At 70.2% G+C, this 57671-nt stretch carries 51 protein-coding genes and 1 other RNA gene (2 of these 52 only partly in view); 25 read left to right on the plus strand and 27 right to left on the minus strand.

What is annotated here, in order from left to right:
* From ACFY0P_RS14520 to ACFY0P_RS14545, 6 genes are all read right to left on the minus strand, one after another.
* On the minus strand, positions 1–1163 hold the 5' portion of the coding sequence (locus ACFY0P_RS14520; protein ID WP_388911632.1) for a bifunctional glycosyltransferase family 2 protein/CDP-glycerol:glycerophosphate glycerophosphotransferase. It extends 1030 nt beyond the left edge of the window; 1163 of the gene's 2193 nt are visible here — the first part of the coding sequence; it begins with the start codon at positions 1161–1163; the stop codon falls past the left edge of the window.
* Between the two features lie 127 nt (positions 1164–1290).
* Positions 1291–3552 carry a CDP-glycerol glycerophosphotransferase family protein gene (locus ACFY0P_RS14525; RefSeq protein ID WP_388911635.1) on the minus strand — a complete coding sequence of 754 codons (2262 nt, stop codon included), beginning with the start codon at positions 3550–3552 and terminating at the stop codon, positions 1291–1293.
* Between the two features lie 167 nt (positions 3553–3719).
* Entirely contained in the window at positions 3720–4559 is an 840-nt protein-coding gene (locus tag ACFY0P_RS14530; RefSeq protein WP_388911638.1) for a carbohydrate ABC transporter permease, read from the minus strand.
* Entirely contained in the window at positions 4556–5887 is a 1332-nt protein-coding gene (locus ACFY0P_RS14535) for a carbohydrate ABC transporter permease (RefSeq protein WP_388911641.1), read from the minus strand. Before ACFY0P_RS14535 ends, ACFY0P_RS14530 begins: the two co-directional genes overlap by 4 nt.
* A 7-nt stretch (positions 5888–5894) precedes the next feature.
* On the minus strand, positions 5895–7271 hold the full coding sequence (locus ACFY0P_RS14540; RefSeq protein ID WP_388911644.1) for an ABC transporter substrate-binding protein: 1377 nt from the start codon (positions 7269–7271) through the stop codon (positions 5895–5897).
* Positions 7272–7527: 256 nt separating this feature from the next.
* Positions 7528–11355: an FHA domain-containing protein gene (locus tag ACFY0P_RS14545; protein ID WP_388911646.1), complete on the minus strand. Its 3828-nt coding sequence runs from the start codon at positions 11353–11355 to the stop codon at positions 7528–7530.
* Positions 11356–11771: 416 nt separating this feature from the next.
* Here ACFY0P_RS14545 and ACFY0P_RS14550 point away from each other — a divergent pair, with 416 nt between their 5' ends.
* The 4 genes from ACFY0P_RS14550 (at position 11772) to ACFY0P_RS14565 (ending at position 17549) form a co-directional block, all read left to right on the plus strand.
* Positions 11772–13499 carry a serine/threonine-protein kinase gene (locus ACFY0P_RS14550; protein WP_388911649.1) on the plus strand — a complete coding sequence of 576 codons (1728 nt, stop codon included), beginning with the start codon at positions 11772–11774 and terminating at the stop codon, positions 13497–13499.
* A gap of 111 nt (positions 13500–13610) precedes the next feature.
* Positions 13611–14846, plus strand: coding sequence for a serine/threonine-protein kinase (locus ACFY0P_RS14555; protein ID WP_388911652.1), 1236 nt, complete (start codon positions 13611–13613; stop codon positions 14844–14846).
* A gap of 447 nt (positions 14847–15293) precedes the next feature.
* The gene (gene prfB / locus ACFY0P_RS14560; RefSeq protein ID WP_388911655.1) at positions 15294–16400 is read left to right on the plus strand and encodes a peptide chain release factor 2; all 1107 of its coding nucleotides are present in this window, start codon (positions 15294–15296) and stop codon (positions 16398–16400) included.
* Between the two features lie 303 nt (positions 16401–16703).
* Positions 16704–17549 (plus strand): hypothetical protein, encoded by an 846-nt coding sequence (locus ACFY0P_RS14565; RefSeq protein ID WP_388911657.1) that lies wholly within the window; start codon positions 16704–16706, stop codon positions 17547–17549.
* Positions 17550–17663: 114 nt separating this feature from the next.
* On the opposite strand, the gene ACFY0P_RS14570 is transcribed toward ACFY0P_RS14565, so the two are convergent.
* A complete protein-coding gene (locus ACFY0P_RS14570) occupies positions 17664–17858 on the minus strand; it encodes a hypothetical protein (protein ID WP_089106595.1) in 195 nt (64 codons plus the stop codon).
* 257 nt (positions 17859–18115) lie between these two features.
* On the opposite strand from ACFY0P_RS14570, the gene ftsE reads away from it, so the two are divergent.
* From ftsE to ACFY0P_RS14600, 6 genes are all read left to right on the plus strand, one after another.
* A complete protein-coding gene (ftsE, locus tag ACFY0P_RS14575) occupies positions 18116–18805 on the plus strand; it encodes a cell division ATP-binding protein FtsE (protein WP_093502302.1) in 690 nt (229 codons plus the stop codon).
* A 35-nt stretch (positions 18806–18840) separates the two neighbouring features.
* Complete coding sequence (gene ftsX / locus ACFY0P_RS14580) at positions 18841–19758, plus strand: permease-like cell division protein FtsX (RefSeq protein WP_093502304.1); 918 nt, start codon at positions 18841–18843, stop codon at positions 19756–19758.
* Positions 19759–19826: 68 nt separating this feature from the next.
* Positions 19827–20996, plus strand: a complete 1170-nt coding sequence (locus ACFY0P_RS14585; protein WP_388911662.1) for a S41 family peptidase — start codon at positions 19827–19829, stop codon at positions 20994–20996.
* Positions 20997–21073: 77 nt separating this feature from the next.
* Positions 21074–21616, plus strand: coding sequence for an SsrA-binding protein SmpB (gene smpB / locus ACFY0P_RS14590; RefSeq protein ID WP_132890680.1), 543 nt, complete (start codon positions 21074–21076; stop codon positions 21614–21616).
* Between the two features lie 93 nt (positions 21617–21709).
* Positions 21710–22110, plus strand: a transfer-messenger RNA (tmRNA) gene (ssrA, locus tag ACFY0P_RS14595).
* An 83-nt stretch (positions 22111–22193) separates the two neighbouring features.
* The gene (locus tag ACFY0P_RS14600; protein ID WP_388911665.1) at positions 22194–22937 is read left to right on the plus strand and encodes a hypothetical protein; all 744 of its coding nucleotides are present in this window, start codon (positions 22194–22196) and stop codon (positions 22935–22937) included.
* A 79-nt stretch (positions 22938–23016) separates the two neighbouring features.
* Here the strand turns inward: ACFY0P_RS14600 and ACFY0P_RS14605 are convergent, their stop codons facing one another.
* From ACFY0P_RS14605 to ACFY0P_RS14630, 6 genes are all read right to left on the minus strand, one after another.
* Entirely contained in the window at positions 23017–24030 is a 1014-nt protein-coding gene (locus ACFY0P_RS14605) for a LacI family DNA-binding transcriptional regulator (RefSeq protein WP_388911667.1), read from the minus strand.
* Positions 24030–26282: an alpha-xylosidase gene (gene yicI / locus ACFY0P_RS14610; protein WP_388911670.1), complete on the minus strand. Its 2253-nt coding sequence runs from the start codon at positions 26280–26282 to the stop codon at positions 24030–24032. The genes ACFY0P_RS14605 and yicI overlap by 1 nt, the downstream gene beginning before the upstream one ends.
* An 11-nt stretch (positions 26283–26293) precedes the next feature.
* Positions 26294–27115, minus strand: a complete 822-nt coding sequence (locus ACFY0P_RS14615) for a carbohydrate ABC transporter permease (protein WP_388911673.1) — start codon at positions 27113–27115, stop codon at positions 26294–26296.
* On the minus strand, positions 27112–28008 hold the full coding sequence (locus ACFY0P_RS14620; RefSeq protein ID WP_388911676.1) for a carbohydrate ABC transporter permease: 897 nt from the start codon (positions 28006–28008) through the stop codon (positions 27112–27114). Before ACFY0P_RS14620 ends, ACFY0P_RS14615 begins: the two co-directional genes overlap by 4 nt.
* On the minus strand, positions 28005–29291 hold the full coding sequence (locus ACFY0P_RS14625) for an ABC transporter substrate-binding protein (RefSeq protein ID WP_388911679.1): 1287 nt from the start codon (positions 29289–29291) through the stop codon (positions 28005–28007). Before ACFY0P_RS14625 ends, ACFY0P_RS14620 begins: the two co-directional genes overlap by 4 nt.
* Before the next feature lie 111 nt (positions 29292–29402).
* Positions 29403–30719 carry an MFS transporter gene (locus tag ACFY0P_RS14630; RefSeq protein WP_388911681.1) on the minus strand — a complete coding sequence of 439 codons (1317 nt, stop codon included), beginning with the start codon at positions 30717–30719 and terminating at the stop codon, positions 29403–29405.
* 84 nt (positions 30720–30803) lie between these two features.
* Between ACFY0P_RS14630 and ACFY0P_RS14635 the strand changes: the two genes are divergently transcribed.
* The 3 genes from ACFY0P_RS14635 to ACFY0P_RS14645 all read left to right on the plus strand — a co-directional run bounded on the left by ACFY0P_RS14635 (position 30804) and on the right by ACFY0P_RS14645 (position 33893).
* The gene (locus ACFY0P_RS14635) at positions 30804–31775 is read left to right on the plus strand and encodes a LysR family transcriptional regulator (protein ID WP_388911684.1); all 972 of its coding nucleotides are present in this window, start codon (positions 30804–30806) and stop codon (positions 31773–31775) included.
* Between the two features lie 227 nt (positions 31776–32002).
* The gene (locus ACFY0P_RS14640; RefSeq protein ID WP_388911687.1) at positions 32003–32947 is read left to right on the plus strand and encodes a hypothetical protein; all 945 of its coding nucleotides are present in this window, start codon (positions 32003–32005) and stop codon (positions 32945–32947) included.
* Between the two features lie 301 nt (positions 32948–33248).
* The gene (locus tag ACFY0P_RS14645) at positions 33249–33893 is read left to right on the plus strand and encodes a hypothetical protein (RefSeq protein ID WP_388911690.1); all 645 of its coding nucleotides are present in this window, start codon (positions 33249–33251) and stop codon (positions 33891–33893) included.
* 130 nt (positions 33894–34023) lie between these two features.
* Here ACFY0P_RS14645 and ACFY0P_RS14650 read toward each other — a convergent pair whose 3' ends face one another.
* The 6 genes from ACFY0P_RS14650 to ACFY0P_RS14675 form a co-directional block, all read right to left on the minus strand.
* Complete coding sequence (locus ACFY0P_RS14650) at positions 34024–35037, minus strand: SUKH-3 domain-containing protein (RefSeq protein WP_388911693.1); 1014 nt, start codon at positions 35035–35037, stop codon at positions 34024–34026.
* A gap of 31 nt (positions 35038–35068) precedes the next feature.
* Positions 35069–35803 carry a hypothetical protein gene (locus ACFY0P_RS14655; RefSeq protein ID WP_388911696.1) on the minus strand — a complete coding sequence of 245 codons (735 nt, stop codon included), beginning with the start codon at positions 35801–35803 and terminating at the stop codon, positions 35069–35071.
* A 102-nt stretch (positions 35804–35905) separates the two neighbouring features.
* Positions 35906–36238: a hypothetical protein gene (locus tag ACFY0P_RS14660; protein ID WP_388911699.1), complete on the minus strand. Its 333-nt coding sequence runs from the start codon at positions 36236–36238 to the stop codon at positions 35906–35908.
* A gap of 85 nt (positions 36239–36323) precedes the next feature.
* Positions 36324–36776: a hypothetical protein gene (locus tag ACFY0P_RS14665; protein WP_388911702.1), complete on the minus strand. Its 453-nt coding sequence runs from the start codon at positions 36774–36776 to the stop codon at positions 36324–36326.
* Positions 36777–36878: 102 nt separating this feature from the next.
* Positions 36879–37334, minus strand: coding sequence for a barstar family protein (locus tag ACFY0P_RS14670; RefSeq protein WP_388911705.1), 456 nt, complete (start codon positions 37332–37334; stop codon positions 36879–36881).
* Positions 37335–37431: 97 nt separating this feature from the next.
* On the minus strand, positions 37432–41994 hold the full coding sequence (locus ACFY0P_RS14675; RefSeq protein WP_388911708.1) for an RHS repeat-associated core domain-containing protein: 4563 nt from the start codon (positions 41992–41994) through the stop codon (positions 37432–37434).
* A 371-nt stretch (positions 41995–42365) separates the two neighbouring features.
* Here ACFY0P_RS14675 and ACFY0P_RS14680 point away from each other — a divergent pair, with 371 nt between their 5' ends.
* From ACFY0P_RS14680 to ACFY0P_RS14705, 6 genes are all read left to right on the plus strand, one after another.
* Entirely contained in the window at positions 42366–43028 is a 663-nt protein-coding gene (locus tag ACFY0P_RS14680) for a hypothetical protein (protein ID WP_388911712.1), read from the plus strand.
* Positions 43016–44056: a hypothetical protein gene (locus ACFY0P_RS14685; protein ID WP_388911715.1), complete on the plus strand. Its 1041-nt coding sequence runs from the start codon at positions 43016–43018 to the stop codon at positions 44054–44056. The genes ACFY0P_RS14680 and ACFY0P_RS14685 overlap by 13 nt, the downstream gene beginning before the upstream one ends.
* A gap of 6 nt (positions 44057–44062) precedes the next feature.
* A complete protein-coding gene (locus ACFY0P_RS14690; protein WP_388911718.1) occupies positions 44063–44704 on the plus strand; it encodes a hypothetical protein in 642 nt (213 codons plus the stop codon).
* On the plus strand, positions 44701–45003 hold the full coding sequence (locus tag ACFY0P_RS14695; protein ID WP_388911721.1) for a hypothetical protein: 303 nt from the start codon (positions 44701–44703) through the stop codon (positions 45001–45003). Before ACFY0P_RS14690 ends, ACFY0P_RS14695 begins: the two co-directional genes overlap by 4 nt.
* 26 nt (positions 45004–45029) lie before the next feature.
* Complete coding sequence (locus ACFY0P_RS14700; RefSeq protein WP_388911724.1) at positions 45030–46391, plus strand: WXG100 family type VII secretion target; 1362 nt, start codon at positions 45030–45032, stop codon at positions 46389–46391.
* 65 nt (positions 46392–46456) lie between these two features.
* Positions 46457–46984, plus strand: a complete 528-nt coding sequence (locus ACFY0P_RS14705; RefSeq protein ID WP_388911727.1) for a hypothetical protein — start codon at positions 46457–46459, stop codon at positions 46982–46984.
* Here ACFY0P_RS14705 and ACFY0P_RS14710 read toward each other — a convergent pair.
* From ACFY0P_RS14710 to ACFY0P_RS14725, 4 genes are all read right to left on the minus strand, one after another.
* On the minus strand, positions 46967–47380 hold the full coding sequence (locus ACFY0P_RS14710) for a hypothetical protein (protein ID WP_388911730.1): 414 nt from the start codon (positions 47378–47380) through the stop codon (positions 46967–46969). The two genes, ACFY0P_RS14705 and ACFY0P_RS14710, sit on opposite strands and share 18 nt — an antisense overlap.
* Positions 47381–47564: 184 nt before the next feature.
* Positions 47565–48200 (minus strand): hypothetical protein, encoded by a 636-nt coding sequence (locus ACFY0P_RS14715; RefSeq protein ID WP_388911733.1) that lies wholly within the window; start codon positions 48198–48200, stop codon positions 47565–47567.
* A gap of 4 nt (positions 48201–48204) precedes the next feature.
* Positions 48205–48390: a DUF397 domain-containing protein gene (locus tag ACFY0P_RS14720; protein WP_388911735.1), complete on the minus strand. Its 186-nt coding sequence runs from the start codon at positions 48388–48390 to the stop codon at positions 48205–48207.
* 17 nt (positions 48391–48407) lie between these two features.
* A complete protein-coding gene (locus tag ACFY0P_RS14725; RefSeq protein WP_388911738.1) occupies positions 48408–49262 on the minus strand; it encodes a helix-turn-helix domain-containing protein in 855 nt (284 codons plus the stop codon).
* Positions 49263–49484: 222 nt separating this feature from the next.
* On the opposite strand from ACFY0P_RS14725, the gene ACFY0P_RS14730 reads away from it, so the two are divergent.
* On the plus strand, positions 49485–49754 hold the full coding sequence (locus ACFY0P_RS14730; protein WP_388911741.1) for a hypothetical protein: 270 nt from the start codon (positions 49485–49487) through the stop codon (positions 49752–49754).
* A gap of 83 nt (positions 49755–49837) precedes the next feature.
* On the opposite strand, the gene ACFY0P_RS14735 is transcribed toward ACFY0P_RS14730, so the two are convergent.
* The 3 genes from ACFY0P_RS14735 to ACFY0P_RS14745 form a co-directional block, all read right to left on the minus strand.
* Entirely contained in the window at positions 49838–51001 is a 1164-nt protein-coding gene (locus ACFY0P_RS14735) for a uroporphyrinogen-III synthase (protein ID WP_388911744.1), read from the minus strand.
* Between the two features lie 88 nt (positions 51002–51089).
* The gene (locus ACFY0P_RS14740; RefSeq protein WP_388911747.1) at positions 51090–52457 is read right to left on the minus strand and encodes a nitrate/nitrite transporter; all 1368 of its coding nucleotides are present in this window, start codon (positions 52455–52457) and stop codon (positions 51090–51092) included.
* A gap of 159 nt (positions 52458–52616) precedes the next feature.
* Entirely contained in the window at positions 52617–53522 is a 906-nt protein-coding gene (locus ACFY0P_RS14745) for a hypothetical protein (RefSeq protein ID WP_388911750.1), read from the minus strand.
* A 164-nt stretch (positions 53523–53686) separates the two neighbouring features.
* On the opposite strand from ACFY0P_RS14745, the gene ACFY0P_RS14750 reads away from it, so the two are divergent.
* Positions 53687–54022, plus strand: coding sequence for a hypothetical protein (locus ACFY0P_RS14750; RefSeq protein ID WP_388911753.1), 336 nt, complete (start codon positions 53687–53689; stop codon positions 54020–54022).
* 225 nt (positions 54023–54247) lie between these two features.
* On the plus strand, positions 54248–54772 hold the full coding sequence (locus ACFY0P_RS14755) for a helix-turn-helix domain-containing protein (RefSeq protein WP_388911756.1): 525 nt from the start codon (positions 54248–54250) through the stop codon (positions 54770–54772).
* Here ACFY0P_RS14755 and ACFY0P_RS14760 read toward each other — a convergent pair.
* Complete coding sequence (locus ACFY0P_RS14760) at positions 54723–55280, minus strand: peptidoglycan-binding protein (protein WP_388911759.1); 558 nt, start codon at positions 55278–55280, stop codon at positions 54723–54725. The two genes, ACFY0P_RS14755 and ACFY0P_RS14760, sit on opposite strands and share 50 nt — an antisense overlap.
* 289 nt (positions 55281–55569) lie before the next feature.
* On the opposite strand from ACFY0P_RS14760, the gene ACFY0P_RS14765 reads away from it, so the two are divergent.
* From ACFY0P_RS14765 to ACFY0P_RS14775, 3 genes are all read left to right on the plus strand, one after another.
* Positions 55570–56172 carry a CGNR zinc finger domain-containing protein gene (locus tag ACFY0P_RS14765; RefSeq protein ID WP_388911762.1) on the plus strand — a complete coding sequence of 201 codons (603 nt, stop codon included), beginning with the start codon at positions 55570–55572 and terminating at the stop codon, positions 56170–56172.
* 384 nt (positions 56173–56556) lie between these two features.
* Positions 56557–57078, plus strand: coding sequence for a sigma-70 family RNA polymerase sigma factor (locus ACFY0P_RS14770; RefSeq protein ID WP_010039908.1), 522 nt, complete (start codon positions 56557–56559; stop codon positions 57076–57078).
* Positions 57078–57671, plus strand: the 5' portion of a protein-coding gene (locus ACFY0P_RS14775) for an anti-sigma factor family protein (protein ID WP_388911764.1). Its footprint extends 228 nt past the window's final position; 594 of the gene's 822 nt are visible here — the first part of the coding sequence; it begins with the start codon at positions 57078–57080; the stop codon falls past the right edge of the window. The genes ACFY0P_RS14770 and ACFY0P_RS14775 overlap by 1 nt, the downstream gene beginning before the upstream one ends.

A 57671-nucleotide genomic window follows, 5' to 3' on the forward strand; every position in this document is an offset into this window, starting at 1 on the left:
AGGAACACCGAGTGGACGTGCGGGGCGAGTTCGCGGGCCACCGCGTGGATCGCGGCCGGGTTGCAGACGTAACCGCGCCCCCAGTAGGCGCAGTACACCGCGAGGTTCGGGTCCAGCGGCCGGCGCAGGTCGAGGGTGTACCGCAGCCGGGTGAGCGGCATGCGCGGGCGCGGCAGCCGTCCCGCAGCCCCGGACGCGAGCCGGTTGGCACCGCGCAGGGCACGGAACGCCGTGTACGCGCCCGCCGCGAGGAGCCGGTGCTGGACCCCCAGGCTCCCGCCCGGCATCCGGAACCCGTCCGGCCGGTGCGTGCGGTGCAGCCGGGCCGCCCGCCGGAAGAACGCCCGGTGCCCGGACGGCATCCGGTCCGGTCGCGCGGCCGTCTTCAGGACCACCCCGAAGACCTGCTCGAACAGCGCCCGCGCCCGCTCGCCGGGCACCCCGGCGGCCCGCTCCAGCACCAGCTGCACCTGGTCCAGGAGCTCCTGCTGGTGCGGCCCCGGCAGGTTCAGCCGGCTGCCCTGCCGGCGCAGCCGGTGCCGTACCAGCACCGAGCGCAGTACCGCGATCCGCTCGGCGGCGACGGTGGTCAGGCCGCCCCAGCCGAGGTCCGTGAAGTACCCGTCCGGGAAACGCAGGTGCCGCTCGGTGAGGAAGGACCGCCGGTAGACCGCGCTCCAGGCCGGCAGGGCCACGCCCGTCAGTCGCGGGGCCCGGTCCGGGGTGAACGCGCCGCTCGGGAGACCGGCCAGCAAGGGGGCCGCCGGGTTGGTCGGCTCGCCCTCCCACCAGGGTGTCCGCTCGTGCTCGGCATACAGGACGTCCACGTCACCGGTCTCGGCGAGCCGGGCGTCCAGCAGCGCCAGCGCGCCCGGGACCAGGACGTCGTCGCCGTCGAGGAACAGCAGGTACGTGCCGTGCGCCGCCCGCATCCCGGCGTTCCGGGCCCCGCTCAGCCCGGCGGACGGCGGTGAGTGCACCGGGGCCACCCGGGAGTCCCGCTCGGCGTAGGCGGCGGCGACCGGGGCGGCCGGGGCGTCGGGCGCGTCGCAGACCGGGATCAGCTCCAGGTCGCCGAAGGACTGGGCGAGGACCGAGTCCAGCGCCTGGGACAGCCGGCCGGCGACCCCGTGGGACGGGACGATGATGCTGAAGCGGGGCATGCTGCTCTTTCTCAGGTGTGCATGCGGCCCGGCCTTCCCGTCGGCCGCCAGGTGGACGGCCGGGACGGAGTGGGCCGCGAGGTGTTGGGGGGCATGAGGGAACTCCTCCCTGCAAGGCAAACGGCGTTCAGCGGCTCTCGGTGACGGGCAGATGTCCGGAAGGTTGCGGAACGGTGGCCAGCGGGGAGTGGGCGAGCCCGGAGGCCGCCGACGGAACGGGGTGGCGCTGCTCCAGCGGGATGAACTCCGGCAGCCCGGCCGTCTCGCCGAGCACCACATGCCGTACGACCCGCTCGGCGGCGCGTCCGTCGTCGAACCGGCAGAACCGCTCGCGGAACGCGGCGCGCAGCTGGGCGGAGCGGGAGCCGCGCCAGTGGCCGGTGGCGAAGATGTCGATCAGCTCGTCCTCGGTGCGGGCGACCGCGCCGGGCGGGCTGGAGCGCAGGTCGAAGTAGGTGCCGCGGGCCGCGTCGTAGGCGTCCCAGTCCTCGGTGTGCACGACGATCGGCCGGTCCAGGTTGGCGTAGTCGAACATGAGGGAGGAGTAGTCGGTGATCAGCGCGTCCGCGGCCAGGCAGAGCGACTCGACGCCGGGGTGGTCGCTGACGTCGATCACCCGGTCCCCGGACGCGAGCGGGCCGCCGTGCCAGTAGTGGGAGCGGGCCAGGATCACGAAGCGCGGGCCGAGGCGGCGCACGATCCGGTCCAGGTCGAGGGCGGGGCGCTGGGTGCGCCGGTAGTCGCGGTGAGTGGGGGCGTACAGCAGGGCGACCGCGCCCTCGGGGACGCCGAGCGACTCCCGGATCCGGGTGACGTCGGCCGAGGTCGCCTTCTGGAAGACGTCGTTGCGCGGGTAGCCGTATTCGAGGGTCCGGTATCCGCCGGGGTAGACGCGTTCCCAGGTCAGGGTGGTGTGGCGGTTGGCGGACAGGACGTAGTCCCACTTGTCGACGCCCCGCAGGAGCTCCTCGAAGTCCATGCCGGCGGCGGCCGCCGGGTGTTCCTGGAGGTCGAGGCCCATGTGCTTGAGCGGGGTGCCGTGCTGGGTCTGCACGAACACCTGGCCGGGACGCTTGCGCAGCCGCCGGTCGAAGTTGACGTTGTTGACCAGGTACTTGGAGCGGGCCAGCGCCGTCCAGTAGGCGAAGGTGCCCGGCCGCAGCCGGCGCGGGCCCGGCGGGATCGTGTGGTGGTGTTCCGGGCGCGCGATCCAGGCGGTGCGGATGTGCGGGGCGTGGGTCCGGAACGCCTCCTCCAGCGCGCCCGGGTTGCAGCCGTGGCCGCGGTTCCAGTAGGCGGCGAAGACCGCGCGGTCGGCGCGCAGCGGGAGACGCAGCTGGACGCGGTAGTGCAGCTGGAGCAGGGCCGAGCGCAGGCCGCGGACGGACTTGACGCCGGCCTTGAGGGCGCGGCGGCGGCCGGACATCGCCAACTGGAGGGCGCGGTAGGTGCGGTGCAGTCCGTAGTGGACGAGGGCGTGGCGCAGGCGGGTGCGGAGCGGGACGTTCGAGCCTCGCGCGTGACGGCGCCGGTAGTGGGCGCGGGCCGTGCGCAGGAACTCCCCGCGGGTGCCCTTCGGAAGCCGGTCCCGGCTGGTGAACACCGTGGTGAAGTGGTCGGTCATGCGGCGGAACAACACCGGCCGCCAGTGCGCCAGTTCCGGCCGCTCCTCGAGGAACGCGAAGACCCGGTCGTACTGGTCGAAGATGTCGAAGTGCCGGCGGCTGGTGGTGCCGAGGATGCTGCCCCGCCGCTGCTGCCGGTAGTGCACGCAGACCCGGTCGAGGGTCGCGATCGACTCGGCGGTCATCAGGGCCGGGTAGGTCCAGGGCGTGTCCTCGTAGTAGCCGGGCGGGAAGGCGAAGTCGTGCTCCTCGACGAACTCCCGCCGGTAGGCCTTGTTCCAGGCCACCATGAGCACGCGGAGCAGACCGGGCCGGTCGTCGAGGCGGAACGGTGCCGGACCCTGCTCGGTCAGGTGCAGCGCGACCTTGTTGCGCTCCGCCCGGCCCGTCCAGAACGTCCGCGCGTAGTCGTACACGAGCAGGTCCGGATCGCCGGTCTCCTTGATCCGGTCGGCGATCGCCCGCAGCGCGTCGGGGGTGAGGGTGTCGTCGCCGTCCAGGAAGAGCAGGTAGTCGCCGCGCGCCTGCGCCATCCCCGCGTTGCGGGCTCCGCCCAGACCCTGGTTCTCCGGCAGGTGCAGGGCCTGCACGCGCGCGTCCCGGGCCGCGTACTCGTCGATGATCGTGCCGCAGGCGTCCGGTGAGCGGTCGTCCACGGCGATCAGTTCGAGATCGGGGTACGACTGCGAGAGCACCGAGTCCAGGCACTCGGGCAGATACGCCTGGACCTGGTACGCGGGGACAATGACACTGAACCTGGGCAAGGGGCATCCATGGGTCGGTCGGCGCGGGCGTTCTGCCCGGGAACGGCCAATGGAGTGATTTGGTTACGGTTCCCTACGACATGTGGGTTACGTTCCGTGAACGGGCAGGGGCGAGCCGATGGCCGACTCGCCCCTTTCAGGCATCCTTTGTGTGGTTATTTGTGCGGTTATTTGACCGCGCCCGCCATCACTCCCGTCACGAACTGCCGCTGGAACGCGAAGAACACGGCCAGCGGGATCACCATCGAGATGAAGGCTCCGGGCGCGAGGACGTCCACGTTGTTGCCGAACTGGCGTACCTGGGTCTGCAGCGCGACCGTGATCGGCTGGGTGCCCGACTTGGTGAACACCAGCGCGACCAGCATGTCGTTCCACACCCACAGGAACTGGAAGATGCCCAGGCTCGCGATCGCCGGGCCGCCGAGCGGCATCACCACCCTGGTGAACAGCCGCAGTTCACCGGCCCCGTCGAGACGGGCCGCCTCCAGCAGCTCACGCGGGATCTCCGCGAAGAAGTTCCGCAGCAGGAACACCGCGAACGGCAGCCCGAAGCCGACGTGGAAGAGGATCACCCCGAAGATCGTCCCGAACAGGCCGATCTTGCCGAAGAGTTCGGCGATCGGGATCAGCGCCACCTGGACGGGCACGACCAGGAGACTGACCACGACCAGGAACCACCAGTCCCGGCCCGGGAACTCCATCCACGCGAACGCGTAACCGGCCAGCGCCCCGATGATCACGACCAGGATCGTCGCCGGGACGGTGATCAGGACCGTGTTCCAGAGGGAGTTGGTGATGTCACCGTTCTCGAGCAGCTTCTGGTAGCTGTCGAAGGTGAGCTGGGACGGCTTGCTGAACACGTGCCACCAGCCACTCGCGCTCATGTCGTCCGGCGAGCGGAGCGAGGAGGCGAGCAACCCGATCGTCGGCACCAGCCAGAACAGGGCGACGACGATCAGGAAGACGCGCACCAGACCGCCGTTGATCTTCTCCAGCAGCCAGCTCATCGCCGCTCCTCCCGCCGCAGCCGACGCACGTTGAACCACATCACCGGGATCACGAGCAGCAGCAGGAACACCGCGATCGCGCTCGCGATGCCCGGCTGGCCCTCCGAGAAGCCCTTGCGGTACAGCTCCAGGGCGAGCACGTTCGCGTCGTCCTGCGAGGAGCCCGGCGCGATGATGTACACGAGGTCGAAGACCTTCAGCACGTTGATCATCAGGGTGACGGTGACCACCGCCAGGACCGGTGCGAGCAGCGGAATGGTGACCTTGCGGAACACCTGCCACTCGTTGGCCCCGTCGACCCGCGCCGCCTCCAGGAGCTCCCGGGGCACACCCGCCAGTCCGGCCGCGATCAGCACCATCGCGAAGCCCGCCCACATCCAGACGTACGACCCGATGATGGCCGGGGTGACGAGGGACGGGCCGAGCCAGTCGACGCCGTTGTACGGCTGTTTGAAGTTGCTCGCGGGGAGCCTGAGCCGGGCGCCGTCCGCTGTGGCAGGGAGCGTGAAGGTGCCGTCGGCCGCGGCCTTCGTCGATGCCACCACCTTGCCGTTCTTCACCGCCTCGATCCGCATCCCGCCGTAGCCGAGCTCGGACGGGTCGGGGGCGCCGAGGGTGCCGACGCCCTTGCCTCGGGTGAAGTCCTGCCAGGTGGTGCCGGTGATCTTCCCCGGGTCGGGCTTGGCCGCCACGGCCTTCTTCGCGCCGTCGGGCATCTGGTCGGGGGCGACGCCGACGAGGGGGAGGGTGACGGTCTGGCCGGTGTGCACGGTGGCCGTGGTGATGAAGCCGCCCTGGTCCGGTTTCAGGGGGGACTCGCGGCCGGGATGGGCGTTCGGGAACGCGGAGGACTGGGCGAAGGTGTCGTGGATGCCGACCCAGACCGCGTTGGCGACGCCCTTGTCCGGGTCCTGGTCGTAGACGAGTCGGAAGATGATCCCGGCGGCGAGCATCGAGATCGCCATCGGCATGAAGACGACCAGCTTGAACGCCGTGCCCCAGCGCACCCGTTCGGTCAGCACCGCGAAGATCAGACCGAGGGCGGTGGAGACCGTCGGCGCGAACACCACCCAGATGACGTTGTTCTTCAGGGCGGTACGGATGCCGTCGTCCGTGAAGATCGCCTTGTAGTTGTCGAAGCCGGCGAAACCGTCGCCGTTCGCGTTGTAGAAGCTGCGGATCAGCGAGTACCCGATCGGGTAGACCACGAGCGCGCCGAGCAGGACCAGGGCGGGCAGGAGAAAGAGAGCCGCCACGGTTCTGCGGGTGCCGGTCACGCTCTTGCGGTGGCCAGGTGGAGCGGGGGCCGTGGTCGCGGGTGCGGCCATCGCCGGATCAGCTTCCGCTGCCGTAGGCGGCCGCCGCGTCCTTCTCCAGCTTCGCCTGGGTACCCGCGACGTCCGTCGGGTTCTGCAGGAAGTCCTGGAGGTCCTTCCACTCGCCCTTGCCGGGGGTACCGCCGAACGCCTGCGGGGCCTGGTCGGACATGTCGAAGCGGAAGTCGTCACCGGACGCGATCAGGGACTTGGCGATCGTGCGCTGCACCTCGTTCGGGTACGCCGAGTTCGGCACGCTCTTGTTCGGCGAGAGATAGCCGCCGAGCTTCGCCTGGATCGTCGCCGCGTCCGGGGAGGCCAGGAACTTCGCCAGCGCCTGGGCGCCCTTGGAGTCCTTGAAGACGACCGCCGCGTCACCGCCGGAGACCACGGGCGCGGTCGAACCGACCGCCGGGAACGGGAACACCTTGGCGTCCGTGCCCACCTTCGCCTTGGTCTCCCCGATGTTGACCTGCACGAAGTCGCCCTCGTAGACCATGGCCGCCTTCGGCTGGTCGCCGCCGGTGAAGGTCTGGGTCACCGAGGCCGGGAACTCCGTCTGCAGCGCACCGGACGCGTTGCCCGCGACGTACCCCTTCTTGCCCCAGATCTGGGCCAGCGTCGTCAGCGCCTGCTTGACGCTCGGGTCGGTCCACTTGATCTTGTGCTGGGCGAGCTGGTCGTACTTCTCCGGGCCCGCCTGGGAGAGGTAGACGTTCTCGAACCAGTCGGTCAGCGTCCAGCCGTCGGCGCCGCCGACCGAGAACGGGGTGACGCCCGAGTCGTACACCGCCTGAGCCGTCGTCAGCAGGTCCTGCCAGGTCTTGGGCTCCTTGGCGCCCGCGTTCTCGAAGACCTTCGCGTTGTACCAGATCAGCGACTTGTTGGCGGCCTTGTAGTAGACGCCGTACTGCTTCCCGCCGACCTTGCCGATGTCCTGCCAGCCCTGCGAGTAGTTCTTCTGCACTTCCGTGACGGTGTCGGCGCTCAGCGGCTTCGCCCAGCCCTTCTGCACGGCCTGCTTGATCGCGCCGGGCTGCGGCAGCAGCGCGATGTCCGGCGGCTGACCGCCCGCGATCTTCGATCCCAGGAAGTTGATGATCGGGTCCTGGGCGGGCACGAAGGTGACCTTCGCACCGGTGCGCTTCTCGAACTCGGCGAGCACCTGCTTGAAGTTCTTCTGCTCCTGCCCGGTCCAGACGGCGGCCACTTCGAGGGTGGTGCCGTCGAGCTTCGGGAGGCTGAGGGTGCTGGTCTCGGTGGCGCCGGTGCTGGTTCCGCCGTCGGATTTCTTGTCGTTGCTTCCGCACGCGGTGAGCGCGAGGCATCCCGCGAGCAGGGCGGCGAGCGTGGCGAGGGCCCGGTGGGTCTGGATGGTGTTGCTCATGACGCGCATCACTTCCCCGTTCTTCGTTCCTCGTTGAACGTCAGAACTCTGTCCCGTGCGCTCCGGTGTACGCGGGCGCCGCGTACGCGGCAAGTAGGCCGACAGGTCAGGGCGGGGGATCGTGATCGCGTTGTGATCGGTGACCGGTGCCGGTGCGGGCGTCCCCGGGGCTGCCGCCCCAGACCCCGGCTTCGGACTGAACGGCCTCGTCCTCGAACTCCCCCAGCGGAGGCACCCCCAGACGGGCAGACAAGGGTGCCCGCACTCACAAAAGCGAAGGAACCTCCGCCGCCGAAACCTCCTTCGCCGCCCTCTCCACCGCGCTCGCCAGCAGGGCCAGGTCGGTCGGGCCGTTGCCCAGTTCGCGGACCGGGCGGCGGGCCGGGGGGTCCCCCATGCGGTGCCACTCGAGGGCGACCACGGTGGGGCGCTGGGTCGCCGTGCGGGGAATGCGGCCCGTGACCCGGCCCGTCTGGAATGCGGTGGTCCTGCCGTCCGGAGTGGTCAGACGGCCACGGCCGGGCGCCGGTTCGTCGGGACCGCCGGCCGGTGTGTCCAGGGTGATGCGCAGGGTGGCCTGCCGGGCCGGTTCCGTCTCCGCCGTACGGCCGCCCGTGCCGGCCGCCGCGACCAGGTGGACGCCGAGCCGCTCGCCCTCCTTCGCCACCGCCTCCAGCGCCCGCATCACGGAACCGGCGGCCGGGCGGCCGGGCGAACCGAGCGCGGGGGAGACCAGGGCGTCCAGGTCGTCGACCACGACCACCAGACGGGGGAGCGGGGGCGGCGGAGTCTCCGTGCGCCCGCGGGCCGCGGCACCGGCCGCCGGCCGCAGCCGCAGCGTCGAACTCGGCGGGGCCTCTATGTCGGCGGCGCCCGCGGCGGCGGGGCGGGTGCGCTGCGGGACGATACGGCCGGAGATCTCCCGCCGGCCGTGCCAGTCGGTGAAGTCGGAGCGGCCCAGCAACTCGGCCCGCCGCTTCAGCTCGGCGCTCAGCGACTGCGCCAACTCCCGCATCCGCACGGGGTCGTTGGCGGTCAGGTGGGTCGTGACATGCGGTATGTCCGTGCAGACCCGCAGGCCCTCGCCGTGCCCGGCACCCGTGCCGACGCCGTCACGGCCGTCGATCAGGACGATCCCGAGCCGGTCGGGGCGCTCGGCGGCGGCCAGCGAGGCGACCACCGCCCGCAGCAGCTCCGTACGGCCGCTGCCGGGCGGGCCCTCGATCAGCAGATGCGGTCCCTCGGCCACCAGGTCGGCGGTGAGCGGGCCGCGCGGTCCGGCGCCGAGCACCGCCCGGGCCCGGCCGCCCAGCGACTCGGTGTCGTCGGCCGCGTCCGCCCAACGGGCCATCAGCGAGGCCGGAGTGGCCCGCGCCAGCCCCAACTCGTCCAGCAGCCGGGCGGACTGGGGGAGCGGGGCGGCGACACGGGTGTGCCGGTCGGCGCCCGGGCCGTCGGGGCGCAGCGGCGCCAGCGCCCTCGCGAACCGCTCGGCCCAGGCGGGGGAGACCGCGTCCACCGCGGCCAGGGTGCCGGGGCCGATCGGGCCGGCGGTCCCGGCGTGGCCGGTGCGGCCGCCGGCGGAGACCCGCAGGAGGTGCAGCGCCGTCGCCACGTCGCCGCTGAGCAGGGCCACCGCCCCGCACTCCCGGAACGTCGGCGTCACCGCGCACGCCTCCTCGTAGGTCTGGTCGACCGGGGAGGTGGGCGAGGTGGGGGCCGTCTCCGCGAGGCAGAGGACATGCACTCCGGCACGCGGCCCGGCCACCGTCAGCCGCGCCACCGCGTCGCGCAGCGCGGAGCCACCGGGGTCGCCGTCCACGACGACGACCGTGTACGGGCCCGGGAAGCCGCCCTTGCCGTCGTCGTCGGAGCCGAGGTCGGGGCGGGCCCAGGAGGGGCGGTCGGCGGCCTCGGGGAACGCGGCGTCCGCCGCCGTACGGGCCGGGGCGGGAACCGGCGCCGGGCGGTCGGACGGGGTGGCCGGCCTGCGGGGGGCGGACAGCTCCTCCGTCCGCCGCAGCAGCTCCTCCACGCGGGCCGCCGCCTGTTCGCGGTCGTAGGCCAGCAGCAGGCGGCAGTCCTGGCCGTGCCCCGGGCGGACGTGCGGGAGCCAGCCCAGCCACGACCACTCGGCCGTGCGCTCCTCCAGGGGGCGGGCCCGGTCCGCGCTGATCAGGACTATCTCCAGCAGGTCGGGCGAGTGCAGAGCGGCGAGCTGGGCCAGGACCGCGCGGGCGAGGCCGGCCAGGCGGGTGCGCGGCCCGGCCAGGCCGAGGGCGCCGGCCTCGCGCAGATCCGCGGTGACCGGGACGGCGGGGAGCAGGCCCGAGCCGTCGGGCGTCGGGCGGTCCGCCGTACCGAGCCGGACGGTGAGCGCCTCCGGGTGGCCCGGGCCGCGCTCCCAGAGGCGAGGACCGGGGCCGAGCGCCGTCAGCAGCAGGGCGGCGGGGTCGGGCCAGGTCTCCGGCTGGGCGGGCAGACCGGCGGACGCGGCGCTGCCGTCCTCCGCCGCGGTCTCCTCGGCGGTGGCCGACGGGTGTTCACCGCGCCCGCCGGCCAGCCGGCGCGCCCAGGCTCCGAGCCCGCCGCGCCTGCGGGCGCCGGGCAGGGCGGGGGCTTCGGTACCGCGGAGGGGGGTGCCCTTGCGCCTGCCGGAGGGGGCGGGGGTGTCGGCGGGGTCGTGGGCGAGGGCACCGCCGTCGGCGGGTTCGGGGGCCGCGGGGTGGGTGGCGGTGCCTCCCGCGGCTGCTGAACTCCGGCCGCTTCCGACGCCTCCGGCACTTCCGGAGGGGGCCGGGCGCTCGCCGAGCACTCCGTAACGGCCGGCATGCGTGTCGCCCGAACCGTGCTGCACGGCCGAGCCGGGTGCGGTGCCGGGGCCCTGTGGCGCGTCGGGGCCGAGTGCGGCTCCTGAACCGTGGTGCCCACCGGGGCCGTATGCGGCTTCGGATTCCTGGGAGGGGACGGGACCGTATGCGGCGCCCGAGCCGTGCGCCGTGCCGGACGCGCCGCGCGGGCCCGGCAGGGTGCCCGTGCCGCGATTCCCGGTCGACGGATGCCCGTGCCGGTCACCGTCGTACCGGCGCTCGGCCGACGGCGGCCCGGCCTTCGGCCCGGCGGCCGACGGGAACCCGCCCGGCTGCCCGCCGTCCCCGGCCGGTGGTCCGCCCGCCCGCCCGGTCCACGACTGCCCGTCTCCACGGCCGGCCGCCGGCAGCCCGCCCCGGCTCTCGATCCGCGGTGCGTCCCCCTGGGCCGGTACGACCGGTGGCTCCGCAGGGCCGTGCTCCTGACCCCCGGCCGCGCCGCCCGCGGCTCCCCAGCCCGCCGTGCCGTAGGCGTGATGGGTACGGCCGGCTGGCCCGGCCGTACCGCCCCCGGCGGCGGAACCTTCGCCGTCGGTCCCCTCGCCGCCCGTCAGCACCCGCACGCACCCCTCTCCGTCGGGTGTCGTGCCCACCCGAGCCCCCGGCCCCCCGGACGGCGTAAGCCGCAGGGCCGATTCCCCGATGCGCAGGAGCGAGCCCGGGGTGAGGCGGATCGGGCGGTCGGTGACGCGGGTGCCGTCCATGACCGTTCCGTTGGTGGAGTGCAGGTCGGCGACCGAGACCCGGCCGTCGGCGGCGACCGTGACCGCGCAGTGCAGCCGGGAGACGTCCGGGTCGTCGAGCGGGACGTCGGCGTCGGCGGAGCGGCCGATGGTGATCTGGCCGCCGTGCAGGAGGTGGACCCCGCCCGCGTCCGGGCCGGCGATCACGTGCAGCTGGGTCGGGGCGTCGTCCAGCTCGGGGTGCGGCTCGGGGGCCACGGGCGCGCCCAGGGACAGCACGGCGCCGTCGACCAGCGGGGGCTCGCCCAGGACGCGGCGGCGGGCGTCCAGCCGCTCCGTCCCCGCGTACAGCACGACCGGGGCGCCGCTCGGCTCACGGCCGCCCAGGCTGCCGTCCCCGGTGACCGCCGAGGCCAGCCCCGACGCCACCGCGGCCAGGTCCGTCCCCGCGGGCGCCGTCACCAGCACGTCGCGGCTCACGGCCCGGCCCCGCTGCGCGGCAGGGCCCAGCGGGTCTACGACGGTCAGCCGGATCTGCATCGCCGTCAGCGGTCCCTTCTGCGCGGGCGCGGAATTCCCCCCACCGCCACGAGCACGTCGGCCAGTTCTGCTGTCAAACGCATCCTCGCACCTGCCACTGACAACGCGCCCATGCCCCGATGGTAAGTGATCTTGATTGGTCAGCTCTGCCCCCAAAAGTGCCTGACCAATACCGTGCGCGCGATCACTTGAGATCGGTCACGTCCGCGCCCGGCAACCAGCGGACCGAAGCGAGCGTCTTTCCATCGAACGCAGGCCGGAACGGCAACGTATGGGGATACGTCGGGAACGCTTACGGCCCCTACTGGGAAGGGGAAAGCACAGCCGGACGACAGCCCGGTCCCAGGCACCACGGCACTACAGTGGGTCGGACACATGGGTCGGAGACATTCAGCAAGCAGCAGGGAGCGCATGACGTGCGGCCGGTAGGCAGCAAGTACCTCCTGGAGGAGCCGCTGGGACGCGGCGCCACCGGTACCGTCTGGCGTGCCCGCCAGCGGGAGACCGCGGGCGCCGAGGCAGCCGTGGCCGGCCAGCCCGGCGAGACCGTCGCGATCAAGGTCCTCAAAGAAGAGCTCGCGAACGACCCCGACATCGTGATGCGCTTCCTGCGGGAGCGCTCCGTCCTGCTCCGGCTCACCCACCCGAACATCGTGCGGGTCCGGGACCTCGTGGTGGAGGGCGATCTCCTCGCTCTCGTCATGGACCTCGTCGACGGCCCCGACCTGCACCGCTACCTGCGCGAGAACGGCCCCTTCACGCCCGTCGCCGCCGCCCTGCTCACCGCCCAGGTCGCCGACGCGCTCGCCGCCAGCCACGCCGACGGCGTGGTCCACCGCGACCTGAAGCCCGCCAACGTGCTGCTCGCGCAGTACAACGGCCAGATGCACCCGATGCTGACCGACTTCGGCATCGCCCGCCTCGCCGACTCCCCGGGCCTGACCCGCACCCACGAGTTCGTCGGCACGCCCGCGTACATAGCGCCGGAGTCCGCCGAGGGCCGCCCGCAGACCTCCGCCGTCGACATCTACGGTGCCGGCATCCTGCTGTACGAGCTGGTCACCGGCCGCCCGCCGTTCTCCGGCGGCAGCGCCCTGGAAGTCCTCCACCAGCACCTCAGCGCCGAGCCCCGCCGCCCCTCCACCGTCCCCGACCCGCTGTGGACGGTCATAGAACGCTGCCTGCGCAAGAACCCCGACGACCGCCCCAGCGCCGAGAACCTCGCGCGCGGCCTGCGGGTCGTCGCCGAGGGCGTCGGCGTGCACGCGAACTCCGCGCAGATCGCGGCGGCCGAGGGCGTCGGCGCGCTGCTCGCCCCCGACCCGGCCCCGGCCGCCGTGCCGGGCTCGGCCGACCCGACCCAGGTGCTCCCGAACACGGGTGCGCCGATGGGGGCGTACGACCCGAACGCCGCGACCAGCGTCCTCCCGCACTCCGGCCAGCCGGGGCCGTTCGGCGCCGCCGACCCGACCGCCGTGCTGCCGAACACCGGCGCCGCCGACCCGACGGCCGTCATGCCGCCGATGCCCCAGGGGCAGCCGGGCCAGCCCGGCCAGCAGCAGCCGGAACAGCCGCACCCCTGGCAGACCCAGCTCCGCGCGGCCCGCGACCGCAACGAGCAGACCCAGGTCCAGTACCTCGACCCGGGCGAGGACCCGCTGCGCCGCCGCCCCCAGCGCCAGGTGGCCCGGCCGCAGCCCCAGCAGCAGCCGCGCCAGGCCCCGCAGCAGCAGCCGGTACGCCGGCCGCAGCCGCGCGGCGGACAGGGCGGGTACGGCCAGCAGCAGCCCGCCGGCTACGGGCAGCAGCAGCCTGCCGGGTACGGCGGCGGCCGGCCGCAGCAGTACGCTCCGCCGCCGCAGCAGCCCCAGCAGCGCTACGCGCCCCCCGCCGAGCCGCAGCAGCGCGCCCCGCGCGAGCCGCGGCAGCGCAGCGCCAACCCGATGCGGATCCCCGGGCTCGGCTGCCTCAAGGGCTGCCTGTTCCTGGTCGTCATCCTGTTCGTCGCGGGCTGGCTGATCTGGGATCTGACCCCGGTGCACACGTGGGTCGGGCAGGGCAAGGGCTACTGGCACCAGCTGAGCGACTGGGTGAGCTCGGTCAGCAATTTCATCGGCGATCTGGGCAACGGCTCCGGAAACTGACCGCGACTCTGGGGATTTGTCGACACCTGGCGGGTGATTTCCGCCTCCGTGGTGAAGGTTGGCTCGTCGGACGCGTACTTTTGTCGGCAACACGCGTCTGTAGGAGCAGCCTTGGCACGGAAGATCGGCAGCCGGTACACCGCCCACCAGATCCTGGGGCGGGGCAGCGCCGGCACGGTGTGGCTGGGCGAGGGGCCGGAGGGGCCCGTCGCCATCAAGCTGCTGCGTGAGGATCTCGCGTCCGACGAAGAGCTGGTGGGCCGCTTCGTGCAGGAGCGCACGGCCCTGCTGGGCCTCGAGCACCCGCACGTGGTGTCCGTCCGTGACCTGGTCGTCGACGGCAACGACCTCGCCCTCGTCATGGACCTGGTCCGGGGCACGGACCTGCGCACCCGCCTGGACCGGGAGCGGCGGCTCGCGCCCGAGGCGGCCGTCGCCATCGTCGCGGACGTCGCGGACGGGCTGGCGGCGGCGCACGCGGCGGGGGTCGTCCACCGGGACGTGAAGCCGGAGAACATCCTCCTCGACATGCAGGGTCCGCTGGGGCCCGGGGGCTCCCACCCGGCGCTGCTGACCGACTTCGGCGTCGCGAAGCTCATCGACTCCCCGAAGCGGACCCGCGCCACGAAGATCATCGGTACGCCGGACTACCTGGCCCCGGAGATCGTCGAGGGCCTGCCGCCCCGCGCGTCGGTGGACATCTACGCGCTCGCGACGGTCCTGTACGAGCTCCTCGCGGGCTTCACGCCCTTCGGCGGCGGCCACCCCGGAGCGGTCCTGCGCCGCCACGTCACCGAGACCGTCGTCCCGCTCCCCGGCATCCCCGAGGAGCTCTGGCAGCTGCTCGTCCAGTGCCTGGCGAAGGCGCCGGCCTCCCGGCTGCGGGCGTCCGAGCTGGCCGCGCGGCTGCGGGAGCAGCTGCCGATGTTGGCGGGGATGCCGCCGCTGGACGTCGACGAGCCGGAGACGGAGACGGAGGAGGAGGCCGAGGAGTCGGCGGCCGCCGCCGCTCCGCCCACGGAGGAGCAGCGGATGCGGCGCCGGGGGGCCGTCTCCCTGGTGCCGGGCGCGAAGCCGGACTCCAACCGGGACACGCACACGTCGATGAGGGTGCCGGGGCCCGACGAGCTGGCGGGCGGCGCCCGGGGCACGGCGCGGGCACCGAGGGCGTCGGGGGCGCCGCGGCCGGGGTCGGCACGGCACCGGGTGGCGGCGCGGCGACGCAAGGTGACGTTCGCGGTGGCGGGGGTGGTGGTGGCCGCGGTGGTGGGCGTCGGCGCGTGGCTGGCGACGTCGGGTGACGACTCGGCTCCGCCGCAGGAGACGCACAGCTCGTCGACGCCGTGACCTGCCGGTGGCTCCGCCGACTTTTCCCACCCACCCACCCGACTCGGTAGCCCACAGGACCACCGCCGCGGGGCTCCGCCCCGGACCCCGAAGAGCAGCGGACGCCCACCCGGCTCGGTAGCCGACAGGGCCACCGCCACGGGGCTCCGCCCCGGACCCCGGAGGGGAGCTGACGCCCGCCCGGCTCGGGGGCCCACAGGACCACCGCCGCGGGGCTCCGCCCCGGACCCCGGAGGGGAGCGGACGCCCACCCGGCTCGGTAGCCGACAGGGCCACCGCCACGGGGCTTCGCCCCGGACCCCGAAGAGCAGCGGACGCCCGCCCGGCTCCGGTGGGGTGAAGGGGGACCGTCACGGACCCCGGCCGAGGCCCGGACCCGACCGGGACCTGAGTGGGCGGGGACGCCCGTCGGCCATCCTCGGTTGGCGGAGCCGTTACGCTGGAGGCGTGGCAGTCGTCGATGTATCCGAAGAGCTCAAGTCCCTCTCCTCGACCATGGAGTCGATCGAGGCCGTTCTGGACCTCGACAAGCTGAGGGCAGACATCGCCGTGCTCGAGGAGCAGGCGGCCGCGCCGTCCCTGTGGGACAACCCGGACGAGGCGCAGAAGATCACCAGCAAGCTGAGCCACCTCCAGGCCGAGGTCAGGAAGGCGGAGGCGCTGCGCGGACGGATCGACGATCTCTCCGTGCTCTTCGAGATGGCCGACGAGGAGGACGACCCGGACACCCGCGCCGAGGCCGAGTCCGAGCTCGCCGCCGTCAAGAAGGCGCTGGACGAGATGGAGGTCCGGACGCTGCTCAGCGGGGAGTACGACTCCCGGGAAGCGCTGGTGAACATCCGCGCCGAGGCCGGTGGCGTCGACGCCGCCGACTTCGCCGAGAAGCTGCAGCGCATGTACCTGCGCTGGGCCGAGCAGCACGGCTACAAGACCGAGCTCATCGAGACGTCGTACGCCGAAGAGGCCGGCATCAAGTCGACCACCTTCGCCGTGCAGGTGCCGTACGCCTACGGGACCCTCTCCGTGGAGCAGGGCACGCACCGCCTCGTGCGCATCTCGCCGTACGACAACCAGGGCCGCCGCCAGACCTCCTTCGCCGGTGTCGAGGTACTCCCCGTGGTCGAGCAGTCCGACCACGTCGAGATCGACGAGAGCGAGCTCAGGATCGATGTGTACCGGTCCTCCGGGCCCGGCGGCCAGGGCGTCAACACCACCGACTCCGCCGTGCGCATCACGCACCTCCCCACCGGAATCGTCGTCTCCTGCCAGAACGAGCGGTCGCAGATCCAGAACAAGGCCACCGCGATGAACGTCCTCCAGGCCAAGCTCCTCGAGCGGCGCCGCCAGGAGGAGCAGGCCAAGATGGACGCCCTCAAGGGCGACGGCGGCAACTCCTGGGGCAACCAGATGCGGTCGTACGTGCTGCACCCGTACCAGATGGTCAAGGACCTGCGGACCGATTACGAGGTGGGCAACCCCGAGGCCGTGTTCAATGGCGAGATCGACGGCTTCCTGGAGGCCGGAATTCGCTGGCGCAAGCAGCAGGAGAAGTAACTTTGTCGACTTGCCCACGGTGAGTCGACCGACCTGGAACTGCCGCCCCTGTGGCGGCAGTTCTCGTATGTCTGGGTTTTACGTCACACTCACACGCTTCAACTCCCGGCATTGGGTGCGCAACTGGACATCGCGCACGCAACGGCCTTGACGTGCTCTTGGAAAATGGGAAGGGTGAAGTGTGGCATGCGTATCTCTGGGGCGCATGTGAACCGGGGGCCTTGAACATTCGTAGCTGTCTCCGTCGAGCACCGGCCCCGAGCGCCGCCGCACAGACGATCAGCTACTGGGGGTAGCAACCATATGACGAAGAAGACGCGTCTCCGCGTCGCGCGGATAGCCGCCGGCGCAGTGATCGCAGCCGGCGCCTCTCTCACGGCAGCCGGCGCCGCTTCCGCTCTGGACATCGGCGTGAGCGTGACCGGCAGCGGTGTCAGCGCGACCGTCGACACCGGCGATGACGATGGCGGGACGGGCGCGCCGTGCGACATCGTCGTGGACCCGACCTGTGACGACGGTGGTACCAGCGGTACCGGCGGTACGGACAGCGGTGGCACCGACACGGGTGGCACGGACACCGGCGGTACGGACACCGGTGGCACCGACACCGGCGGTACGGACACGGGTGGCACGGACACCGGTGGCAGCGACACGGGTGGTTCGGACACGGGTGGCGGCGACACCGGGGGTTCGACGACCGGTGGCAGCGACACCGGCGGTTCGGACACGGGTGGCGGCGACACCGGCGGCTCGACGACCGGCGGTTCGACCACGGGTGGCTCGACCACCGGTGGCGGCGACACCGGCGGTTCGACGACCGGTGGCTCGACCACGGGTGGTTCGTCCACCGGCGGCAGCGGTGACAGCGGCGGTTCGGCCACGGGCGGCTCGTCCACCGGCGGCTCGACCTCCGGCGGCACCGGCACCGACGGCAACTCCGGCACCTCCGCCCAGGAGGCCGGCACCTCCGCGCTCACCGACACCGGGTCCTCGAACACCGAGGCCCAGGGTGGTGGCAAGCAGCTCGCCGAGACGGGTGCCGGTCAGACGGCGTTCCTCCTCGTCGGCGCGGCCACGATGATCGCCGGCGGTATCGGCTTCCGCGTTCTGCCGCGCCTCGTGGGCGGCCGCGGCGGCGCTGCCGCCTGACGGTAGCCGATCGCTCACGGAGCGTAGGCGCGTTACAACGGACGAAGGGCCCTGAGCAGCGGCTCAGGGCCCTTCGGTCGCTCGTGGGTGAGCTGGCTTCGCGTGTGAGCTTCGTTACGCGGTCTGGTGTGCCGCCAGCAGCGCCACCGCGGCGATCAGCACCGCCAGCAGCCCGATCAGTGCCATCGGGTTCAGACCGCCGAGGAAACTCTCCTGCTGAAGACGCTCGCGGTTGGCGCGGCACACGGGGCACCGGCCTTCGCTCACGGGCGCCGCGCAGTTCGCGCACACCAACCGGTCGTACGTCATGCGCTCGCCCTCCTTGCACCGGCCATTACCTACACAACGCCCCGTGGAACGAGAACGTTCCCCTCCCACTGTGCCAGGTTCCCCCGGAAAGAGCGCGGCCGTCCGCGGACCTCGCCCCGGCACTCCTGGGCGTTCCGGAGAGACTGCCCCGGAACAAAACCGCACAAGCCTCACCCAACAGTGACCGGCGCCTGCGCTTCCTCACCCGACTCGCGTATGGTCACGCTCATCTACCCCCGGCGACCCGTGGTGCATCCGTGATCCGATTCGACAATGTCTCCAAGGTCTACCCCAAGCAGACCCACCCCGCACTCAGGGATGTGTCCCTGGAAGTGGAGAAGGGCGAGTTCGTCTTCCTCGTGGGGTCCTCCGGCTCCGGAAAGTCCACCTTCCTGCGGCTGATCCTGCGCGAGGAGCGATGCAGCCACGGCCAGGTGCACGTCCTCGGCAAGGACCTCGCCCGGCTGTCCAACTGGAAGGTGCCGCAGATGCGCCGCCAGCTCGGGACGGTCTTCCAGGACTTCCGGCTGCTGCCCAACAAGACGGTCGCCGAGAACGTGGCCTTCGCCCAGGAGGTCATCGGCAAGTCGAAGGGCGAGATCCGCAAGTCCGTGCCCCAGGTGCTCGACCTCGTCGGGCTCGGCGGCAAGGAGGACCGCAGGCCCGGCGAGCTGTCCGGTGGTGAACAGCAGCGCGTGGCCATCGCGCGCGCCTTCGTGAACCGGCCCAAGCTGCTGATCGCGGACGAGCCCACAGGCAACCTCGACCCGCAGACCTCGGTCGGCATCATGAAGCTGCTGGACCGCATCAACCGCACCGGCACCACCGTGATCATGGCCACCCACGACCAGAACATCGTGGACCAGATGCGCAAGCGCGTCATCGAGCTGGAGAAGGGCCGCCTCGTCCGGGACCAGACCCGAGGCGTCTACGGCTACCAGCACTGACCGCGACTGTCCACGGAAAGGCATAACCCGACGCCATGCGCGCCTCGTTCGTACTGTCGGAGATCGGAGTCGGTCTCCGCCGCAATCTGACGATGACCTTTGCGGTCGTCGTCTCGGTCGCCCTGTCCCTGGCGCTCTTCGGTGGCTCGCTCCTGATGAGCGACCAGGTCAACACCATGAAGGGCTACTGGTACGACAAGGTCAACGTCTCGATCTTCCTCTGCAACAAGAGCGACGCCGAGTCCGACCCCAACTGCGCCAAGGGCGCCGTGACCGAGGACCAGAAGAAGCAGATCCAGGCCGACCTCGGCAAGATGTCGGTGGTCGAGAAGGTCACCTACGAGTCCCAGGACGAGGCGTACAAGCACTACAAGGAGCAGTTCGGCGACTCGCCGCTCGCCGACTCCCTCACGCCCGACCAGATGCAGGAGTCGTACCGGATCAAGCTCAAGGACCCGGAGAAGTACCAGGTCGTCGCGACGGCCTTCGACGGCCGTGACGGGGTCCAGTCGGTCCAGGACCAGAAGGGCATCCTCGACAACCTCTTCGGCCTGCTCAACGGCATGAACTGGGCGGCCCGCATGGTCATGGCCCTGATGCTGGTGGTCGCCCTGATGCTGATCGTCAACACGGTGCGCGTCTCCGCGTTCAGCCGTCGGCGCGAGACCGGCATCATGCGCCTGGTCGGCGCCTCCGGCTTCTACATCCAGGCCCCGTTCATCGCGGAGGCCGCCGTCGCCGGCCTGATCGGCGGCACGGTCGCCTGCGGATTCCTGGTGATCGCCCGGTACTTCATCATCGACCACGGCCTGGACCTGTCCCACAAGCTCAACTTGATCAACTTCATCGGCTGGGACGCCGTGTTGACCAAGCTCCCCCTCATCCTCGCAACGAGCCTCCTGATGCCCGCGCTTGCCGCGTTCTTCGCGCTGCGCAAGTACCTGAAGGTGTGACGCATGCCAAGAGGGCCGTACGGGCAACAGCCCGTGCGGCCCTCTTGCCTTGTCCTAGACTCACCCGCATGTCAGGCCGAGAGCTGTTCTGTCAGCCCCGCCGGGTTCGCCGGGGGGCGGCTCTGACGTTGGTGTTCGCAGGGCTGTTGGTGACCGGGGCGGCCACCGGGGCGTTTCCCGACCCGGGGCAGTCCGACCGGAAGACGCCCACCGGGGCCGCCCGTGCGAACACCGGGCACGAGGACGTCGCGAAGGCCGCCGCCGAGGCGATGGCCGACGGCAAGTCCCCCGTGGAGGCGGCGGAACGGGCCGTCAGCCGCAGCGGGGACCGGTGGGCCGCGGTCTACTCCGAGGGCGAGTACCAGGAGTTCGAGGAAGCGCTGGACGGCCAGTACACGGGCGTGGGGCTGTGGGCCCGGCGGACGGCGGACGGCCGGATCGACGTGACCAAGGTGCAGGCCGGGTCGCCCGCGGCGGCCGCCGGCATCAGGAAGGGCGACCGGCTGCGCAGCATCGACGGCGAGGACGTCGACGGGCGGCCCGTCACCGACGTCGTCTCGTTACTGCGCGGTGACGCCACCGACGCCCCCGCCGGTACGACCGTCACCCTCGCCCTCCAGCGTGGCACGCGCGCGTGGAGCGAGACCCTGCGCCGGGCGCTGCTGTCCACCGACTCGGTGACCGTGCGGAGGCTGACCGCCGGTATCACCGTCATCAGGATCTCCGCCTTCACCAGGGGCTCCGGGGAGCTGGTGCGCACCGCCGTCCGGCAGGCCCCGGCCGACGGCGGGATCGTCCTCGACCTGCGCGGCAACTCCGGCGGCCTGGTCAGCGAGGCCGTCACCGCCGCCTCCGCCTTCCTCGACGGCGGCCTGGTCGCCACCTACGACGTCGACGGCGCCGAGCGCTCGCTGCACGCCGAGCCCGGCGGCGACACGGCGAGACCCCTGGTCGCGCTCGTGGACGGCGGCACGATGAGCGCGGCCGAGATGCTCACCGGCGCCCTCCAGGACCGCGGCCGTGCGGTCGTCCTCGGCTCCCGCACCTTCGGCAAGGGCTCCATCCAGATGCCGACCCGCCTCCCCGACGGCTCGGTCGCCGAGCTCACCGTCGGCCACTACCGCACCCCCTCCGGTCACGTCGTGGACGGCCGGGGCATCACTCCCGACCTGGAGGTGTCCTCCGGGGCGCTGGAGCGGGCGGAAACCGTGCTGAGCGGCCTCGGCGATCCGTCGTAACCCGCGGAACCCCTGCTAATCCGCTTCCCCCGCACCCCCTCCGTAGTGCGAAAATGGACGGCACTATGGCCAAGGGAATGTACGTACCGAAAGAGTCCCAGCAGAAGCAGCAGGGGACGGCCGCCAAAGCCAGGGACGGCGAGAAGGGCGGCAAGCGCAAGATCGTCGCGCAGAACAAGAAGGCGCGGCACGACTACGCGATCATCGACACCTACGAGGCCGGTCTCGTCCTGTCCGGCACCGAGGTGAAGTCGCTGCGTCAGGGCCGGGCCTCGCTGGTCGACGGCTTCGTGCAGATCGACGGGAACGAGGCGTGGCTGCACAACGCGCACATCCCCGAGTACAGCCAGGGCACCTGGACGAACCACTCGGTGCGCCGCAAGCGCAAGCTGCTGCTGCACCGGGAGGAGATCGACAAGCTGGAGGTCAAGGCCCAGGAGACCGGTCACACGATCGTGCCCCTCGCCCTGTACTTCAAGGACGGCCGCGCGAAGGCGGAGATCGCGCTCGCCCGCGGCAAGAAGGAGTACGACAAGCGGCAGACCCTGCGCGAGCAGCAGGACCGCCGGGAGGCCGGGCGCGCCATCGCGGCGGCGAAGCGGCGGCAGCGCGAGGCCTAGGGCTGCGGGAATGTAGTGGCATCGGCGCGCGTTGGTCACGTACGATGGCACCAACACCGGGGGAAGCCGGTGTGAAGATTGAAAAGTCAACATGGGGATGATCGGTTTCGACAGCGGATGTCGAGGCAGGGGAAGCGTGTCGAGAAAGCGGCCATGATCTCGTAAACCACAGGCCGAAAAAAATAATCGCCACTTCCAAGCGCGATTCCTCCCAGCAGGCCTTCGCCCTCGCTGCCTGATCTCAGGTAGCGACAGCGAGCCTCCTACAAAGGGAGTGTCAGCCCGGGGCTGTTCCCGACCCGGATCCTGGCATCAGCTAGGGGACTAAACCTTGATCCCGGTCACGGGGTGAAGAGGGAAATCTAACAGTGACTGGGCCCGTCGGCGACTTGTTCGCGTGATTGCCGGGGCCGAGAAAAGCACAGCGAACTGCACACGGAGAAGCCCTGGTTCCGCACCGTTGGACGCGGGTTCGATTCCCGCCATCTCCACAGTCTCCATGTTGCGAGGGCCCGGTGGTCGCAGACCACCGGGCCCTCGTCGTGTCTGCGGGATACGTGATCGGAGTGAGCATCGCATGACGTCCGGAGAACCGCGGAGCCTGCTCGTGCGGGCGCGGGGCGAGCCGTCTCCGCTGTACGAGCCGGAGGATCCGGCGGCCTGCGACGACCTCGGCGCCTTCACTCGCGCCGTCCCGCTGGACGACGACCGGCCGGCCCTCCCGGCTGACCTGGCGGACGAGCTGCGCTCCTGGTCGCTGTCCCGCCCGCCAGAGGGCTTCGGCTCCCGCCCCGACCTGCGCAAGCACGTCAAGCGGGGGCTGGAGATCGCTCATCGTCTGGCCGAGCGGCTGGGGCCGGCGTGGTCGGTGCGCTACTGGGACGAGCGGCACCGGACGGCGAAGTGGCTGTGCTGGGGCTGCGACCGCCTGCACTGGGAGCGCGACGAACACGGCACCCCGCCGCATCCGCTCGACCTCACGGTCGAGGGCGAGTACCGGTACGGTCCGCTGCGCTCCGACGGCTTCGGGGACTTCTTCCCCGACGACCCGGCCGCCGGACTGACCGTGTCCGACGACCTCGTCTCCGATCTGTACACCTGGGCGAAGTCCATCGACACCACCCTGAACCTGTATCTGCGGGACCGGGACGAGGCCAAGCACGAGGACGAGTGGCAGCGGCTGTTCCACGAGGGCGCGGAACTGGCGAAACGGGTCGCCCACGAGTCCGGCCCCGCCCGGAGGGTGACCTACAAGGGCGTGGCGAACGGCGGCCTGACCACGATGACGTCGGTCACCTGGCAAGGGGACCGGCAGGTGTAGCCGCCGGAGCCGGTTTTGCCCGGACGGCGTTCAGCCCCGGGGCGACTCCCGGAGCGGAACGCCGTTTCGTGTGCGCCCATCAGGGTGCCTGGCGCGGCGCTGTGCTCGCGCGTTCCGTCAGCCGGGGCGCCAGCAGCGTCGCCTCCGGCACCTCACCGTCCCCGGCCAGCTTCCGCATCAGCAACTCCGCCGCCCGTTCGCCGAGTTCCGCGGTCGGCAGGGCCACCGAGGTCACCGGGACGCGCAGCCCCGCCGCCAGTTCGTCCGGGCAGATCGCGGTGATCGACAGGTCGGTGGGGACGCGGAGGCCGAGCTTTTCGAAGGCGTCGACGAGGGGTTCCAGGATCGCCTCGTTGTGGACGACGACACCCGTCAACGCCGGTTGTTCCCGGAGCAGTTGCTCGGCGACCCGGCGCGCCCCCGCCGGCGTCGCCTCGCACGGGTGGACGGAGGACGCCATCCCGTTGCGGTCGGCGGCGGCCGTGAAGCCCTGGACGACGCGCTGGGCGAACGCGGTCTTCCGGACGTACACCTCGGGTGGGGAGCCGACCAGCGCGACCACCCGGTGGCCCAGCCCCGCCAGCCGCTCCACGCACAGCTCGCCGGCCGCCCGGAAGTCCAGGTCGACGCAGGTCAGGCCCTCGGCGGCGGCCGGGAAGCCGATCAGTACCGACGGTCGTTCCAGTGCGCGCAGCAGAGGCAGCCGGGGATCGTGGAGCTGGACGTCCATCACGATCAGCGCGTCGACGAGGGCCGTGTCGGCGACCCGGTGCAAGCCCTCCTCGCCCTCCTCCTGGGTCAGGAGCAGCACGTCGTGGTCGTACCGGCGGGCCGTCGTCACCACCGACACCGCGAACTGCATCACCACGGGGACGTGGATGCCGGTACGCAGCGGGACGACCAGGGCGAGGACGTTGGAGCGGCTGCTGGCGAGGGCGCGGGCGCCGGCGTGCGGGCGGTAGCCCAGTTCGCGGATGGACGCCTCGATACGGCGCCGGGTCTCGTCGGAGATCGGGCGCTTGCCGCTGAGCGCGTAGGACACCGTGCTGGGGGAGACCCCGGCGTGCCGGGCCACGTCGGTGATCTTCACCATCAGCCCAGCTCCAGGGAGAGGAACCCGGTGCCCGCCTGTGCTCGTGCGGTGCGCTCCCCGGCCGTCAGGTTCCAGGGCGCCGCCGGGTCGCTGCACGAGGCCCGCAGGGTGTCCCCTTCGCGTACGACGGTGAAGGTGACGTCGCCGACCGGGACCGTGACCCGGGCGCCGCGGTCGAGGCCGAAGGCGTGCAGGGTCACCCCGTCGGCGTGGTCGTAGTCGGGGCGGTCCGGCACCGCGCCGACCGGGATCACTGCCCCGGGGCGGACCAGGAGCGGGACGCTCAGGAAGCCGTGGTGCTCGCGGACCCAGCGGGGGCCGGTGACCGTCTCGCCGGTCAGGAAGCGGGTCCAGGTACCGGCGGGACAGTAGTACGTCACATGCCCCTCGTCCGAGAACACCGGCGCCACCAGCAGATCCGCCCCCAGCATGTACTGCCGCTCCAGATGCGCGCACCCCGGATCGTCCGGGAACTCCAGCACCATCGCCCGCATCAGCGGCACCCCCTCCGCCGAGGCGGTGCGCGCGGCCTCGTACAGGTACGGCATCAGGCTCAGCTTCAGCCGGGTGAAGTGCCGCAGCACGTCCACCGACTCCTCGTCGAACAGCCACGGCACCCGGTACGACGACGAGCCGTGCAGCCTGCTGTGCGAGGACAGCAGGCCGAAGGCCAGCCACCGCTTGAACAGCGCCGGTGTCGGGGTGCCCTCGAAGCCGCCGATGTCGTGGCTCCAGAACCCGAAGCCGGACAGGCCCAGCGAGAGCCCGCCGCGCAGCGACTCGGCCATCGACTCGTAGGTCGCCTCGCAGTCCCCGCCCCAGTGCACGGGGAACTTCTGGCTCCCGGTCGTCGCCGACCGCGCGAACACGACCGCCTCTCCTTCGCCCCGGTGCTTGCGCAGCACCTCGAAGACGGTCCGGTTGTAGAGGTAGGTGTAGTAGTTGTGCATCCGCTCGGGGTCCGAGCCGTCGGACCAGGCCACGTCCACCGGGACCCGTTCCCCGAAGTCGGTCTTGAAGCAGTCGACGCCCTGCGCCAGCAGGGCCTCCAGCTTGGCCGCGTACCAGTCACGCGCCGCCGGGGACGTGAAGTCCACCAGCGCCATCCCCGGCTGCCACAGGTCCCACTGCCACACGCTCCCGTCCGGTCGCCGCAGCAGGTGTCCCAGCTCCTTCCCCTCGGCGAACAGCGGCGACCGCTGCGCGATGTACGGGTTGATCCACACGCACACCCGCAGCCCGCGCTCGTGCAGCCGTCCCAGCATCCCCTCCGGATCCGGGAACACCCGCGGATCCCACCGGAAGTCGCACCAGTTGAACTCCCGCATCCAGAAGCAGTCGAAGTGGAAGACGGAGAGCGGCAGTTCGCGCTCCCGCATGCCCTCGATGAAGGACGTCACCGTCTTCTCGTCGTACGACGTCGTGAAGGACGTGGACAGCCAGAGCCCGAAGGACCAGGCGGGCGGCAGCGCCGGCCGGCCGGTGAGGGCCGTGTACTTGCGCAGGATGTCCTTCGGGGTCGGGCCGTGGATGACGTAGTACGTCAACTGCTGCGACTCGACGCTGAACTGGACCCTGGAGACCGCCTCGGAGCCGACCTCGAACGACACCTTCCCCGGGTGGTCGACGAAGACCCCGTAGCCCGCGTCGGTCAGATAGAAGGGGGTGTTCTTGTAGGCCTGTTCGGTGGCGGTGCCGCCGTCGGCGTTCCAGATGTCGACGACCTGGCCGTTCTTGACCAGCGGGCCGAAGCGTTCGCCGAGGCCGTAGACCGAGGTGCCGACGCCGAGGCCCAGCTGTTCCCGCAGGTAGTGGGCGCCCGTGGCGGTGTCCCGCATGATGCCCATGCCCTTGGGGCCGCTGGAGGTGAGGGTGCGGCCGCCGGAGAGGAAGTCGAGCCGCCAGGGGGCGGTCCGGCTCAGCCGCAGCGTCAGCGAGCCGGACGTCAGGGTCGCGTACGCGTCGTCGTACGACACCTGCGAGGCGAAGTCGTCCCGCCGCAGCTCGAACTGCGGGCCGCGTGGCCGCTCGCCCTCGAAGTGGGTGAAGGTGACGCCGATGACGTCGGGCATCGGGGTGTGCGCGCTGATCGTCAGGACCGGTCCCTTCAGCAGGTCGCCGCGGTGGCGGATGGGCTGGGTCGGCGCGTGGATCTCCAGTGCGCCGTCCGCGGCCGTCACGTCGAGGACCTCGACCGGGTGGGCCGCGGTGACGCCCTCGCGCAGCAGCCAGTAGCCGTCGGTGAACTTCACGCACGAACCTCCTATTTGACGGCTCCCACGGCGATCCCCCGGGTGAGCGTCCGCTGGAAGACGAGGAAGAAGACGATGGCCGGGAGCACGCCGAGCAGGGCGGCTGCGTTGGTCATCGTGGCGTCCATCAGACGCTGGCCCTGGAGGACGCCGAGGGCGACGGACACCGTCTGGTTGTCGTTGGAGATCAGCATGACCAGCGGCAGCAGGAACTCGTTCCAGGTCCAGATGAAGAAGAAGACCAGGAGCACGCCCAGGGTCGGGCGGCTGACGGGTACGACGATCCGGACCAGGATCTGCCACTTGTTCGCGCCGTCGATCCGGGCCGCCTCGACGATCTCGCGCGGGAACCGGCCGAGGACGGCGGAGAGGAGGTACGTCCCGAACGCCGACTGGATCACCGTGAACACGATGATCACGCTGAGCCGGGTGTCGTAGAGGCCCGCCTCCTTGCTGAGGTAGTAGAGCGGGTAGACCAGCGCCTCCTGCGGCAGCAGGTTGGCGAGGACGAAGAAGGCCAGCACCCAGGTACGGCCCCGGATCCGGCCGATGCCGATCGCGTACGCGTTGAGGACGGAGAGGCCGGTGGCGAGCAGCGCGACCGAGCCGCTGATGAGGACCGAGTTGATCAGCTTCCGGGTGTAGTCGACGCGCTGCCAGAAGTCCTTGAGGCCGTCGAGGTAGAGGCCGTGGGGGAGGCTCAGCGGGCCGTTCCGGGAGTACTCCGCCGGGGACTTCACCGCGTTGACCGCCACGATCAGGAACGGGACGACCATGAAGAGCGCGGCGAGGCAGAGGGCGAGGAGGACGGGGTAGCGGCGCAGGGCGGTCATGTCGTCTCCCCGTCCTCCGCGCGGCTCTGCAGCTTCAGGCCGAGCACGGCCAGGACCAGGATGATCACCGTGAGAACCGTGGAGATCGCCGAGCCGTAGCCGACCTGGGTCTTCTCGAAGAACGTGGTGAAGGAGAAGTAGGAGGGGACGTCGGTGGCGCCGCCCGGGCCGCCCTTGGTCAGGACGTACACCGCGCCGAAGACCTTCAGCGCGGCGATCGTGCACCAGGTCAGGACGACGTACACCTCGGGGCGGATCTGCGGCAGCGTGACGTGCCAGAAGCGGCGCCACCAGCCGGCGCCGTCCAGCTCGGCCGCCTCGTACAGCTGGGGGTCGACCCGGCCCAGCCCCGCCATGAACACGACCAGCGGGAAGCCGATCTGCACCCAGACCAGCACGCCCATCACGGTGTAGAGGGCGAGGTCCGGGTCGCCTAGCCAGTCCTGCTGCCAGGAGCCGAGTCCAACCGCCTTCAGCAGGGCGTTGAGGGAGCCGTTGTCCGGTGCCAGGATCCAGCTCCAGACGATGCCGGCGACCGCGACCGGCAGCACCTGGGGGAGGTAGAAGCAGGCGCGCAGGACGGCCGCGATCCGGGTGCCGAAGTGCTTGCCGACGTAGTCGAACAGGGCGGCGGCCAGGACCAGTCCGAGGGCGGTCGGGACCGCGGCCATCGCCACGACCATGAAGAGGCTGTGCCGGAACGAGCCCCAGAACTCGGAGTCGTGCAGCAGCTCGCGGTAGTTGGCGAGACCGGACCAGTGCGGGCTGCCCACGCCCTGCCAGTCGGTGAAGCTGACGCCCGTGTTCATCAGGAACGGGACGATCACGACCGCCAGGAAGGCGAGGGCGCCGGGGAGGAGGAAGAGGGCGTACGAGTCCCGGCGCACCCTCACTTGCTGCCCTTGTCGTACGCCGTCTGGAGGTTGCTCAGATAGGCGTCCGGCTTCTCGCTGCCGGTGATCAGCTTCTGGGTCTCGGAGACGAGGGTGTCGTAGAAGCCGGCGACCGGCCAGTCGGGGTAGAAGGCGAGGCCGTCGCGCTTGCTGACGGTGTTGAAGTTGGCGATGAGCTGCTTCGACTTGGGGTCGGTGATGGCGCTCGCGTCGGCGGCGACCGGGACTCCGCCCTTGTTGCCGAGCAGGTTCTGGATCTTCTTCGACATGGTGATGTCGATGAAGTCGTAGGCCAGGTCCTTGTTCTTGGAGTTCTTCGGTACGACCCAGAGGTTGCCGCCGGAGCCGAGGGTGAGGTTCGAGCCGGGCCACAGGAAGCTGCCCCAGCCGAACTTGGCCTCCGACTGGAAGCGGCCGTACCACCAGCTGCCGGAGAACAGGATCGGTGACTTGCCCTGGATGAAGGAGACCCCGGCCTGCTCGGCGGTCGTCCCGGACGACGTCTTCGCGATGTAGCCCTTCTTCACCCAGTCGGCGAAGGTGGTCGCCGCGTACGTCCAGGCCTGGTCGTGGAAGTCGACCTTGCCCTGGTAGAGCTCGTAGGCGTCGACCCACGAGCGGTCGGCCTTCGAGAGCGCCAGCTGGTAGAGGTACTGCTGGGCCATGTACTCGGAACCGGCGTCGGCGAGCGGGGTGACCCCCTTCGCGACGAACGTGTCCATCGCCGCCGTCAGGTCGTCGAACGTCTTCGGCTCGGCGATCCCGTACTTCTCGAACAGGTCCTTGTTGTAATAGACCATGGTGTACTCGGCGTAGTTGGGCACTCCGTACCACTTGCCGGAGCCCATCACGCCGTCGGCGTCGTACTGGCTGGTGGTGCGCACCCCCGCGCTGAGCTTCTTGTCCCAGCCGCGCTTGGCCGCCTCGGCGGTCAGATCGGTGAGCAGGCCCTGCTTGGAGAGCAGACCGGCCGTCGCGTTGCCCTTGTTGTACTCCATGATGTCGGGGGCGTCGGAGGAGTTCAGGACCATCTGCGCGGTCTTCTGGATCTGCTCGAAGCTCTTCTCCTCGTACTTCACCTTCACGCCCGGGTGGGTCGCCTCGAACTCCTTGATGGCCTCGTTCCAGGCGACACCCATCGCGCTGGTCGGACCCTCGTAGTGCCACAGCCTGAGCGTCTTCCCGTCGGACGTGCTGCCGCCCGAGCCGCCGCAGGAGGTGAGGAGCAGCGATCCGGCGAGGATCACCGCCCCGCTCACGGTTCGCCTTCGTGCCGTCAACATCCAATGCCTCCAGGGGAGTCGGATGGATGGTGCTCGTCCCGCGTCGAATCGGTTCGATGCGGGACGTCGAAGCGCTTCGACGGAGGACGGTAGGTGCGGGCTGTGAGGGCGTCAATGGGTGCGGCGGGAATTGGGCGAAGCGATTCGACTGGCGGTGTTCACGGCCAGGGCCGCGACGGCCGCCGCGGCCGGGGTGGCGAAGGCGGCCGTCGGTGAGAGGTGGTCCGCCGCCCAGCCGCCGAGCGCGGAACCGCAGGCGATGCCGGTGAGCAGGGCGGTGACGACCAGGCTCATCCCCTCGTTGAGGCGGTCCGCGGGGGCCCGGTCCTGGACCAGGGTCATCGCGGTCACCATGGTCGGGGCGGTCGCCATGCCGGCCGCGAGCAGCGCGGGGGCGAGGGCCCAGAGGCTGTCGAACGCGCGCGTGGCGAGCAGCGGGAGGGACATCAGGGCCGCCATCGACAACAGGCAGCCGGGGAGCCTGCGTTCGGCCGGACAGGTCGGCCTGAGCGCCCCGTACAGCAGGCCCGCCGCGCACGAACCGGCGGCCTGGAGGGCGAGCACGGCACCCGCCGCCGAGCGGTGGCCCTGGGCGTCGGCGTAGGCGATGGTGACGACCTCCATCGAGCCGAACACCGCGCCGGTCGCGACGAAGCAGGCCAGGAGCGGGCCGATGCGCAGCGGTGTGCGGGCGGTGCCCGTGCCCGCCCGGGGCGGCGGCTCGGTGGCCCGCTGGGCGGCGAACAGCAGGGCGCCGGTGAGCAGCAGCACCGCGCCGACCAGCGTGCCGGCCTCCGGGAAGAACGTGCCGGTCAGGAAGGAGGCGAGGACCGGCCCGAGCATGAAGCACAGCTCGTCGGCGGCCTGTTCGAAGGAGTTCGCGGTGTGCAGGGCGCCCGGGTCGTCGCGCAGCAGGTGGGCCCAGCGGGCCCGGGACATGCCGCCGAGGTTGGGGGTGGTGGCGGTGGCCGCGTAGGCGGCGAACAGGGTCCAGTCCGGGGCGCCGTAGCGGACGCAGAGCAGCAGGGCGAGGCTGCCGAGCACGGCGGTGACGGTCGCGGGCACGGCGACCCGGGCCTGCCCGTACCGGTCCACGAGCCGGGCGATCCAGGGCCCGGCGAGACCGGTGGCGGCGAGGCCGGTCGCGGTGACGGCTCCGGCGAGGGCGTACGAGCCGCGCGACCCGGCGATCATCACGACCGCGCTGACACTGAACATGCCCATGGGGAGCCGGGCCAGCAGGTTCCCGGCGGTGAAGGCGCGGGTGCCGGGGAGGGCGAAGAGGCGGCGGTAGGGGCCGGGTGGGCGGTGGCGGGAGCGGGCGCTGGAGCGGCCGTCGAACCGGGGGCTGAAGTCGACGGTGACGAGGGAGTCGGCGGTGACGGTGTGGACGGTCTCGCGGGGGCCCGGCTGGGTCGGTTGCGGCATGGACACCACCGTCGCGCCGGGCCGATCAAGGGGTCCAACACCTGCTCGGCGCCGATTCACGCACCTGTGTTGTAAGTTCGCGTGATGTCAGCACCCGCCCACGTCGACCCCCGCCTGCTGCGCGTCTTCGTGACCGTCGCCGAGGAGCTCCACTTCACCCGCGCCGCCACCCGGCTGTACGTCGCCCAGCAGGCGCTCAGCCGTGATGTACGGCGGCTGGAGCGGGAGCTCGGCGCCGAGTTGTTCCTGCGCAGCACGCGGCAGGTCAGCCTCACCGCCGACGGCGCCCGGCTGCTGCCGTACGCCCGCCGGGTGCTGGCCGCCCAGGACGCCCTGCTCGCCGCGTTCGGGCAGGCCCGGCCCCTGCTGGTGGACCTCAACTCCCCGGGTCTGGAGACCGCCCGCCGCGTCCTGTACCGGGCCCGCGAACTCGCCCCCGACTGCGAGCTGATGGCCCGCTACGAGAGCGGGCTCACCGGGGCGGCGGCGGAACTCCTCGCGGGGCGGCTCGACGCGTCCTTCGGACGGTTCGCGGGACTGGATCCGGCGCTGCGCTCCGGACTCGAACACCAGCCCGTGCGGTTCGAACCCATGGCCGTAATTCTCCCCTCCGATCACCGGCTCGCAGCCCTGGACGCGGTGCCGCTGGCCGCGCTCGGGGGCGAGACGGTGTACGCCGGTGCCGGGAACGAGCGCACCCTGGAATGGACTGACCTGGCCTTTCACCTCTTCGAGGGACGAGGCGCCGCGGTCGCGCCGCCGCTGCCGCTGGCCGTCGGGGAGGAGGAGTTCCAGCGAGTCATGGCCAAGGACCGCTATCCCATCCTCGCGGTAGTGGGATTTCCGGCCATACCTGGAAGCGTGTCGCGGCCGCTGGTCGATCCGGTCCCGTTGTCGCCTGTGTCGCTCGTGTGGCGAAAGGGGCTGGTCCATCCGGGACTCGACGCGTTGCGGCGGGCGGCCGCCGAGATCGGGCGGGCGGAACGGTGGCTTCAGCGGCCGGCCGACGGATGGATTCCGGCCAGTGATCAAGAGGTGATGGACGACCACAAATGACACATCGGGAACACGGATCTCCCCCGTGCGCTAGCTTCATGGGCCCGAGCGCGGAGAGCTGCAAGGGGGCGCTCGGAGCGGGTTGGGGGCCCGTTCCGTTGACGTGTGCTCGGGTTCGTCAGTGCGCCCGGAACACTCCCGTGGGGGGATGTACGCGCGTGAAAAATTGGCGAGAAGAAACCCAACCCGAATTGCCACAGGTGGTCCTGGATGCCCGTGATGTTCCGGTGACGGGAGACGACGGAGACGACGGGGCCGACGGGGCGGCGGCGGGCGCTGCGGGCGCCGACGGTGGCGGGGCTGCCTGGGCCGCGGGAGCCGTCGGGGCCGCGGGAGCCGTCGGGGAGACCGAGGTGCTGCGGGCCGGGTCGTTACGGGACCCGTGGAGCGTGGTCGAGCCGCCGATCCCGGTGTTTCTGCGGGACCCCGCCCCGGACCTCGTCCACGACCCCGACGAGGTGACCGTCCAGAACGACGTCGGCGCCGTACGAATACGGCCGGCAGGGCCGGCAGGGCCGATACGGTCCGCCGCGGCGGCGGCCTCCGGTGCTCCCGGAGGCTCAGGCGCTCCCGACGCCCCCGTTCCCGTTCCCGTCCCCGTCTTCGTCGACGAGTCCGGGCGCCGCAGCCGCCGGCTCCGCAGGCTCGGGATGGCCGTCGGCCTCGCCTGTGCGGTCTACGCGGTCGTCATCGTCGTCACCCTGCTGTCCGGTAGTTCCGCCGCGCCCTGGCTGCCGGTGCCCGGACAAAACGCCGACAGGCCCGCCGGCAAGGTCGACGACTCGCCGCGGCCCGCGCGGTCGCCCCGGTCCTCGGACGACGGCTCCTCGGTGGCCGGCCCGGCCGTGAGCGGCGGTACGGCCCCGTCGGCCGGCGCCTCCTCCCGTGCACCCGGGAGCGGAAAGGGGTCCGCCCGGCCGAGCGCGTCGGCGTCCGCGCGGCCGACCTCGTCCTCCGGGGTGACGGTCACCTCGCCGAAGCCCGGGTCGTCGTCCGTCTCCGCTCCGCCGTCCACGTTGCCGCCCTCCTCCGACGCGCCCTCCTCTCCCGTCTCCTCGCCGCCGCCGGTCTCGCCCAGCGAGTCGGTCGCCCCGACCGGCGGCCCGGTCGCGCAGGGCGCGCCCCGGCACACCCGCACCGGCGGCGCCTCCGCTCCCGCCCCCGTCCTCTGATGCCGCCCCGCACCCGGCGCTGCTCGACCGCTTCTGGCGCGTCCCGGCGCCGCTCGACCGCCTCCGGCGCGTCCCGGCTGGATGTTCGTGGTGGTGTGGCCGCTGATCGGGGTGGCGGTGGTGGCATTCGGGTGGGTGGAGGACGTGGCGGCGGGGAGGGGGCGCGGGTGTGGCCCGACGGGGCACGCCGGGGGATGCCACGCCGCAGGGCGTGAGTCAATCCCTTTGCCCCTTTGCGAGGCCACCTGGCTACGGTGTCTGTTGCTTTCTCCAGCCTCGCCCACCTCACTAGGAGCCAACCGTGCTTCGCCGCCTGCGTCTGCTCACATCTGCCACAGCTGGACTGTCGGCCGCGCTGCTGCTCGCCGGCTGTGGAGGTGGCTCGACGTCAGGCGGCAAGGGCACAGACGCGAAGGCGGCTGTACCGGCGTCGGCCGGTGCCTCCGCGTCCCCTGCTGCCGACGGCCGCCCGAAGATCACGTTGCCCGCCGACGACATCCTCACGTTCACTCCGGAACAGGATTCCGAGCCGGTCAAGGACGCGATCCTCAAGGACAACGCGGAGTTCGTCCGGGCGCTCGACGCGGCCGTTGTTGCTCAGAATCCCCGTCTTCCCGCTCTGGAGTACTACACGGAGGGTGAGGGCGCTGTGGCGGCTCAGGAATGGGTTCAGTCGTTCAAGAAGGCCGGTTGGACCGTCACCGGAACCGTGCGCTACACGGACCGTCAGGTCAGCGTCGAGTCCAAGGACAGGGCTTCGCTGACCTACTGCGGGGACGAGAGCAAGGGTTACACCAAGGTCATCAAGACCGGGGTGATCGAGCACACGAAGGTCACCAAGAACAGCTATGTCGCTTACGGCGCTCAGGTCCAGAAGAATGACAAGGGGGTCTGGGAGCTCGTCAAGATCGCTTCCACTCGTGGTGCCGACAAGTGCCAGCCGTGACGGTGAGGTCTTGCCGGGCGATGCGGAGTTCGATCTGCCGGGGATCGAACTCGCGGAACGTGTAGGCGAACTGCTCGGCGGTGGTCGACCGGTCCAGGGGAGAAGGAGCCGTAGATCCCCTGCACTGTCATCAGGTAGCGCGGGTCGAAGTGGGGGACCAGATTGAGGTGGGGTCCAGCGCTTCGGGGCGGACCGGTCTGGTGAGCTTTTCCAGGGCCTCGTCGGGGGTGGCCGCCCACAGGGAGACCGAATCCATGCCCGTGTAGACCGCGCCGTCCTCCGCGATCGCCAGGTAACGGTTCCGGCGGTCGACCATGCCGACCGGGTAGAGATCGGCTCCGGCCTGCTCCCCGAGGTGGTCGAGGATCTCGGCGTCCCACATCGCCAGGAGCGGATCCAACTGGAAGTCCATCCACGGCATGGTGTCCAGGGGGGCGCGGCAGGGAACCCCGACCTGACCGAATTCCGCGAGGAACCGGCGGGCGGCCGCGTGCATCTCGTGCTCGCCGGTCTCCAGCAGGATGGTCTCCCAGGTCGTCACCGGGACCGACCGGCCCGGAAACCAGCCGGCCGCCCGCAGCACACGATCGGCCGGGGCGGGCCAGCGCCGCCCGGCCGCGTCGGCATCGGCCTCCACCGCGTCGAGCCGCCGCCAGAACTCCTCGGCCCCCGGGGACACGCCGACGGTCCGGGAGGCGGTGCGGACGCCCTGCTCCGCGACCAACCGGTCCAGGGCCTGGTCCACGGTCGCGCCGAGCAGTTCCACGCGGTTCCCGGCGGCGATGTAGAGCCGTCCGTCCTCAGCGATCCCCAGCCGGCTGCTCCCTTCGACCGCCCTACCCACCGGGTAAAGGGAAGTCCTGGCCTGTCGGCTCATCCACCTGTACGTCTCGTCCTCCCACTCGGCCCGGAGAGGATCGAACCTGATGGCCGACCGGGTCACGACCGGGTCGGCCGGCCAGCCGTACGTCACCAGGCCTCCGAAAGCGCGCAGGAACCGCCTCGCCGCCTCGTGGGGCACGAAGGAACCGCGTTCCCGCAGGATCCACTCCCAGGTGTCCGTCGGCACCGCACGGTCGGGCAGCCAGCCCGCCCGGCGCAGCACACCGTCGGTCTCCGGGGACCAGGTCGGGTCGTACCCCATGTCCACACCACCGTCCGCACACCGGGAACGGTCAGCGCAGGCTCTCCGCCACCAGGGGCAGAAGCTCGTCGAGCCCCAGCTCCCGCCTCCCGGAGACGTCCGAGAGCACCCACGTGCCGTTCTGCTCCCATTCCAGACGCCGTACGTCACCGGCGTGGTTCTCGTACTCCACGAACCCGCCGGGAGCGTTCCTCAGCTCCGCGATCTCGGCCAGCAGGATCTCGGACCGGGCCAGGGCACGCCCCGGGTTGTTGCTGCCTCCACCGGTACGGGGGTTGTCGAAGCGCATCTTCAGGAACGGCACGGGCCCGCGGCCGATGTCCGCGGTGGGCAGCATCTTGTGGTACCTCGCCTCTGCCTCCTCCAGCGTCTCCCGCCCGGAGAACTCGCACCGGTACGCGGGAAAGACGATGGTGGTCAGAGGCGTGAGGTCGGGGTTCCGGACCCGGTGGTGGCCGTGTACCCCGGGAACGGTGGCCGCGACGGCGTCGAAGGAGTATCCGAGCGCCTCGAAGCCGCCGACGCAGGTCAGGAAGCGCCCCTCGGCGGTCAACTCCGGCTCGTGCGCGCGGGCGAAGGCCAGGACCGCACGCGCCAGCGTCTCGTCGTGCCTGCGCACCTGGTTCGTCTGGAGAAGCCGGGTGCCGTCGCCGGTCAGCGCCCCCGCGAAGTTCAGCACCGGGTTCAGACGCCACGTCCAGGCACGGTCGAGGCCGTCGATCGGCGTGGCCCGCGGGAACGCGGTGACGGTGGACTGGAGATCCATGGTTCCTTCCGCGGTGTCCGGGGTCGGTTACGGGTCGTCCGGACCGTCGGGCCGCATGCCACTCGATCAGCTGCCTCTCGTGCGCGTCTTGAGGCAGGGCGGTCAGGCCCCGAGCGTCCAGTAGGGCGAGTCCGTCGGAGGCGCGGGGCGGACGCGCAGGGCGGACATGTCGAAGCCCTCGTCGTCGTCCTCGTCACCGGTCGGCAGGCGGCGGGACTCGTTCGGGTAGTAGTACAGGCCGTACGACCAGAACTCCGGGAACTCGTGGCACATGAGATCGGGGTACGCAGAGATCTCCGCGTCGTGATACCGCTCGTTGATCCTGGCCACCGCTTCCGCCCGAGAAATACCGAACCGCGAGACCATCTCGTTCGCCATGTCGCGGAAGTACTCGACCATTCCCTCGTCGAGATCCATCAAGAATTCCGTTGTCATGGTGTCGGAGGTCCTACTCGTCGGAAAATGGAGCCAGTGAAGAGCTCGGCGGCCCTGTCACCGAAGATTGCGATCTGGTGCCCGTTCAGGACGGGGAGCTTCCCTTCCCCCAGTTCCTCCGCGGCGTGCCAGCGCAGTGGGTCGGTCCAGACCGCGGGATCGCCGGTGGCGATGCCGCGCAGGAAGCCGACGGCTTCGGGGTGCCGATCTCGCCCAGAGACTGGAGGGCCTTGACGCAGAAGGTGAAGTGAGGACCGTCGGTCGACTTCCGTTCCCGCACCAGCGCGGCGACCGGCTCGACTCCCTCCGGGGCCCGCAGCTCTCCGAGCAGGTCGACCAGATCCTCCGTGTTCACGCCGGCGGGCCGCTCGGCCAGCACCGTCGCCAGGACCGGCCCGAGCCCTTCCGGGGGGAGATACAGCGCCAGCGCCGCGAGCCGCTCGAAGCGCCGCCAGTCCCCCTCGGCGGACGTGATCCGCAGCCAGTCGAGGACTTCCGGGCCTGCGCTCGTGAAGCGGGACTTGATTTCTACGTCCATGGCAATATCTGAACTCACTGCTGGTAAAGGAAGTGGTGGTCTCCACCGGGCTTGGCCAATGCCCGGTACCGCTTCAGGGCGTCCCATCCTTTACCGACGATCTCAGTGCCATTCCTCGGGATTGAGTGCTGCCCCCACGAATCCGTCACCCGTGGTGACGATCAGGTCGGGTTGCTCGACACGGGCCGCGATCTTCTCGCGGTCGAATTCACTGAATTCGAGGACGAAGTGTTCGGCGACGGCGGGTCGGTCCAGGGGGTCGCCGTCGAGGTCCACGGCTGAGTTCGCGCGGTCGGCGCCCTGGCAGAGAACCGACACGAACAGCGGGAAGTGTTCCGTCTGCAAAAGGAGATCCGCGCCGTGCACGACGCCCGCGATCCCCGCTCCTCCTCCCGTGACCTCGCCGCAGAGGTCGTCCAGGCAGTCGACCAGGGCGTCCCAGTTCTGTCCGAAGTAGCCGGGGAAGTGGAGGGTTTCCGCGAAGGTGCGGAAGACGTCCTGGGCGGTCGTCAGATCGCGGGCGTCGAAGTGGTGGACCTGCCCGCCCTTCGCTGTCAACTCCGACAGTTGCCGCCGAACCTCCGCCGTACCTTCCGGGACGCATACAACCCAGGGTTCCGAAGTGCCGGTGAGATCGAAACTGGTCATTTCTGGATCACCCTGTGAATTCGCCGACGTAGTAGAAAGTACCGTAGTGGTCCGGTGTGTAATATGCGGGGCCGGGACCGTCCTTCGGGGTCAGGAGCCGTTCGGGGCCTCTGATCTCTTTGCCGCAGCCCGGGGCGCTGCACTGCGGGAGATCGACCTTGGCGTTGACATCCCATTCCTTGTACTTGCCGCCTGGTAGGGCGGACAAGTTGTTACCCCAGTTGGCATTGCCATGGTAGCCGTCGATCTTCCCGATTCCTCCCGGCCGGGCGTTGACCTTGTCCAGCATGTCCGCGGCCTTCTGCGGTGCAGGACCGGGGAGGATTCCAAGCCCACCGGGACTGCCGGTGTCGCCACCGTGCAGATGGCACAGGGGCGCCAGACCAAGGGGGTCGGACCAACTCTGCGGGTTGTGCACATAGGCGACGGGGTTGGGCGCGGGGAGCAGACCGAGTGGGTCGGGGCTGGTGTAGCGGGCGGTCTCCGGGTCGTAGTGCCGGTGATGGTTGTAGTGGAGACCGGTCTCCGGGTCGTGATACTGGCCGGGGAAACGGAGGGGCGTGTACGCGTTCGAGTCACGGTTCCAGGCTGTGGTTCCCCACAGCGTGGTCCGCGTGTGCCAGTGGATCTCTCCGTCAGCTGAGACCAGTTCGGTCGGGGTGCCGACGATGTCGGTGACGATGGCGAAGAAACGCTCGTCGATGGTGTCCTGGGGTGCCGTGGCAGCCCACACTCGTTCGGTCTGACTGAGTGGGGAGAGCCCGTCGTGATCCCAGGTCAGCGTGGTGCGCCCGTCCGTGTCGCCGTGCTCCGTGGTCTGTTCGCAGAGGGTGTTGCCGTCCCAGGTGAAGACGGTGCGTTCCAGGACAGTCTCCCCGTCGGCGGCCAGACGCAGCTTCGCGGACCTTCTGCCCAAAGGGTCGTAGGTGTAGCGCCAGCGGGTGCCGTCGGGTGTGGTAACTGCGATGAGGCGATCTTCGGCATTCCACTCGTACCGCCAGATGTCGGGCTTTCGGGAGAGTCGGGTCTTGCGGCGTACTACCACTCGCCCCAGGGCGTCGTACTCGTAGTGGACACCCCCGGCCCGGGTCACCCGAGTTCCCGTGTACTCACGCGACCCGGTGGCCTCATGGCCGGGGTGGCCGGCGGGCCATTCGGCCTCTGTCTGGTTGCCTGCGGAGTCGTAGGTGTAGCGCTCGCTCCAGCCCGCCGCGTGCACAGCTGTGACTTGGCCCTGGGCGTCGAGGTCGAAACGGCGGCCGCCCGTGCGTGCGTCCTGGATGCCTGTGAGGTAGCCGTCGGCGCGGTAGGCATAGGTGCGCTCCGTGATCCGTCGGTCACCGGGACCACTGCTCCGCTGCCCGACCAGACGGTCCAGGCTGTCGTAGGCGCGGGTGAGGGTCAGGGCGCCGTCGACCTGCCGGATGATCTCCCGGTCTGCTGCGTCGTGTGCGAAGTCGACGGTGTGGCCCCGGGTGACCAACCGGACGATGCGTCCCGCCGTGTCGTACGCCCAGTCGCTGTGCGCGCCGGACGGAGTGGTGCGCAGGGTCCGATTGCCGGCGGCGTCGTAACCGAAGCTCATGGTCCTGCCGTCGACGGTCTCCGAGACACGACGACCGACTGCGTCCAATGCCACTCGCAGGTTGCTGTCCGGGCTGACGGCCTCGGTCAGTGAACCGTTCGGCGCATACGTGAAGTGGGTGATCGTGCCGTCCGCGTCCTTGGCCGTGATCTGCCCCAGCGCGTCCCGCTGGTAGCGGACGCTCTGGCCGAGTGCGTTGGTTCGTGTAGCCATACGGCCGGCCGCGTCATAGGTGTAACGGGTGGTGCGGCCATCGAAGTCGGTCTCAGCGAGGAGCCGCCCGGCTTCGTCGTAGGTGTAGTTCCAGACCAGTCCCTGCGGGTTGGTCACCTGAGCGAGGCGGAGGTCGGCGTCGTGCGTGAAGGTGAGGCGCTCGCCTCCCGGACCGGTACGGGAGGCGAGCCGGTCGAAGTGGGTGTACTCGAAGGTGCTCACCTGGCCGACGGCGTCGACATGACGGACACAGTTGCCCTCACCGTCATACTCCCAGCTCTCGCACGATCCGTCGGGGTTGGTGCGGCGGATGGGTAGGCCTTCGATGTTCCGTTCCAGACGGATCTCGTGGCCGAGTGCGTTAGTCACCGTCATGGCCAGGCCGAAGGCGTTGTAGGCGTAGCGGGTCGTGTTGCCCAGACCGTCTGTCGCCGCCAGGGGGAGACCGGCCGCATTGTTCAGGTAGGTGGAAGTTCGGCCTGCCGCGTCCAGAGCCTCGATCAGGCTGCCATCTGCGGAGCGGCGAAAGCGCGTGGTCGCGCCGGTGGGATCCGTGACGCCGATGATGTTCCCACGCTCGTCATTGGTGTACAGCCAGGCGGAGCCGTCCGGCAGAGTCAGGGCCGTAGGCCGATGCCGTTCGTCGTAGGCGATCCGGACGACGGAGCCATCGGGCCGGATCACCTCGACAGGCTGTCCCGCTTCGTTGTTGGTGAAGACGGTGCGGTGCCCGAGCGGGTCTGTCGTCGCGGTGACGTACTGACGGGCGTCGTAAGCCGTGGTGACCGTGCCGCCGATCGGGTCGATCTCTGCGACGACCAGGCACTGGTCGTTGACGATGAAGCGGGATACGGCACCCGCGGCTGTGGTGAGGGTGGTGACGCGGCAGTCGGGCCAGCCCGGGTCGACGCTGTCGTAGGACAGCGTGATCGCGATATGTCCTGCCTCGCCGCCCTCGCCGAGGCAGCGGTCCTGGTCGTCGTAGGTGTACTGGTAGCGGCGGTGGTTCGTGTCCACCCACGAAGTTACGCGAAGTCGCTCGTCATAGGTGAAAGTGAGCGGGAGCCCCGACGAGTTTGTGACCGAGGTGAGATTGCCGTCGGTGTAGCCGTACCGCTTGACGACGACGTCGCTTCCGTCCTCTGCTGCTGCTGCGGCGAGGGTGAGGGTGGTGACGCGGCCTTCTTCGACGGTCAGCCTGAGGTGGTAGCCGCAGGAATGGCGGATGCTCTGCGGAGTGCCCTCGGCGTCGTAGTGGAATTCAATGGTGTTGTCGTTACGGTCGGATATTCGGGTGAGCAGGGCGATGCCGTCGGCATTGGGGCGGGCGAAGTGCCGCGTGTGCCCGGTGAGAAGATCGGTGCTCTGGTAGCCGCCGTCGTCCTGGCGAGTAAGGGGCAGACGGGGGCCGGTCTCGGGGAGGACCGGGGTGTGCGGTGCGGCGGGGTGGGGATAGGCGAGGAGCAGGCCGTCCTCGGTGATGTGGACGACCCCGCGCTCGTCGACCTCCAGACGCTCATCGAGCGTCGATGCCCAGCTCGGTCCGAACCACCAGCCGCAGCGGTAGTCGGAGGCGACGCGGCGGGTGAAGGCCAACGGCAGCAGGCCGGGCAGCTCGATGTCGTTCTGCGGGAGATACATGGCGCCGGTGGCCATGTCGACGGGGTCGCTGCCCTTCGATCGGACGACGCTCTTGAGCCGGTTGAAGGCCCCTTCCGCCCCTTCGGCCAGCATGCCTCGGGCGTTTTTCCCCAGCCCGCGGACGGCGAGGCTCATGGCCTTCATGCCGCCACGGAGGTTCTTCATCTCCTTCAGCCCCTTGGCGAGTTTGCCCAGGCTCGTGATGCCCTTGCCGCCGGGTATGCAGTCCAGCGCGGCGAACGCCACATCCCACAGCGACGCTTGGCCCTTTGAGTACTTGTAGAGCGTGTCCGCGAGCACGACGAGCGCGGCCACCAGCACGATCGCGCCGAGGATGGGCCCGCCGATGATCATCGCGATGATCCCGACGACGGCGACGACGACCTTGCAGACGGTGACGATGGTGTCCCAGTTGTCCTCGAACCAGTGCCCGACGTCCTGCCACCAGTGCCGGTTCGGGATACCGGCATCGGAGGCCTCGTCGATCTTCCGCTTCGCCTCACCGGCCGCGTCGTCGCGCATCTTGCGGGCGTCCTCGGCCATCTTCTTCGCGGCGTCGAGAGCGTTCTGGGCGGTGGTGACGTCCGACTGGGCCTGGGTGTGGGCGGACTTGGCGCTCTGCACGTCCCGGGTGGCCGCCCGCACCTTGCCCTCGTCGGGCTTGTCGGCGTCCGACTTGCTGCCGGTGGGGTCGTCCTTGTACTTGTCGGCTTCCTTGGTGGCCCGGGTGACCCAGGAATCGGCGGAGGAGAGCCGGGACTTGGCGGAGGACAGGTCCGACTGCGCCTCCTTCGCCTTGACCAGGGCCTTGTCGGCAAGCGCCTGCGCCCGCTCCAGCTTCGGCCAGTAGTCCGCGAGGGCGTCCCCGCACATCTCGTAGGACTTCTTCAGCTTCTTCAGGTTCTTCGGGACGTCCTTGAACTGCTCCTTGAACACCTCGGCCGACTTCCCGGCCCACTGCAGGAGGGTGTCCTCACCGGCCATGCCCTTGACCAGACGCAGGGCATCGGAGACGTCGTCCGCGAAGGAATGCAACTGTGCGGCGAGGGTGCGGACCCGCTGGGGGTCGCCGGGGGTCGGGTCCCTGTCGAGGTCGAGTGGATGCCAGTCCGCCGGTCGGTACCCCGCCATGATCCCGCAACCCCCGTCGCGTACGCCTCATCAACAAACCTGTGCACACGTGAAGTTACAGGTCCCACCTGTATGAGGTGAAGCCCGCTCTGTGACTCCGGCTCGGACAGGTGGCCCGTCCGGATGTGTGGGCATCCCGTCTTCCGGAAGCCTGCCCTGCCAACAGTCCTTTGCGGAGGCCAACCGGGAGTCGCGGTGATGTCACGGGTCGGCACCAAAGCCGTGGTGGAGGTGCTGAGTTGCCCGGCTATGGTGTGCCGTGTGCGTTTCGTTCGGCTGGCGTGCAGCAAATCGCTCTGGTGCATTCCGGATGGACCCCGATACCGTATTCGCTGCTTCGCAGACCCCAACCGCCCCACCAGGAGCCCACCGTGACCCCCCGTTCCCGCCTGCTCACGACAGCCACCGCCGGTGTGGCGGCCGCACTGCTGCTTGCCGGGTGCGGCGGAGGTGACGGAGACAAGTCCGACTCGAACGGCAAGATCGCGGGGGCGGACACGGGGAGTTCTGCTTCGCCTTCGCCGAGTGCTTCGGCTTCGGTGGCTGACTCGGGCCGGCCGAAGATCACGTTGCCGTCGGATGTCACGGACAAGTATGAGGACTGGAAGACGGGCGATGCGACCAAGGATGCCGTCCTTGCGGACACCGCCGGACGCATCGATGCAATCAACGATGCCATTCTGCGTGGTGACACCGGAGCCCCAGGCCTGTCGTTCTACTACAAGGACAAGGGGCTTAGCCAAGCCATTGCCTGGGTCCAGGCGTACCTGGATTCCAATCTTTCCTTTACAGGGACGACTCGCTACTACGCCCCCAAGGTCACGCTCTCCGGTGGCGCCACCGCGTCGGTCGTCTACTGCTCCGACGAGAGCAAGGGTTTCAACAAGAACCGCAAGACCGGGAAGGTCGACAAAAGTCCATCGGACCAGAGCCCGTACGTGCTGTACAACACCCGCCTTGAGAAGAACAAGAAGGGCGTGTGGCAGACCAGTAACCTGATCTCCAAGCGGGGGGACAAGTCATGCGCCGGATAGGCGGTTGGAGACGGTGGCTAGCGTTCGGCGTGATCACGGCCGCCTGCGTTTCGGGGTTTCCGGGGACGGCGTTTGCCTATGGACCGGGGAGTGGCGAGGGAGACCAACCGCCAGGTTCCTCAGGTAATTCGGATGGCAAGGGCACCATTTCTGCTACCGCCGGTGGCGTTGTCTACGACCTCTCCAAGAACGGCTCCGGGGCTTCGACCGGTGCGATGACACCGACTACGACCTGGACGCCGCCAGCCTGTTACTACGCCCCCAAGTACTCACCCGATGCCCTTGAGGCCTACCTGACACCGATCTGGGAGGCCGACTCGACCGGTTACGAGTGGGATGCCACGCAGCGTGACCGTTACGTCAACGGGAAGCCGTACAAGGACTTCAACAAGGACAAGGCCGGCAAGGGCTACTGGTGGGACTCGTACGTCACGAAGGGCCGTGAGGGAGACCCCGGCGCGCTCGACTGCACGAAGCCGATCTTCTGGGTGGACACGGGTGACAACCCGCCGGCGGACGTACCCCAGGCGGTCACCCCGGAGATCCTCTCTCAGCTCGCCTACAACCAGATCCGTGTCCCCAGTACGAAGGTGACCCTGGCCCCCGCGGACAAGACCAAGGTCAACCTGCCCACTTGGGCCTGGCTGGACGGTGCCGAGTTCAAGCCGGTCTCCGTCACCGCGTCCGTTCCCGTGCTCGGCATCAGCGCCACGACCACCGCCACGCCGTACTCTCTCAAGATCGACCCCGGAACCTCGGATGCGGTGACGTATCCGGCGTCGGGCGTCTGCGGGTTCAAGAACGGCAGCATCGGTGAGGCCTACGCCAAGGGGAAGGCCGGTGAGACGCCACCCTGTGGGGTGAAGTACCTGCACTCCTCGGGCACGGGCTCGTACCCGCTCAAGGCCACGATCACCTGGAAGATCAGCTGGACGGGTACGGGAGGGACTGGCGGAACCCTGGATGACGGCACCTTCGGGGCCACCCAGGATGTCATCGTGCAGGAGATCCAGTCCGTCAACCGTTGAGAGATATTGGGCGCCGTGCCTGAGCGAACGAACCTATACGGCGAACAGGCCGTTCGTCAGACACCCGTTTTCGGGCTGATCACGCCCGAGGACTGGTACCGCATTCCCCTGCAGCCGTCGGATCGGCGTGAGGCCTCGATCAGTGCCTTGATCCGGCGGCAGTTCGCCGGGGTGGACGATCAGCCCGTGCTGCGCCGGAAGGCGGAAGAACAGCTCCGTGGCGCTGCCGAGGCGGGGGCCGAGCGGGGCGGTGTGGCGCTGTATCTGTCGTTCCTGGAAGCGGGCGGCATCCCACTCTCGGCGTCTCTGCTGGTGTCACTCCTCGACGAGAAGTTCGACAGTCTTGATGCGGTGGCTGCCCTGAGCGGCTCCGGCGAGGTCGAACCCGTGACCCTGCCCGCCGCAGGGCGGGCGGCGCGGCTGCTGCGGCGTGAGCGGACCAAGGAGTCACGTCGGCTGGGATCCGAGTTCCAGGACACGATCGTGGAGTACTTCGTACCGGTCCTGGACCGCGACAACGTGCTGATGCTGACCTTCAGTACACCGTTGGAGCCGATCGCGGACGCCATGGTGGAGCTCTTCGACGCGGTGGCCGCGACCTTGCGCTGGCGGCGTGGAGAAGAGGAGACGACAGGGGCACAGGGGTGACCAAGAAGCTCAAGGTCTCGACCGACGACCTGCACACGGCGGGGGCAGGCCTGCGATCGGTGGCAACGGAGTTCGAAGGACTCGACAAACTCATGGATTCCTATGACCGCCGCACGGTCGGGCACAAGCTTCTGTACGAGCGGTTGCAGGACTTCTCCGACGGCTGGGACGACAACCGCAAGAAGATGGTCGAGGAGATCCAGGGACTGGGGCAACTGGCCCACGAAGCAGGTAAGGCCTACACGGAGTTGGACACAGCGCTCTACAACGCGCTGGTGGGCAAAGGGCAGAAGAAGTGAGCCGCCCGGCTGACCACAGGTGGGAAGTGCTGGGCGAGGCCGGCGATCCCGTGCCAGGCGACGCCCAGGCGATGGAAGCACTCTCACGCCGGTTCGAGGCTACGGCGAAGACCATCTCCGACACCGTCGCGGCACTGCGCCGTCTCGGGAACCAGGAGAGCTGGGACTCCGACGCGGGACGTGCCTTTGCAGACAAGGCGAACGACACCGCGCAAACGGTGAGCAAGGCGCACGACCGCTACGCCGACGGGGGAGCGGCGCTCAAGGAGTACTACACCGATCTGGAGACCATCCAGGGCGACGCGGATCGCCTCCTCACCCAGGCGGAACAACAGCACGACGATCTGTCCGCGGCCCGTTCCAAGGCCGAGAACCCTCCCGAAGGCACGGACAAAGTCGCGCAGGACAAGCTCGACAAGAAGGTGACCGGCCTCCAGGAGGGGCTCGATGACCTCCGGGACAAACTGGCAGCGGTGAAGACCCGCCATGAGAACGCCGGGAACAAGGCTGCCAAGCGCGTGCACGACACGACGCATGGGGACGGGCTCAACGACTCCTGGCTGGACAACCTACGGGACACCTTGACCTGGGTCGCCAATGCTGCCGGGGCCATCGCGGCGGTCTGTGGGGTGGTGTCCCTGCTCGTCGGCTGGATCCCGGTCATTGGGCAGGCAATCGCCGGCGTCCTGGGCACCGTGGCGTTGGTGATGACCGTGGTCTCACTTGCCTGTCACCTCCTGCTCGCCATCAACGGGGATGGCTCCTGGAGCGATGTGGCCATGGATGTCCTCGGGCTCGCGACCTTCGGCGTGGGCCGCGTCTTCTCGGCAGGCTCGAAGCTCGCCGCCACGGTCGGACGCAGCCGTGTGTGGACCGCCGCCACACAGTACGTCCGTGCCTGGAACCCGACGCTCGGTACCGCTGCCAGACGGGCTCTCGTGATCGAGATGGTCGGCCAGCGCGCCGGCGCAGTCCCCGCCGCCGCGCTCCCTGAAGTGTCGTTCGCTGCCGCGTTCAAGGGGCTGAAAGGCTCCTTCGTGGACGACTTGGGTGCCGTGCGAAGCAACTGGCGGGACCTGTTCAAGGTCGGTGACAACCTTGCCGCGGCCCGTAGCGCGTACAACACGGCCGGGATGCGCGGTCTGGCCAGCATGTATGTGGGACCGGGCATGGTGGACGAACTCGGCCGTATGAGGAACGTGTCGTCCGCGGATCTCGACTTCATCGGCACGCCCGATGCCTTCAAGAAGGCCCTGTCCTACAACGCATGGGCTCTCGGGGCCACAGGCATCGGAGCGACTTCCGACACCAATAGCTTCATCGGGCTGTGGGGCGATGAAGCTGATATCGATGTGACCGGCCCTGACGCCGCGCTGACCGGAAAGTGAGCCTTGTGGAGACGGCTGGGAACTGGCGTGAGTGCCGGGTCGCATTGACCCCTTCGGAGAACTGGGTGGTCCTCGATCTGGGACGCGAAGACCCGGAAGGATGGTCGCAAGAAGTCTCGGAACAGCACATCGACGGCGACTCCCCGGCGGAATCACGTCGCGCGTTCGCCCAAGACCTTCTCTGGTACTGGGGCACCGCAGTACGGCAACGGGCGGTGTGTGCGGCGCTGTTGGCTCCGCCGAACGGCGCGGTCCTGGCCAGCTACACGGTACGGGAACTGAAGGCTGCTCCGGAGGCCTTGCACATGGACGTGCTCAGGGCCGAAGCAGCCATCGCGGAAGGCCCCTTCTTCGGGAAGCCCGCGCTCACCGAGGTCGAACTACCTCTGGGACCGGCACTCCGAGTCCACCGTTTCGAGCCCACCGCACCTGAGACCGACACCAGCGCGATCCTGGAAGGCGTGGCTCACTACGTGCTGCCCCGGGACCATCCCACCCTCCTGGAATGTCGGCTCTTGTGGATGACGCTGGGACTGGGTGAGGAACTGGGGCGGATCGCCGATGAATTGGCGAATTCAGTCCGCCTGGTGTGAGCCCGATGAGTGACGTGACCCGAATCGGTCTCCTACGACCCCTTTCAAGCCCAGCTTTTCCCACGGGACCATGGCCAGCGGCATCCAACTGAAACCGATGGCGAAGACAGCCACCAGAGTGGTGACGCCCTGAGGAAGGATCCATCCCACCTGGGACACGACGATCGACCCGACCAGGAGATAGATGCCGAAGACGAGGAGAGCGAGCACCTTCAGCAAAGCTGAGGCAGGGCCGACCGGCGGCTCTTGTCCGCGGTCCCGCACCATGCCGAACAGGATCGTCGGGAGCACCAGGCCGATGACACCTCCCGCAGCGATACCCCCGACAACCAGAGAGGTGTGCCCGTGGTCAGGCACCAAGACAGAAAGCGGTGAGAGACCCGCCAGCTTGTCCATGAATGCGACACCTGCGAAGGCACCGAGTGCCATCGTGGCCAGGACGACAACCGTTCCTGCACCGAAGAGGAAGTTTCCCAGGAGAGAGCGCTGGGGGCGCTGTGCCGTGGAGCCCTCGGTCCTCGAAGCGTCGGGCATGAGCTCTCCCATTCCTGAGCGGGGTCCGGTAGAGGATATCGAGCGGTCATTCGTCGAACCACGCAACCAGCCGCACGTTCTCCTCGCCGTGGACCCCCGCCAAGGCCTCCATCACCGTCCACACCGGCGCCCACGGGCCGTCCTCCGGGACCGCGTCACGGCGGCGGAGGCGTTCGGTTCGGTAGACCGTGGTGCCGGTGGTCCATTCCGTGCCCTCGGGGTGGAGGCCGGCCAGGTCCGCCGGGGACGTGGTGAGCGTGTTGATGCCGCTTGCCCGGGCGAAGCCTCTGCTCCAGTCGTGGTGGTGGATTAGGCGGAGGGTGCCGTCCGGGGTGCGGTGGTAGCGGGCGATGTGGGTGGTGCGGGGGACCGCTGGTTCCGCCCAGTCGATCGCTCTCGCCTCCGGCCAGGTCAGCCAGGTCTCGGCGAAGGCCGCGGCAGCCCAGGTGGTGTGTTCCGCACGGACCTCGGGGGACGTGTCCGGTGGTAGGCCTCGGTTCGCCGCCACCGGGCGCCACGTGGTGTTGAAGTCGCGTACGCCGAAGAGGCAGGCGAAGCCGTCGTAGTCCCGCGGCATGCCCAGCATCGACAGGCTGATCGCCGGGGACCAGGCCGTCTCGTCGTGGTTCAGGCCTTCGCGCCAGGTGCGGCACTCGATCCAGCCGTGGATGTCCGTTCCCATGCGGTCACTGGGGCCGGGGGCGCGCCACGCGGGAGACGAAGTGGGCCCAGGTGGAGGATGCGACGGTGAGGTGGGGGCCGGTGGTGTGCTTCGAGTCGCGGATGTGGATTGCGTGGGGGGTGGGGGCTATCTCGACGCAGTTCGAGCCGTCGCCGCTGTAGGTCGACTTGCGCCAGTGGAGTATGTGCACAGGTGCCTCCTCGGAGGTCAAAGGTCCAGGGCCCGTTGCCTGATGAAGTCGCGGGTTTTGGCCGGTGTGAGTGCGCAGGATTCCATGCGGCCCAGTACGGCGCGGTACTTGTTCAACTGAGCTTCGGCGTCGAGAAACTCGCAGGCACCGTGATGGGAGTCGAGCTGAACCGTGTCGAGCTGCGGGACGGGGCCCTCCACGTAGTCGAAGGACTGACCGGTGGTCGGGAAGTTGTCAGCGCCGAAGGGGACCACCCGGACGGTGACGTGCGGGAGTTCACTCATGTCGAGCAGGTGAGTGAGCTGGTCTCGGGCAACGGCCGGGCCGCCGAATCTCATACGGAGTGCCGCCTCGTGGATGATCGCGGTGTACGGGGGCGGGGCTGCCCGGTGCAGGATGCCTTGCCGCTTGACGCGGTGAGTGAGGCGGTGCTCGATCTCGTGCTGGCGCATCGGCGGCACTACTGACCGGAAGAGCGCGCGGGCGTGCTCCGTCGTCTGCAGCAACGCGGGGATGTGAATGAGCAGTGCAACCCGCAGCGCGGAGGCGTGGTGCTCCAACTCGGCCAGATCGACCAGCGCTACGGGTACGTGTTCGCGGTACTCCTCCCACCATCCCCGACTGCGTCGGCCTGTCATCGAGGCCAGCGCGTCCATGAGTTCCTCGTCGGAGCAGTCGTAGGTACGAGCCATGGAGCGCAACCGGTCGGCACTGACCGGTGTGCGGCCTGTCTCGATCATGCTTACGCGCGCTTGGTTGACGCCGAGGAGTTCCCCGGCGCTGGTGGCGGTGAGTCCGGCTCGCTCCCGCAGTTTCCGTAGTTCCGCACCCAGCCGTCGCTGTCGGAGCGTGGGGCTCTCGGTGGACGGCACACCGTCTCCTTTCTGGTGTGAGGCGGCCTGTGCTCCCTCACACGAGTGAAGCATGGATGCATTAATGACATTCGGTTAGATGCATCTAACCATCTGCCTTACGGTGATAACGCACCGCTCAACCAGCCGCGCCTGTAAGCCGGAAGCGCACCCCGCAGGCAGAGCCACCGCCCGGCATGGTCGTTGGGCGAACCCGAGTTCCATCTCTCGTCGGAGGTCACCGTGGACACCGTATCCCTGCCCGACACCTGGGCGTACGCCCTCCGTCTGCCGCACGACCCGCGCGCGGCACGCGTCGCACGCATGACCGTACGAGCGGCGCTGAGCGGCCACGGCAGACTCGAAGTACACGATGTCGCCGAGATCGAGAAAAGAGCCGACGAGCTGGTCCGTGCCGGCGCCGCCTTCTACCTCGACGGCGCCTCCTGCCAGGAGGCCGGGCCCAAGGGGACCGTCGCGCATGTCCCCGGCGGATTCTTCCTGTACACCTGATCGTCCCGCGGCACGAGTGTCTCTACATCCACCAGGTGACCTACCTGTAAGGGGACATCAGGGCTGACGGTCCTGCCGGTTCCTCACACGTCCGCGTACTTCGCGTCCGCCGCCGGGTCCAGCGCCAGCCGGTACCCCCGCTTGACCACGGTCTGGATCAGCTTGGGCGCGCCCAGGGCCGTACGGAGGCGGGCCATCGCCGTCTCCACGGCGTGTTCGTCGCGCCCGGCACCCGGCAGGGCCCGCAGGAGTTCGGCGCGGGCCACCACCCAGCCCGGCCGTCGCGACAACGCCCGCAGCAGGGACATCCCGGCCGGCGGCACCGGCCTCAGCGCGCCGTCGACGAGGACCGCGTGGCCCCGGATCTCGACGCGGTGGCCGGCGATGGGCAACGCCCGCGCGCGGGAGGGGAGTTCCTGGCAGAGCAGCTGTACGAGGGGGCCGAGCCGGAAGCGTTCCGGCTGAATGGTGTCGACGCCGAGGGCCTGGAGCGGCAACGCCGTCACCGGTCCGACGCAGGCGGGGACGACGTCGTGGCCGAGGGCGGCGAGCAGGTCGCCGAGCAGCCCGCGGTGCTCGGCGCGGGAGACGAGGGAGGCCGCGGCGGGCGCGCTGGTGAAGGTGAGCGCGTCGACCGAGCGGGAGACGACGGCGTCCAGGAGCCGGTCCACCGGGCCCAGGTCCTCCGGCGGCATCCACCGGTACACCGGCACCGGCAGCACCTCCGCGCCCGCCGCCCGCAGCGACTCGACGAACCCCGGCAGTGGCTCCCCGTGCAGCTGTACGGCGATCCGGCGGCCCTCGACGCCCTCCTCCAGGAGCCGGTCGAGCACCTCGGCCATGGACTCGGAGGACGGCGACCACTCCTCGGTCAGCCCGGCGGCCCGGATCGCCCCCTTGACCTTGGGCCCGCGGGCGAGCAGTTCCACGTCCCGCAGCCGGCCGAGCAGCTCCTCGCCGAACCCCCACCCGTCGGCGGCCTCGACCCACCCCCGGAACCCGATCGCCGTGGTCGCCACGACGATGTCCGGCGCCTGGTCGATGATCTCCTTCGTGGCGGCGAGCAGTTCGCCGTCGTCGGCGAGCGGCACGATGCGCAGGGCGGGGGCGTGCAGCACGGCGGCACCGCGCCGCTGCAGCAGGGCCCCGAGCTCGTCGGCGCGGCGCGCGGCCGTGACCCCGACGGTGAACCCCGCGAGAGGGCCGTGCTGACCGGCCTGCGGTCGCTGCTGCTGTTCCTCGTCCATGGCTGCTCTCCTAGCTGACCCGCATGCCGAACGAGCCTGTCAACGGTGCGTGACAGGCTCGGTTCGGGTTCATGTCACCAGTGTTACGTCACACCTCGGCGTAGCTGAGCTGCGCCTTTGCCTCGGTGGCCGTCGCGGACCGCTGCTGCGCGGCCGGCCGGCGAAGGTATACGGCCCAGGTCACCGCGAAGCACAGACCGTAGAAGACCAGGAAGGCGACGAAGGCGCCGGTGCCGGAGCCGTAGGAGAGGTACGACTGCCGGAAGGCGAGGTTGATGCCGACACCGCCGAGCGCGCCGACCGCCCCGATGAGCCCCATGGAGGCCCCGGACAGCCGCCGCCCGTAAGCGGCCGCCTCCTCTCCCTGGAGCCCCTTGGCGAGGGCCTTGGCCTGGAAGATGCCGGGGATCATCTTGTACGTCGACCCGTTGCCGAGCCCGCTGAGCGCGAACAGCACGACGAAGACGGTCACGAACATCGGCAGCGACTTCTGCATGCTGGCGACGACGAGGAGGGCGGTGGCGGCGGCCATGCCGACGTAGTTCCAGAGCGTGATCCGCGCCCCGCCGTACCGGTCGGCGAGCCAGCCGCCGACGGGCCGGATGAGGGAGCCGAGCAGCGGACCGATGAAGGTCAGGTAGGCGGCCTGCAGCGGGGTCCGCCCGAACTGCACCTGGAGCACCTGCCCGAAGGCGAAGGCGTACCCGATGAACGACCCGAACGTCCCGACGTAGAGGAAGGACATGATCCAGGTGTGCCCGTCCTTGGCGGCGTCGATCGCGGCGCCGGTGTCGTTCTTCACGGTGGCGAGGTTGTCCATGAAGAGCGCGGCGAGGACGGCGGCGACGACGATCAGCGGGATGTAGATCCCGAGCAGCACCCGCGGCCCGCCACTGGCCCCGATGATCGCGAGCGCGACCAGCTGGATGACGGGCACGCCGATGTTTCCGCCGCCGGCGTTGAGCCCGAGCGCCCATCCCTTCTTCTTCATCGGGAAGAAGGCGTTGATGTTGGTCATGCTGGACGCGAAGTTCCCGCCGCCGATACCGGCCAGCAGGCCGACGAGCAGGAACGTGTCGAAGGACGTCCCCGGCTTCATCACGGCGAACGCGGCGACGGTCGGGATGAGCAGCAGCCCGGCGCTGATGATCGTCCAGTTCCGGCCGCCGAAGATCGCGACGGCGAAGGTGTAGGGCACCCGGACGACCGCGCCGACCAGCGTGACCATCGAGGTCAGCAGGAACTTGTCGGCCGGGGTGAGCCCGTACTCCGGCCCCATGAACAACACCAGAACCGACCACATGGTCCAGATCGAGAACCCGATGTGCTCGGAGAGGACGGAAAAGACCAGGTTCCGCCGGGCGACCTTCTCACCGGTCGCGTTCCAGAACGCCTCGTCCTCCGGATCCCACTCCTGGATCCAGCGACTACGGGAAGTAGGGGCTGGGGCTGTCATGACGCCTCCACGGTGCTCCGCGTGCTCGGTCTGCTACGAGTGACTAGGCCACGAAGGTAGGGAGGCGTCGTTTCCACGCTGTGGCTGTGGGTGACCGGAAGGGAACGTTGCTCTCACCCCGGGGAGAGGCCGGGTGAGAGGTCCGGGGCGAGGGCCGGGTCAGTGGGAGGGGTACGGCGGCTGCTGGGGCTGCTGGTGGTAGGGGCCGGGCGCGTACGGGCCGACGGGCTGCTGGGGAGCGCCGTACGGCCCGGCGGGTTGCTGGGGCGGGGCGTAGGGGCCGGGGGTGTAGGGGGCGGGGGGCTGCTGACCGTAACCGGTGGGGGCGGGGGCGGGGGCGAGGGGCTGGCCGCTGTAGGGGCCGTGGCCGCCCTGGCCGCCATACGGGCCGTAGGGGCCGGGCTGCTGCGGGGGCTGGTACTGGGGCTGGGGCTGGTACTCGGGCTGCATGGGGCCCTGCTGCATGGGCATGGGCGTGCCCGGTGGCAGATACCGCACCCGCCCACCCTCTCCCGTCACCGGCACGAACCCGGCGGCCTGGAGCCGCTGCGCGAACTTGGCGTTGCGCCCGCGTGTGACGAAGAACCCGAGCCCCATGACCGCCATGAGGAGAACCCATACGACCCCGGAGACGACGAAGGCGCCCGCACTGCCGCCGGCGCGCGCCGCGGCCAGCACCAGCCCGAGGGTGATGCCACCGGCCCCGAGCAGCATGCGCTTCTCGGCGTTCTTCCCGGTGAGGTCGAACTGGATCCGGGCCTTGAGGAGTTCGACGGCGTCGGGGACGAGGGGCGGCAGCGAGACACCGTCGGCGGCGTTCGGGTACTGCGCCCAGTTCTGCGCGGCGCGCGCCCGCCCCTGCGGGCTGTGATCCGGCACGATCAGGAGCTTGAGCACGTTGTTGCGGGAGCCGGTGTGGCGGGCGTCGGCGTACTCGTACCCGAACTGCTGGGCGATGAAGGCGAGCCGGGCGAGCTTCTTCACGGAGGCCCAGGCGTTGGAGAGCTCGACGGGCTCACCACTGGCCATCAACTGGAACATCTTCCGTACTTGCCGCGCGCTCATCGCATCCGCTCCCCGTCGGCCGAGCCACTCTTTTCACTTCTGCAACTGGAGAAGTTTTCCATGGCACATGACGTGAGGGAACGGCTACCCAGGGGATTGACCTGAGTTTGAACCGTCGTTGGTACCCTCGGCAGCCGCCGAGCGGGCTCAGGGAGGCAAGGAGCTTGGACGAGAGAGCGTGGGAGAGAGATGCGGACAGTCCGTCCTGGTACGGCGTCCGATGCGTCTTCCGGCACCGCGGCCTCTGCGTGTACGAGGAGCGGGTCACGCTGTGGACCGCCCGTTCGGCGGACGAGGCGATCGGCCGCGCCGAGGCCGAGGCGGTCGAGTACTGCGAAGCGCTCGACGAGGTCGGGTACGCGGGCTTCGCCGAGGCGTTCCGTATCGACGGGGCGCCGGGGGAGGGGGCCGAGGTCTTCTCCCTCATGCGGGAGAGCGGGCTGCCGCCGGGGGAGTACGTGCAGCGGTTCTTCGCCACGGGCGATGAGCGGACCGGCTGACCGGCGTACGACGTTCGGGGGAGCCGCTTCCCGCAGCGGGCCGTAGGGGGCGGCTCGCGGCCTGCCACTCCGGTCCGTTCCTTCCCGGGCGCGCCGGGCCGTCCCGTGCGGCCGCGCGCGTGCGACGGGCCGTGCCCCGCTCCGCGGGTGTGCGCTCTGCCGGATCACGGCCGGCGGGCGGCAGGCTGACGCCGGACCACGGCACACGGGGGACGGTGACGGAACATGACACGCTGGCAGCCCTTGCCGGCCACGCTGCCGCGAGAGGCCCGGCATCTGGTCGAGCAACTGCGGGCCCTGAAGGGCCGTACCGGACTCAGCCTCGCCGAACTGGCCCGGCGTACCGCGTACAGCAAGTCGTCCTGGCAGCGCTATCTGAGCGGCGACAGACTGCCGCCGCGGGCGGCCGCGCAGGTGCTGTGCCGGCTGGCCGGCGGCGACCAGGCGCGGCTGCTGGCGCTGTGGGAGCTGGCCGAGCAGGCGTGGCCGCAGGGCGCGGCGGAGCCGACGGCGGAAGCGGCGCCCGAGCCCGAACCTCCTGCCGAGGCCGCCGAACGTCCCAGGCCCTCCACAGGACAACGGCGGTGGCGGATCGCCGCCCTCGCCGCGTCCGTTCTCGCCGCGCTGCTGGCTGCCGGGCTGCTGTGGGCGCTGCCCCGCAGGGCGGACGGCTCCGCGGCCGTCCGCCCCCGGGCCGCGTTCAGCCCACCCGGTCGTAGTACGCGATCTTCCAGGTACCCGTGCCCTTGAGCCGCACCCGGTACTTGCCGCTGACCCGCTTGAGGGTGCCGTTGTGCGCGGAGCCGGCGTAGGTGACGAAGCCGCCCGCGGCCGGGCCGGTGAGCCGCCGCTGGGCGAACGTCCAGCTCTGCTCGTCGACCACGCCGTCGTTGTCCGCCAGGCCGGCGATGTGCTCCTGCCACCACTGGGTGGCCGACTCGGTCTCGGGCCCGAACGAGCCGTCGATCTGGCTCTTCTTGAAGGGGTGCGAGTCGCCGTCGTCGTCCTGCCACACGGCGCCGTCGGCCCACAGGACGGTCTCCCACAGGGCTGTCGCGTTGCTCGTGGCGTAGTCGTCCACGCCGAGGTCCTCCTCGTCCTGCCAGTCGTCGAGGACCGTGCCGTTGCCGTCGATGCCGTGGTACGGCGGGGCGGCGGCCGCGGCGGCCGCGGCGGCCGCGGCGGGCGCCAGGGCCAGGCCACCGGCGCCCAGCAGTACGGCCGTCGCCGTCGCGACGACCCGGGTGCGCATGCTCATGAACGTTGTCCTTTCTGAACCGCCGTCCCTCGCGGGTCCCCCCTGGGGCGGCTCGCTGTGCGTTCGCAGGACCCAGGGTCACGGCACGGAGCGGGGCCCGGCGAGGCCTGCCGGGGTATCCGGACCGAACGGGGACGGCCCGGGTGCCGGGCATCGGCGTCCCCGCCCGGAGCGGGGCCGCACGGGAACCCCGCGGAACGGCGGAACACCGGTACGAGGACTTCCGGCCGCCCGCCGCACCGGGCACTGTGAACAGAACGGTTCCCCTGTCCTAGGCGGTGACAGGCACATGGCACTGGGTACGGCCGCGACCGCGTCCGCGTACGAGCTGCGCTTCGACGCCGGGCGGATCTGTCTCGATCTGCTCGCGACCACGCATCCCGGCGAACGGCTCGACGGGCTCGAACCGTTGCGGGCCTGGATCACCGGATCCGGACTCGTCCCACCGGGCACCCCGCTGGCCCACGCCGACGCCGGCTGGCTCGTCGGCTTCCGCGAACTGCGCGGGCATGTGGGGCAGTTGGTGCGCGGCCGGAACACCCCGGGAGTCCGGTCGTACGACCTCGCGCTCGCCCGCGTCAACGACGTCGCCCGCGCCGCGGCGCCCCCGGCGCCGCGCGCCGTGCCCGGCGAGGACGGGTACCTGGTGCGGGAGTTGGCCGGGCCGCCGGGGTGCGCGGCGCTGCTCGCCGCCGTCGCCCGGGACGCCGTGGAACTGCTCACCGACCCGGTCGCGCGGGCGGCGGTCAGGGAGTGCGAGGGCGACAGCTGCCCCCTCGTGTACCTGGACACCTCCCGGGGCCGCAGGCGCCGCTGGTGCTCCAGCGAGGTCTGCGGGAACCGTGAGCGGGTGGCCCGGCACCGGCGCCGCGCCGCCCTCGCCCGCGCGTGAACGTGCGTGAGCGCGTGCGTACGCGCGTGACGGCCGTCACACCACATCCCAACTCTCGTCCCATTCGCGGCTTCTGCCGGATCTTCATCGAAGCTCCGCGAAAGTGATTTCGACAACACTCCGTTTGGTGACGGGTGAGTACGGGCAACCCGGCCGTCTTCGACGTTGTGTCGGAAATGTAAAGATCACGCGGTGGGAATGTGGGGTCATGTCCCGCTCGTCATGTCACCTCGCAGAAAAATGTGGGGTCTTGTTGAACACCCCGCGAGTCACTTCCGTACCGGTGGGGGAGCGACCGACTGGGGGAACCCCCGGACACCGGAGGTGGGCGTGCGCAAGGATGCGGCCGTGGCCAATGAACGTGGATCGAGGGCCCGACATCGCATGTCCCAGCCCTCGGAGCCTGATGAGGAGCTGATGCGTGCCCTCTACCGAGAGCACGCCGGACCTCTCCTTGCGTATGTCCTTCGGCTGGTCGCCGGTGATCGGCAACGCGCCGAAGACGTCGTGCAAGAGACACTCATCCGTGCCTGGAAGAACGCCGGCCAGCTCAATCGAGCGACCGGATCTGTACGCCCCTGGCTGGTGACGGTCGCTCGCCGCATCGTCATCGACGGTCACCGCAGCCGGCAGGCCCGGCCGCAGGAGGTCGATCCGTCGCCGCTGGAGGTCATCCCCGCGGAGGACGAGATCGACAAGGCGCTGTGGCTGATGACGCTGTCTGACGCGCTCGACGACCTGACCCCGGCCCACCGGGAGGTGCTCGTCGAGACGTACTTCAAGGGGCGTACCGTCAACGAGGCGGCCGAAACGCTGGGTATACCCAGCGGCACCGTCCGTTCGCGGGTGTTCTATGCCCTCAGGTCGATGAAGCTGGCACTGGAGGAGCGGGGGGTGACGGCGTGATGAGTGTGTACGGGGGGCACGGCGGGTTCGGCACAGGTGGTTCGGGTATGTCTGGTGCTATGCAGGAATCTCCGGTGCCCAATGAGCACGAGACTGTCGGCGCGTATGCGCTCGGGATTCTCGACGACGCCGAGGCAACCGCTTTCGAGGCCCATCTGGCCGGGTGCGAATGGTGCGCCCAGCAGCTCGACGAGCTGGCCGGAATGGAGCCCATGCTCGCGGCCCTGGCGGATCTGCCGGGCTCCGGAAGCACCCCGTCCATCGGCGAGTCGCTGTCGGCGAGGCCCAGCCCGCGGATGGTCGAGAAACTCGTCGTCGAGGTCTCCGAGAAGCGGAAGGTCCGCAGCAGGCGGAACGTCTTCGCACTGGCCGCCTCGGTCGTACTGATCGCCGGCGGCACGGCGGCCGGCGTGGCGCTGAGCGGCGGCTCGGACAACGGCAACGCGGACATGGCCATGGGACCCGCCCAGACGGCCTTCCAGACCATGACCGACAAGAAGACGGCCACGGACCCGACGACCCACGTCACCGCGACCGTCGCCGTCGAGAAGAAGGACTGGGGCACCCACGCGGTCCTCCAGCTCAAGAACGTC

The sequence above is a fragment of the Streptomyces sp. NPDC001714 genome, from assembly GCF_042892755.1.
Taxonomy (GTDB): Bacteria; Actinomycetota; Actinomycetes; order Streptomycetales; family Streptomycetaceae; genus Streptomyces.

Excerpts from the sequence above, each read along its gene's own strand:
- ACFY0P_RS14530 (WP_388911638.1), bottom strand. The coding sequence starts at position 4,559 with ATGAGCTGGCTGCTGGAGAAGATCAACGGCGGTCTGGTGCGCGTCTTC.
- ACFY0P_RS14535 (WP_388911641.1), bottom strand. The coding sequence starts at position 5,887 with ATGGCCGCACCCGCGACCACGGCCCCCGCTCCACCTGGCCACCGCAAG.
- ACFY0P_RS14540 (WP_388911644.1), bottom strand. The coding sequence starts at position 7,271 with ATGCGCGTCATGAGCAACACCATCCAGACCCACCGGGCCCTCGCCACG.
- ACFY0P_RS14545 (WP_388911646.1), bottom strand. The coding sequence starts at position 11,355 with ATGCAGATCCGGCTGACCGTCGTAGACCCGCTGGGCCCTGCCGCGCAG.
- ACFY0P_RS14565 (WP_388911657.1), top strand. The coding sequence starts at position 16,704 with ATGACGAAGAAGACGCGTCTCCGCGTCGCGCGGATAGCCGCCGGCGCA.
- ACFY0P_RS14570 (WP_089106595.1), bottom strand. The coding sequence starts at position 17,858 with ATGACGTACGACCGGTTGGTGTGCGCGAACTGCGCGGCGCCCGTGAGC.
- ftsX (WP_093502304.1), top strand. The coding sequence starts at position 18,841 with ATGCGCGCCTCGTTCGTACTGTCGGAGATCGGAGTCGGTCTCCGCCGC.
- ACFY0P_RS14585 (WP_388911662.1), top strand. The coding sequence starts at position 19,827 with ATGTCAGGCCGAGAGCTGTTCTGTCAGCCCCGCCGGGTTCGCCGGGGG.
- smpB (WP_132890680.1), top strand. The coding sequence starts at position 21,074 with ATGTACGTACCGAAAGAGTCCCAGCAGAAGCAGCAGGGGACGGCCGCC.
- ACFY0P_RS14600 (WP_388911665.1), top strand. The coding sequence starts at position 22,194 with ATGACGTCCGGAGAACCGCGGAGCCTGCTCGTGCGGGCGCGGGGCGAG.
- ACFY0P_RS14605 (WP_388911667.1), bottom strand. The coding sequence starts at position 24,030 with ATGGTGAAGATCACCGACGTGGCCCGGCACGCCGGGGTCTCCCCCAGC.
- ACFY0P_RS14615 (WP_388911673.1), bottom strand. The coding sequence starts at position 27,115 with ATGACCGCCCTGCGCCGCTACCCCGTCCTCCTCGCCCTCTGCCTCGCC.
- ACFY0P_RS14625 (WP_388911679.1), bottom strand. The coding sequence starts at position 29,291 with ATGTTGACGGCACGAAGGCGAACCGTGAGCGGGGCGGTGATCCTCGCC.
- ACFY0P_RS14630 (WP_388911681.1), bottom strand. The coding sequence starts at position 30,719 with ATGCCGCAACCGACCCAGCCGGGCCCCCGCGAGACCGTCCACACCGTC.
- ACFY0P_RS14635 (WP_388911684.1), top strand. The coding sequence starts at position 30,804 with ATGTCAGCACCCGCCCACGTCGACCCCCGCCTGCTGCGCGTCTTCGTG.
- ACFY0P_RS14650 (WP_388911693.1), bottom strand. The coding sequence starts at position 35,037 with ATGGGGTACGACCCGACCTGGTCCCCGGAGACCGACGGTGTGCTGCGC.
- ACFY0P_RS14655 (WP_388911696.1), bottom strand. The coding sequence starts at position 35,803 with ATGGATCTCCAGTCCACCGTCACCGCGTTCCCGCGGGCCACGCCGATC.
- ACFY0P_RS14660 (WP_388911699.1), bottom strand. The coding sequence starts at position 36,238 with ATGACAACGGAATTCTTGATGGATCTCGACGAGGGAATGGTCGAGTAC.
- ACFY0P_RS14665 (WP_388911702.1), bottom strand. The coding sequence starts at position 36,776 with ATGGACGTAGAAATCAAGTCCCGCTTCACGAGCGCAGGCCCGGAAGTC.
- ACFY0P_RS14675 (WP_388911708.1), bottom strand. The coding sequence starts at position 41,994 with ATGGCGGGGTACCGACCGGCGGACTGGCATCCACTCGACCTCGACAGG.
- ACFY0P_RS14685 (WP_388911715.1), top strand. The coding sequence starts at position 43,016 with ATGCGCCGGATAGGCGGTTGGAGACGGTGGCTAGCGTTCGGCGTGATC.
- ACFY0P_RS14710 (WP_388911730.1), bottom strand. The coding sequence starts at position 47,380 with ATGGACAAGCTGGCGGGTCTCTCACCGCTTTCTGTCTTGGTGCCTGAC.
- ACFY0P_RS14715 (WP_388911733.1), bottom strand. The coding sequence starts at position 48,200 with ATGGGAACGGACATCCACGGCTGGATCGAGTGCCGCACCTGGCGCGAA.
- ACFY0P_RS14735 (WP_388911744.1), bottom strand. The coding sequence starts at position 51,001 with ATGGACGAGGAACAGCAGCAGCGACCGCAGGCCGGTCAGCACGGCCCT.
- ACFY0P_RS14740 (WP_388911747.1), bottom strand. The coding sequence starts at position 52,457 with ATGACAGCCCCAGCCCCTACTTCCCGTAGTCGCTGGATCCAGGAGTGG.
- ACFY0P_RS14745 (WP_388911750.1), bottom strand. The coding sequence starts at position 53,522 with ATGAGCGCGCGGCAAGTACGGAAGATGTTCCAGTTGATGGCCAGTGGT.
- ACFY0P_RS14755 (WP_388911756.1), top strand. The coding sequence starts at position 54,248 with ATGACACGCTGGCAGCCCTTGCCGGCCACGCTGCCGCGAGAGGCCCGG.
- ACFY0P_RS14760 (WP_388911759.1), bottom strand. The coding sequence starts at position 55,280 with ATGAGCATGCGCACCCGGGTCGTCGCGACGGCGACGGCCGTACTGCTG.
- ACFY0P_RS14765 (WP_388911762.1), top strand. The coding sequence starts at position 55,570 with ATGGCACTGGGTACGGCCGCGACCGCGTCCGCGTACGAGCTGCGCTTC.
- ACFY0P_RS14770 (WP_010039908.1), top strand. The coding sequence starts at position 56,557 with ATGTCCCAGCCCTCGGAGCCTGATGAGGAGCTGATGCGTGCCCTCTAC.